The organism is Streptomyces sp. NPDC025806 (assembly GCF_055558275.1).
On sequence record NZ_JBVHMU010000005.1, the window covers coordinates 1 to 55,493 of the forward strand.

Here is a 55,493-nt window from a genome sequence, read left to right on the forward strand (position 1 = left end):
AACGGAGCGATCAACGCCCAAGACTCATCCGTCAGTTCATGTCGCCGCACCACGAACGGAGTAACGAGCGATCGACTTTCCGGACACGGCCTAGGGGGCGAACGGGCCGCGGCCCAGCTGCTCGCGCACCGGCGTCACCGGGGCGTTCACCAGGTCGCGCCGCTGCCAGTTCGCCCCGTCCACCACGAGGGTGTGCCCGCTGATGAAGCGGGCGTAGGGCGAGGCGAGGAAGGTGGCCGCCCAGCCGAGTTCCCTCGGCGCGCCCGTCCGCAGGGCCGGCTGTCGGGCGCCGGGGTCCGGGGCGCGGTCGAGTCCGGTACGGATGTCGGCGGTCATGTCCTCGTGCGGCATGAGCCCCGGCACCAGGCCGTTGACCTGGATCCCGTACGGGCCCCACTCCACCGCGAGCGATTCGACGAGGCTCTTGACGCCCGCCTTCGCCGCCGCGCTGTGCGCGAACCCGGGACCGCCCGTCCACGCGTACGAGGCCCCGACCGCGATCACCGAACCCGGGGTGCCCGCGGCGAGGTGACGGCGGCCGAACTCCCGTGTCATCAGGAACGTACCGGTGAGCGTGATGTCCACGACCGCCCGCCAGCCGTTCGGCGACACGTCCTCCGACGGGACGGGGAAATTGGCCGCCGCGTTGTTGACCAGCACGTCCGGGAGGCGGCCGTGCGAGGCGAGCGCCGCGTCGAAGACCTCGGCGATCCGGTCCGCGTCCCGGATGTCGCACAGCTGCGAGGTCACCGGACCCGCGCCGGGGATCTTCGCCAACTCCGCGCGGGCGGGCGCCAGATGCTCCTCGCGGCGGCTGACCAGGAGCAGGGCCGCGCCGAGCCGGGCGAACTCGGCGGCGACCGCCCGCCCCAGACCCGTCCCGCCCCCGGTCACCAGCACGAGCCGCCCGTCATAGGTCCCCGGTGGCAGGGCGTGGGCGCCGGGCGGGGGAGGAGCGGGCAGTCCGGGCAGCGAGGTCGTGGAGTCCATGCGCGCATGGATACCGCGCGGGGCGTCACCTTTCCATGCCCGCGCGGGCCCGGGATCCCCTCACGCCGTGGACGCCGCGACCCGGTCCAGGTCCGTGAGGAGCAGGTCCATGTTGATGGTCGTGCCCGCGCGGTAGCCGGCGCTCGCCGCGTTCACCACCTGCTCCGCCGGGCCCGTCGCGTTGCCCACCGCCCAGACGCCGGGGACGCTCGTCAGGCCCGTCGGGTCCACCGCCGGGAAGCGGCCCGCGGGGGTGTCCCGGGTGTCGGCGCCGAGGTCGGACAGGAGGGAGTCGTTCGGGGTCATGCGGGGCGCCACGACGGCGACGGTGCGCGGGACCACCCGGCCGTCGGCGAGGCGGACCCCGGTGAGGCGGTCGTCCGTCACGACCAGCTCCGCCACCTCACCCGTCACGACGCTCACCTCGGCGGCTGTCAGCAGCCGCCACTCGGTGTCCGTGAGCGCCTCCTCGCCGTGGGCGCCGAGGAACAGGGTCACGTCGTCCGACAACTGGCTGAACAGCAGCGCCTGATGGATGCCGGCGGCCGGCGAGTACAGCACCCCGACCGGCTCGTCCCGCACCTCGTAGCCGTGGCAGTACGGGCAGTGGATCACATCGCGGCCCCAGCGCTCGGCTACGCCGGGAACGTCCGGGAGTTCGTCCGTCAGGCCGGTCGCGACGACCAGCCGACGTCCGTGCACGCCGGCGCCGCCGGCGAGCGTCACGTCGAACGCGCCGGAGCCGTCCGGCACCGCCTTCGTCACCCGGTCCCGGACGAGCTCGACCCCGTACGCGGCGACCTCCTCGCGGACCACGGCCAGGAACTCGGCGGGCGGCATGCCGTCGCGGGACGGGTAGCCCTGCATGTGCGCGGCCGGGGCGTTGCGCGGCTCGCCCGCGTCGACGACGAGCACGGAGCGGCGCGCGCGTCCGAGGATCAGGGCCGCCGAGAGGCCGGCCGTGCCGCCGCCGACCACGACGACGTCGTACTCGTCCCGCTGGGAATCTGGGTTGCTCATCATGGTCACCTCGCTGCACCGGAACGGCGGAATCTCCTGCCGTCTCCCGCTCTCGAAGATGCACCGGATCGAGCGTATTGACAAACAGCTTTGCCGAAACTGCAATGGAAGCATGACGTCGCACTCGCACACCCAGACGGCCGGAGAGTCCGTGGCCGAGCAGCCCGCCGAGAGCATGGAGGCCGTGCTCACGGGCGTCGGGCCGCGCCTGCGCGCCCTGCGCAAGGAGCGTGGCGCCACCCTGACCGGGCTCTCGGAGGCCACCGGCATCTCGGTGAGCACCCTGTCCCGTCTGGAGTCCGGCCTGCGCAAGCCCAGCCTGGAGCTGCTGCTGCCGATCGCGCGCGCCCACCAGGTCGCGCTCGACGAGCTGGTCGGCGCGCCGCCCGTGGGCGACCCGCGCGTGCGGGCCAAGCCGATCGTGCACGGCGGACGCACCATGTTCCCGCTGACCCGGCAGCCGGGCGGACTCCAGGCGTACAAGGTGATCGAGCCGCAGCGCCGCCAGGAGCCCGACCCGCAGACGCACGAGGGCTACGAGTGGATCTACATGCTCTCGGGCAAGCTGCGCCTCGTGCTCGGCGAGCACGACGTGGTGCTCGGGCCCGGCGAGGCCGCCGAGTTCGACACGCGCGTACCGCACTGGTTCGGATCGACGGGCGAGGGGCCGGCCGAGTTCCTCAGCCTCTTCGGGCCGCAGGGCGAGCGGATGCACGTACGGGCCAGACCCGCGCGCGGCCCGCAGGAATGACCCGGCGGCGCATTCGCCGAGAGGCATTCACAAGGCGGCAAGCGACCGCTTAGTATGCGACTGGGCCGGTCAGCGACCGGCCGTGGAACCCGGTGTGACGACGCAGTCCCGTGGAGGCCCCGCATGCAGGCATGGCAAGTGCACGAGAACGGCGAGCCGAGCGAGGTGATGCGCCTCGAAGAGGTCGAGCGCCCCGTGCCCGGCGACGGGCAGGTCCTGCTCAAGGTGCGCGCCGCCAACATCAACTTCCCGGACGCCCTGCTCTGCCGCGGCCAGTACCAGGTCAGGCCCCCGCTGCCGTTCACCCCGGGCGTGGAGATCTGCGGCGAGACCGAGGACGGCCGCCGCGTCATCGCCAACCCGGTGCTGCCGTACGGCGGCTTCGCCGAGTACGCCGTCGCGGACGCGCGCGCCCTGCTGCCCGCACCCGACGCGCTCGACGACGCCGAGACGGCCGCCCTGCACATCGGTTACCAGACCGGCTGGTTCGGCCTGCACCAGCGCGCCCGCCTCCAGGACGGCGAGACGCTGCTCGTGCACGCCGCCGCGGGTGGCGTCGGCAGCGCCGCCGTCCAGCTCGGCAAGGCCGCGGGTGCCCGTGTCATCGGCGTCGTCGGCGGCCCCGAGAAGGCGAAGGTCGCCGCCGAGCTCGGCTGCGACGTCGTGGTCGACCGCCGCTCCGAGGACGTCATCGCCGCCGTCAAGGAGGCCACCGGAGGCCGCGGCGCCGACGTGATCTACGACCCGGTCGGCGGCGAGGCGTACACCCAGTCCGCCAAGACCGTCGCCTTCGAGGGCCGCATCGTCGTCGTCGGTTTCGCCTCGGGCACCATCCCGAGCCCGGCCCTCAACCACGCGCTGGTCAAGAACTACTCGATCCTCGGCCTCCACTGGGGCCTGTACGCGAGCAAGAACCCGAAGCTCATCCCGCACTGCCACGAGAAGCTGACGGAACTCGCCGCGCGCGGCGCCATCAAGCCCCTCGTCAGCGAGCGCGTCGGGCTCGCCGGGGCGCCGGCCGCCGTGCAGCGCGTCGCCGACGGTGTCACCACAGGCCGCGTCGTCGTCGTGCCCGGCCTGGAAGCCCGTACGGAAGGAGCCGCCGCATGAGCGTCGACGCCGCTGAACTGCGGGCGCTGACCCAGGAGTTCCTGGCCGCGCACCCGCCCGCCGACACGCCCCGCGAGGAGTTCCTGCGGGCCCGCTTCGACGCCGGACTCGCCTGGGTGCACTACCCGCAGGGCCTCGGCGGCCTCGACGCGCCGCGCGCCCTCCAGGCCGTCGTCGACGCCGAGCTGACGGCCGCGGGCGCCCCCGGCAACGACCCGCGGCGCAACGGGATCGGGCTCGGCATGGCCGCCCCCACCATCCTGCGCTACGGCACCGAGGAGCAGAAGCAGCGCTTCCTCAAGCCGCTGTGGACCGGCGAGGAGGTGTGGTGCCAGCTGTTCAGCGAGCCCGGCGCCGGCTCCGACCTCGCCGCGCTCGGCACCCGTGCCGTCCTCGACGGCGACACCTGGACCGTCGACGGCCAGAAGGTGTGGACGTCCGGCGCGCACAACGCGCGCTTCGCCATCCTCATCGCCCGCACCGACCCGGACGTGCCCAAGCACAAGGGCATCACGTACTTCGTGTGCGACATGACCGACCCCGGCGTCGACGTGCGGCCACTGCGCCAGATCACCGGCGAGGCCGAGTTCAACGAGGTGTTCCTGACCGGCGTCAAGATCCCCGACGCCCACCGGCTCGGCGAGATCGGCGACGGCTGGAAGGTCGCCCAGACCACGCTCAACAACGAGCGCGTCGCGATCGGCGGCGCCCGCATCCCGCGCGAGGGCGGCCTCATCGGCATCGCCGCGAAGACCTGGCGCGAGCGCCCCGAGCTGCGCACCCACGACCTGCACCAGCGGCTGGTCAAGCTGTGGGTCGACGCCGAGGTCGCCCGGCTGACCGGCGAGCGCCTGCGCCAGCAGCTCGTCGCGGGACAGCCCGGCCCCGAGGGCGCCGGCATGAAGCTCGGCTTCGCCCGGCTCAACCAGGAGATCAGCGGCCTGGAGGTCGAACTCCTCGGCGAGGAAGGCCTGTTGTACGACGACTGGACGCTGCGCCGCCCCGAGCTCGTCGACTTCGAGGGCCGCGAGGCCGGCTACCGCTACCTGCGCGCCAAGGGCAACAGCATCGAGGGCGGGACGAGCGAGATCCTGCTGAACATCGTCGCCGAGCGCGTCCTGGGCCTGCCGCCCGAGCCGCGCACCGACAAGGACGTCGCCTGGAAGGACCTGTCCCGATGAGCCACCAGCCCGACCTCCTCTACACGGAGGAAGAGGAAGCCCTGCGCTCGGCGGTCCGTGACCTGCTCGCCGACCACTGCGACGCCGCGACGGTCCAGGCCCGCGCCGAGTCGGACGAACCGCACGACCGCGCCCTGTGGAAGAACCTCGCCGAGAGCATGGGCCTGGCCGGACTCCTGGTGCCCGAGGAGCGCGGCGGCCAGGGGGCCACGCACCGCGAAGCCGCCGTCGTCCTGGAGGAGTTGGGCCGGGCCGTCGCCCCCGTCCCGTACCTGACGAGCGCCGTCGTCGCGACCGAGGCACTGCTCGCCTGCGACGGCGAGGAGGCCACCACCCTGCTCGCCGCGCTCGCCTCCGGCCGCACGATCGGCGCGCTCGCCGTGCCGCTCTCGGACCGGGCACCGCGCGACGAGTGGAGCGTCCGCGCGGACGGGGCGACGCTGACCGGCGCCGTCACCGGGGTCGCGGACGCGTCCGCCGCCGACGTGTTCCTCGTGCCCACGGCCGAGGGCCTGTTCGCGGTCGACGCCGGAGCCACCGGGGTGGCCGTCACCCCGCAGACCTCGCTCGATCGCACCCGCCCGCTCGCCTCGGTCACGCTGGACGGCGCCGCCGGACGCCTCCTCGCGCCGACCGCGGCACCGGCCGTGCGCCGCGCCCTGCGCGCCGGTGCGGGCCTGCTCGTCTCCGAGCAACTGGGTCTGTCCGAGTGGCTGTTGACCGAGACGGTGCGCTACACGCGCGAGCGGAACCAGTTCAACCGCCCGGTCGGCTCCTTCCAGGCGCTCAAGCACCGCCTTGCCCAGCTCTGGCTAGAGACCGTCAACCTGAAGGCCGCGGCGCGGAACGCGGCGGACGCGCTCGCCGCCGACAGCGAGGACACCGACATCGCGGTGGCCGTCGCGCAGGCGTATGCGGCGCCGGTCGCGGTGCACGCCGCCGAGGAGGCGCTCCAGTTGCACGGCGGCATCGGCATGACCTGGGAGCACCCCATCCACCTCTACCTGAAGCGGGCCAAGGCCGACTCGATCGCGCTCGGCACCGCGGGCCGGCACCGCGAGGAGCTGGCCGAGCTGGTGGAGCTGTGGGCACCGTGACCCGACCCGCCGGGAGCGACATGGCTTGACCCCGTCTTTGCCCGCCCTTGACGAGATGGCATTATTGCGAGCTGTTCGCAACAACAGCTTTGCGCAATAGCAATGGATCTTGAACAGGGGTGGGTGGAGTGGCACGTCCGGCACGGAGCGTCATATCAGGAGCGGCGGTCACCGCACTCGCGCTGACCGCCGCGGCCTGCGCGGCGCCGGACGACGGCACCGGCAGCGGCGCCAGGGGCGGTTCGGACAGCGCCGTCGTCGGCATCGCCTACGAGCCCGACAGCCTCAGCCCCCTGCTCGGCTACGGCAAGGACGGCAACTCGAAGATCTTCGACGGGCTGCTCACCCACGACGCCGGCATGAAGCTGAAGCCCGCGCTCGCCGCCGCCCTGCCGAAGGTCACCGACGACGGCCGCACCTACACGTACCGGCTGCGCGAGGGCGTGAAGTTCAGCGACGGCGAGCCGTTCACGTCGAAGGACGTCGTCTTCACCTACGAGACGATCCTCGACAAGAAGACGAACAACGCCTCGAAGACCGAGCTGGACGCCGTGAAGGACGTCGAGGCGAAGGGCGACGACACCGTCGTCTTCCACCTCAAGTACCCCTACGCGCCGTTCGCCGAGCGCACCGTCCTGCCCATCGCCCCCGCGCACATCGCGGCGAAGCAGGACGTCAACAGCGGCGCCTTCACCACGAAGCCCGTCGGCACCGGCCCCTACGAACTCGTCAAGTGGTCCAAGGGCGAGCAGCTCGTCTTCAAGGCCAACCCCGACTACTGGGGCGGCAGGCCGAAGATCGAGAACTTCACCATGGCCGTCATCAAGGACGACGACGTACGCGCCACCCGGCTGCGCTCCGGCGACCTCGACGGCGCCATCCTCCCGCCGAACCTCGCCAGGACCTTCGCGAAGGACGGCGACAAGAAGACGTACGCGGCCAAGAGCTTCGACTACCGCCTCGTCACCCTGCCCACCGGCAACAAGGTCACGGGCGACACCGCGATCCGCCGCGCCCTCGACCTCGGCGTCGACCGCAAGGCCATGGTCGACCAGATCCTCGAAGGCGCCGGCAAGGAGGCCTACGGGCCGGTCCCGACCGACAGCCCCTGGTTCACGCGGGGCACCGAGCGCACGCACGACCTCGCCGAGGCCAACAAGCTCCTCGACGACGCCGGCTGGAAGAAGGGCGACGACGGCATCCGGACCAAGGACGGAGCCCGCGCCGCCTTCCCGCTCTGGTACCTCACCGGCGACAAGCTCCGCCAGGACCACGCCCTCGCCTACGCCTCCGACGCCAAGAAGCTCGGCATCGACATCAAGGTCGAGTCCGGCACATGGGAGGTCATCATGCCCCGCATGCCCGAGGACGCCGTCCTCGCCGGCGGCGGCGCCCCCGCCGACCCCGACTTCGACCAGTACGGCCTGCTCAGGTCCACGCTCGCGGGCGACGGCTTCAACAACATGGCCTGGTACGACGACAAGAGCGTCGACAGGGCCCTCGAAGCGGCCCGCAGGACCGACGACCGCGCCGAGCGCCAGAAGGCGTACGACACGATCCAGCGCGCCCTGGTGAAGGACCCCGGCTACACCTTCCTCACGCACATCGACCACCTCTACGTCGTCGACCGGCGCTTCGGCGACCTCACCACCCAGGTCGAGCCGCACGACCACGGCCTGGCCTCCGGCCCCTGGTGGAACGTCGAGGACTGGAACGCATGAGCAGGCGGCTCCCCTGGGGGCCGATGGCCCGTCTGACGGGCCGGCGGATCCTGTTCGCCGTGCCCGTCCTGGCCGCCGTCACCTTCGGCGTCTTCGCGGTCGCCGCCGCCTCCCCCTTCGACCCGGTCAAGGCCTACGCGGGCACCGCCGGACTCACCGCGTCGCAGGAGAACCTCGACCAGCTCCGCGAGAACCTCGGCGTCGACCGGCCGCTGACCGGCCGCTGGTGGGACTGGCTCATCTCCGCCCTCCGGGGCGATCTCGGCGACTCCGCCGTCATGCGCCAGCCCGTCGCCCAGGTCATCGGCGAACGCCTCGGTTGGTCCGTCCTGCTCGCCGCCACCGCCTTCCTCGCCGCGATCGTCGTCGGCACCCTCCTCGGTGTCCTCGCCGCGCGCCGGCAGGGCGGCCTGCTCGACCGCGCCGTCACCTCCCTCGCGTACACCCTGGAGGCTGCCCCGCCGTTCTGGCTCGGACTGCTCGCCGTCTGGCTGTTCTCCCTCAAGCTCGGGGTGCTGCCCGCGGGCGGCCTCACCGACACCGGCTCCACCACGATCGCTGCGGGCCAGGTGCTGACCCACCTCGTCCTGCCCGCCGGCGTCCTCGCCGTCTCGCAGCTGCCCTGGTTCATCCTCTACGTGCGCCAAGGCGTCGGCGAAGCCCTCGACGAGGACCCGGTGCGGGGCGCCAAGGCCCGCGGACTCGCCCCGCGCACCGTCCTGTTCGGGCACGCCCTGCGCTCCGGCACGCTGCCCGTGCTCACCCTGATCGGCTCGCGCGTCCCCGAACTCATCACCGGAGCACTCCTCGTGGAGACCGTCTTCAGCTGGCCCGGCATCGCCGCCGCCACCGTCCAGGCCGCCACCTCCGTCGACTTCCCGCTGCTCGCCGCCCTCACGGTCCTCGCGACGTTCGCCGTCCTCGCCGGGAACTGGGCCGCCGACCTGCTGTACGGCCTCGCCGACCCGAGGGTGGGCTTCGATGGCTGACCGGACCCTCACCTGGCGCACGCACGGCACCCGGCGACGCTCCACGCGCGCGTGGCGGGTCCGGTCCTCCGCCCTGATCGTGGCCGCCGTCCTGCTCGCCGTCCTGCTCGTGCCGTCCCTGACCCAGCTGGACCAGCAGGCCGTCGACCTCGCCGCGAAGCTCCGACCGCCCTCCTGGGCGCACCCGTTCGGCACCGACGACGTCGGCCGCGACCTGCTGCTGCGCTGCGTCTACGGCCTGCGCGTCTCCCTGCTCGTCGGGGTCGTCGCCGCCGTCGTCGCCACCGTCATCGGGACCGCCGTGGGTGCGCTCGCCGGCGCCCTCGGCGGCTGGTTCGACCGGGGCCTGATGCGCGTCGTCGACGCCTTCTCCTCCGTGCCGCACCTGCTGCTCGGCATCTTCGTCGTCGCCATGTTCCGCCCCGGCGTCTGGCCCGTCGTGATCTCCGTCGGACTCACCCACTGGCTGTCGACGGCTCGGATCGTGCGTGCCGAAGTACTCTCCCTGCGCTCGCGGCCCTACATCGACGCGGCGATCTCCGGCGGCGCCTCCCGATGGCGGGTCACCGTGCGGCACCTGCTGCCCGGCGTCCTGCCGCGGGCCGCGCTCGCCGCCGTCCTCATGGTGCCGCACGCCGTCTGGCACGAGTCCGCCCTGTCCTTCCTCGGCCTAGGCCTCCCCGCCCACCAGGCGAGCCTCGGCACCCTCGTCCAGTCGGCGCGCGGCTCGCTCCTCGCCGGCGACTGGTGGCCCACCCTGTTCCCCGGCCTGTTCATCATCGTGCCGACCCTCGCCATCGCGGGCCTCGCGGGCGCCTGGCGCGAACGCTTCGACCCGCGCCGCCGATCGGAGCTGACCCTGTGACCCCGGTGCTCTCGGTGGACGGCCTCTCCGTCCGGTTCCGGATGCGCGACGGCGCGTACGTACGCGCCGTCAGCGACGTCTCGTTCGACCTCGCGGCGGGGGAGTGCCTGGCCCTCGTCGGCGAGAGCGGCTGCGGCAAGTCCGTGCTCGCCTCCGCCCTGCTCGGCCTCCTCCCCGCCAACGCCGAGACCGCCGGCAGCGCACGCGTCGACGGCCTCGACCTGCTCGGCGCCGACGAGGCGACCCTGGCGCGCACCGTGCGCGGCCGGCGCGTCGGACTCGTCCCGCAGAGCCCCGCCGCCCACCTCACCCCCGTCCGCACCGTCCGCTCCCAACTCGCCGAGACCGTACGGGAACTGACCGGCATCGGACGGCGCGGCCCGGAGCTCGGCGCCGCCGTCGAAGCCGCCGCCGCACGCGCCGCTTTCCCCGCCGACCACCTCGACCGCTACCCCCACGAGCTCTCCGGTGGCCTCGCCCAGCGCGCGGCCACCGCCCTCGCCCTCGTCGGCGACGCCCCACTGCTGCTCGCCGACGAACCCACGACCGGACTCGACCGCGACCTCGTCGACCGCACCGTCGACGAACTGCGCCGGCACATCGGCGACGAGCGGGCCCTGCTGCTCATCACCCACGACCTCGCCGCCGCCGCACGCATCGCCGACCGCGTCGCCGTGATGTACGCGAGCCGCATCGTCGAACTCGCCGACGCCGCCCCGTTCTTCGGCCCGCCGGGCCCCCGGCACCCGTACGCCCGCGGCCTCCTGAACGCCCTGCCCGACCGGGACTTCACCCCGATCCCCGGCATGCCGCCCGTACTGGGCGCGCTGTCGCCGGGCTGCGCCTTCGCCGAGCGCTGCGACCGCGCCGACGCCGCCTGCGACCGGCTTCCACCGCTCCTCGACGGCACCGCCTGTCACCACCCCGTACGGGAGGCCGTCCATGCTTGAGCTGCGCCGCGTCACCGCGGGGTACGACCGCCGCGAGCCCGTCCTGCGGGACGTCAGCCTCACCCTGGAACCCGGCGAGAGCGTCGGCCTGCTCGGTCCCAGCGGCTGCGGCAAGTCCACGCTCGCCCGGGTCGCGGCCCTGCTGCACGAGCCGTACGCCGGCGAGGTCGTCCTCGACGGCGAGCCCGTCCGCGGCTGGCGGCACCGGGCGCCCCGCGCACAGCGCACCGCCTTCGGCGTCGTCTTCCAGCAGCCCCGTCTCTCGGCCGACCCGCGCCTGCGCCTGACCGACCTCGTCGCGGAACCCCTGCGCGCGAACGGGCTCGACCCCACCGCCCGGGTTGCGGAACTCGCCGAACGGGTCGGACTCGGCCCGGACCTGCTGGCCCGCCGCCCCCACGAGGTCAGCGACGGCCAGCTCCAGCGCGCCTGCGTGGCCCGGGCGCTTGCCCTGCGGCCGCGGTGGCTGATCTGTGACGAGATGACGGCGATGCTCGATGCGTCGACGACGGCGGCGTTGGTCGGGGTGGTGGAGGAGTATCGCGGGGAGAGCGGGGCCGGGGTGTTGGCTGTGGGGCACGATCGGGTGTTGCTGGAGCGCTGGTGCGGGCGGATTCTGGACTGGAGCGTGCGGCCCCGGCCTTCGAGGTGACAGCACCTCGACGCCGAGCGCGCGATTCAGTGGACCTGAGCCTCGGCGGCAGCGCCGCCGCCGTAGGGGGCGAGGATCATCGCCGTTTGCCGCGCCATCGTGGCTGATCGCGCAGTTCCCCGCGCCCCTTACGAGGCCTGTCGTGCCCCCGCGCTTGATGGGGCGCCGCCCTGGCCCCAGCCCATCTCCCGGCGCGTTCGGCCCGGCGACCTGCCTCGCGTCCAGCTCCGGGCCCGGATACATGTGGCGTGCCGCCGCCTTGGGCGGCACGGGTGGGCAAGGCGGCACCCAGGTGCCGGGTGCCTGAATCATTGGGGCTCCGCCATGCCGCCGTTGCCGGGTGCTGCGTCGTCGGGGCTGGGCGCGCGGTTCTCCGCGCCCCTCTCGGGGCGTATCTGACCGGGGCTGGATGCGTGCCGCCGCCCCCGGTGAACCATGGGCGACGGTCCGGACAACTCCCTTGCGGGGGCTGCCTTTTGGCGGGGCGGGCCGCGCATACTCACCCGTGTCCTCAACGGCCCACCACGGGAGGCATCATGGCCCCGACCACCCGCCGCAGAGCCCTCGGCACCTTCGCCGCCGCCCTGGCCACCGGTCTCGCCGCGCCCCAGCTCGCCCGGGCGGACGGGCAGGGGCCGCGCGGGCCCCGGCCCCTGTCGCGCGCCCACGCCCACAACGACTACGAGCACCCCCGGCCGCTGTTCGACGCGCTGGACCACCGCTTCAACAGCGTCGAGGCCGACGTCTACCTCGTCGACGGCGACCTCCTCGTCGCCCACGACCCCGTCGATCTCGACCCGAGCCGCACCCTGGAATCCCTCTACCTGGCTCCGCTCGCCGCCCGCGTCCGGGCGAACCACGGATCGGTGTACCGGGGGCACCGCGTGCCGCTTCAACTGCTCGTCGACATCAAGACCGACGGCGCGGCCACCTACCTCGAACTCGACCGCCAACTGGGCCGACACCGCCACCTGTTCACGACCTACGCCTACGGCCGCGTGCGCCCCGGACCCGTCACCGCGGTCGTCTCCGGCGACCGCGCCGCCCGTGCCCCCATGGAGGCCCAGACCGCACGCCGCGCCTTCTACGACGGCCGGCTCGCCGACCTCGGCACCGCCGCCCCGGCCTCCTTCGTACCGCTGATCAGCGACAACTGGGCGAACAACTTCACGTGGCAGGGCGTGGGCCCGATCCCCGCCGCCGAACGCGACAAGCTGCGCCAGATCGTGGGCGCCGCGCACGCCGCCGGACAGCGCGTCAGGTTCTGGGCCACCCCCGACCTCGCGGGTCCGCAACGGGACGCGGTCTGGGCCGAGTTGACCGCCGCCGACGTCGACCACCTGAACACCGACGACCTCGCCGGACTCCAGGCCTTCCTGGAAACGTACGACCGGTGACCGCCCGTTAACACTCTTTCGGGGGACAGGTCGTGCCCCGGGACGAGCCCTCCGCTGCGCCACACTTGCGGCCGAAAGCCACGGCGTGGGCGTGGCGGAGGAGGTTCGGCGATGTCTCTGTCCATTTCCATCGTGCTGCTGCTCCTGATCGTCGCGGTGATCTTCCTGCGCAACGGGGCGCTCAAGCTCTCGCACGCCCTGGTGTGCGTCATGCTCGGCTTCCTGCTCGCGGGTACCAGCGCCGCCCCGACCATCCATGACGGCATCAACGCCACGGCGGGCCTGGTCAGCGGCCTCAACCCGTGACACCGGCCCGCCCCGGGGTGATCGTTTCGGGTTCGTGAACAACTCCCGTATGTACATGGACACTTCAAGGGAGTCGGCCTAGCTTCGGCGCATGCCGCAGCGAAGAAGCCTCGCCCGTGCCCTAGCCCGTGCCCTCGCCTTGGCCCTCGTCGTCGCGGGCGCCAGTGTCCTCGGCCCGTCCGTGGCCTCGGCCGACGACATCCCCAAGGCGCCGGGATTCCGACTCGTCCCGCAGTACGAGGGCGCGCCCGCCGTCCCCCGCCCGGTCACGGGCCGTACCCCGGACCAGCACCCGTACCTCGCCGCCAACGGCCGCAGTGGGATGCACGCCGACGCCTGGGGCAGCGGCACCTACCCGTGGAGTGGGCCGCGCGGCGTACGCCCCACGGTGAGCAGCGAGAAGATGGCCGCCCTCGGCGGCGAGTGCGCCACCGTCACCTTCGACAAGGCCGGCCGCATCGTCACCGTCTGCGGCACCTTCACCGGCTTCCTCGTCAAACTCCTCGACCCGAAGAGCCTCGCGACGCTCGCCGAGTACCAGCTCCCGCAGCGGCCGTCCACCGTCGAGGCCATCACCCGCCTCGACTTCTCGAAGATCTTCAAGGACACGTCCGGCGGCGCCTACTCCTACCTCGACGAGCAGGACCGGCTCGTCCTCGCCGACTCCCGCCAGCACATCGTCCGGCTCGCCCACGAACAGGCCGCGGACGGCACCTGGAGCTTCCGGGTGACCGACGACTGGGACCTCACCGGACAGGTCCCGCACGACTGCGTCAGCTGGACCAACCTCTACCCCAGCGGCACCTGCGACCCCGTCACCTCCGTCATGCCCGACTGGGACGGCCGCATCTGGTGGGTGACCCGGCAGGGCCGCGTCGGCACCGTCGACCCCGACAGCGGCACCATCCGCTCGATCCGGCTGGACGGCGAGGAGATCCAGAACTCGTTCTCCGTGGCCCGGGACGGCGTCTCCATCGTCACCGACCACGCCCTCTACAGCTTCCAGGCCACCGCCGACGGCACCCCCGACGTCGTGTGGCGCCAGACCTACGACCGGGGCACCGGCACCAAACCGGGCTCCGTGAACCAGGGTTCGGGCACCACCCCCGACCTCTTCGGCGAGCGCGAGAACTACGTCGCGATCACCGACAACGCCGACGACCGCATGAACGTCCTCGTCTACCGGCGCGACCCCGGCGTCCCCGACGCACAGCGCCTCGTCTGCAAGATCCCCGTCTTCGGCTCCGGCGCCTCCACCACCGACAACTCCCTCATCTCGTACGGGAACAGTCTCGTCGTCGAGAACAACTACGGCTACGAGAACATCACGTCGCTCACCCTCGGCCGCAGCGTCGTCGGCGGCGTCACCCGCATCGACGTCCGCCCCGACGGCAGCGGCTGCGACACCGTCTGGGAGAGCCAGGAACGCTCCCCGTCCACCGTGCCGAAGCTGTCCACCGCCGACGGGCTGCTGTACCTGTACACGAAGAAGCCCGACAAGCTCGGCATCGACGCCTGGTACCTGACCGCCGTCGACTTCCACACCGGCGAGACCCGGTGGAAGCGGCTCGTGGGAACGGGCATCGCCTACGACAACAACTGGGCGCCCGTCACCCTCGGACCGGACGGCACGGCCTACGTCGGCGTCTTCAACGGGCTCACGGCCGTGCGGGACGAGTGACGCGGCGCGGTCAGGTGCCGAGCAGCCGGGACCGGATCAGGAAGCGGACGCCCTCCGGGGCCTCCAGCGAGAATCCGCTGCCACGCCCCTCGACCACGTCCACGATGAGCCGGGTGTGGCTCCACACCTCGTACTGGCTCCGCGACATCCAGAACGGCACCGGCTCGGCCACCCCCGGCACCGCCAGCTCGGCGAGCAGGACGTCCGCCGCACCGGTGCGGAACTCGCCGTCCGGATAGCACATCGGGGCGCTGCCGTCGCAGCAGCCGCCGGACTGGTGGAACATCAGCGGGCCGTGGGACTCCCGCAGCCGCCGCAGCAGCGCGGCGGCCTCGGGAGTCAGCTCCACGCGGGGTTCGTCGCTCATGACGGGCCAGTCAAGCCACGAGGACGTTGCGAGCACGTTGCACGGACGGGGGCCCGTGCCGCATAGGCTCGCACCATGGAACAGAGGGAGATCATCCTGCGGGCGATCGGCGTGCTGACCGAGACGCAGGAGATGGTGCGCAGACTCACCGACGGCGAGCAGCTCGACACCGACGTCACCCAGCTGGGGCGGCTGGTCTCGGAGGTCTTCCCGACCGTCGAGATCCCGGCGGGCGCGACCGCCGAACAGGCGGCCGAGATCACCATCTCCGCCCTGATGCCGGCCAGCGTCTCGCTCGTGGAGGCCTTCGCCTTCCTGTTCACCCAGCTCGCCCTGGTGCACGACGAGGGCCGCAGGGACGTCAGCTCCACCGAACTGCTCCAGGAGATCGCCCTGCGGATGTCCGCGCCGGAGTCCCCGGAGAGCCCGGACACACCCGACGCGGACTGACGACCAGGGCGTGTGTCGAAAGTCCCGCCTGCCCCGCGGCGCCCGGCACGCACGCTCGCGGCGTTGCCGAAACGTCCACATAGCTCCGCTATGAGGACGCTCCGGCGCCTTGCGATCGCACGCACCGGACACCGCGGGGCCCGCCCTTCGGGCGGACGACGGGACTTTCGACACACGCCCTAGCGGTTCGGGTCCCGGAAACGGCCGAACGCCTTCGACAGGGCGCCGAGCGGTGAACCGTCCGGCCGGGCCACGGGCGTGGCCGGACGCGGCGCCGCCGAGCCCGCCTCCGCCAGCGCGGCCTGCGCCGCCTCGGCCGCCTCCTTGTACAGGTCGCGGGACTTGGTCATGGCGTCCAGCGCCTCCGCGTACCGGCCGACCATGTCCTGCGCGTGCGCCAGCTCCTCCTCGGGCGTCAGCAGATGCCAGCCCTTGCGCAGCCGGTTCACCACCCGCTCCGCCTCCGCGGACAGCGGCCTCGGCAGCGCCGCCGCGGCCCTGACCCGGTCCAGGAGCTCGGGCTGCTCCGACCCGTCCAGGAACACGCTGCGGACCGTGAAGGCCTCCGGCTCGTACCCCGGCTCGCGGGGCGTCGCGGGCAGCACGACGGCGCCGCCGCGCGGCAGCCGCACGTCCAGCTCCTTGCGCAGCGCGAAGTCCACGATCTGCGCCAGCTCGGGCGCCGCCCGGTGCTCGATCACCCGGTGCCGCAGGCTAGGCGGCAGCGACGCGACGACCGGAAGCTGCCCCCGCAGGTCTGGGGTCATCGCCTCGTGCACCACGACATGCGTGTACCAGCTGTCGCGCGAGCACTCCCGCAGCAGCCGGCGCACCGCGTCGTCGTCCTTGGGCAGCGGGTTCGTCGCGCGGACACGCAGCCCCGCCACTGTCTCGTGGTCCCACGGCACGCGCTCGCTGTCCGGCCAGAACATCGTCGCGGGCGAGGGCCAGTGCGGCTGCCAGTCGGCCTCGGCCTCCGCCGCCAGGACCCACGGCACGCCGCCCTCGGTCTCACGGCGCCGGGCCTCCGGCTCGTACGTCGTCAGCTGCGCCCGCACGGTGACGTCGCCGTCCACCCGCCAGCGGGCCTCGAAGACGCGCCGGGCACCGGGGCCCGGGTCCGCGTCCTCGTCACGGGGATGCATCGCCGTGGAGCGCGCGGCGTCGGCAGGATCGAGATCCAGGAAACCGTCCAGCACCCCGGCCGCTTCGAGAGCGATCAGATTGCGCCGGACGTCCTGCTCGGGCTCGGGACCGGTGTGGCGGCCACGGGCCGGCCAGACAGTCGCGGGGGCGGGGTTCGCGGAAGGTTTCTTCTTGGCCATGGAGTCGATCTGTGAGCGGACGGGGCCCGACCAGTATGGTCCGTCGGCCTGTGCGCGCGGGGGACCAGGGGGTGCGGGTGTCGGGATTGTCGCGCCGGGATTGTCGCACGTGCCCGCGATTCCCGGCCGTGTACCCCGGACGCGCCCGCCCGATCCCGTACGCTCGCGGCATGGCCAGGTACTTCGACGTGCATCCCGAGAACCCGCAGGCGCGCCTGATCACGGCCGTCGCCGACAGCATCCGCGACGGGGCGCTCGTCGCCTATCCGACGGACTCCTGCTACGCGCTGGGCGCGCGGCTCGGCAACCGCGAGGGGGTCGAGCGGATCCGCGCGATCCGCCAGCTCGACGACAAGCACCACTTCACGCTGGTGTGCCAGGACTTCGCGCAGCTCGGCCGGTTCGTGCACATCGACAACGACGTGTTCCGCGCCATCAAGGCGGCCACACCGGGCAAGTACACCTTCATCCTGCCCGCGAGCCGCGAGGTGCCGCGCCAGCTCCAGCACCCGAAGAAGAAGACCGTCGGCGTCCGCATCCCCGACCACGTCGTCACCCAGGCCCTGCTCGCCGAGCTCGGCGAGCCGCTCCTGTCGAGCACCCTGCTGCTGCCCGGCGAGGACGAGCCGCTCACCCAGGGCTGGGAGATCAAGGAGCGGCTGGACCACTCCGTCGACGCGGTGGTCGACTCCGGCGACTGCGGCACCGAGCCGACCACCGTCATCGACTTCTCCGACGGCGAGGCCGAGATCGTCCGGCACGGCGCGGGGGACACCGACCGCTTCGAGTGACCGGCGCGTCCCGCGGACTCAGACCGTACCCAGGAAACGGATGTGCGGTCCCGCCTCCGGGTCCGGGTGCGTGATCCTGGCCCGTACGCCGTAGACGTCCGCGACCAGCTCCTCCGTCAGGACCGCGCCAGGGGTGCCGGCCGCCACGAGCCGGCCCGCGCGCAGCACGACGACCTCGTCGCAGTACGTGGCCGCGAGGTTCAGGTCATGCAGGGCGACCACACAGGTCAGGTCGAGGCTGCGGACCAGGTCGAGCAGCTCCAGCTGGTGCTGGATGTCAAGATGGTTCGTCGGCTCGTCCAGGAGCAGTTCACGCGGCTCCTGGGCCAGCGCCCGCGCGATCTGCACTCGCTGCCGCTCACCGCCCGACAGCGTGTGCCACAGCCGGTCCGCGCGGTCGGCGAGCCCGCTGCGCTCCAGCGCCGAGCGCACCGCCCGCTCGTCCGCCGCCGAGGCCGGCGACCACGCTCTGCGGTGCGGGATCCGGCCGAGCCGCACCACGTCCGCGACCGTCAGCTCCACCTGCGTGTCGGACTGCTGCTGCACCAGCGCGATCCGGCGCGCCGCCTCCCTGCGCCCGACCTCGGCGAGCGGATCGCCGTCGAGCGTGACGACCCCGGCCGTCGGCGCGAGCACCCCGGCCAGCAGCCGCAACAGCGTCGACTTGCCCGACCCGTTCGGCCCCAGAATTCCCGTCACCGAACCGGGCTTCGGCGCGAGGCTCACCCCGTCGAGGATCAGCGTCCCGTCCGCCGACCGGGCCACGCGCTCGGCGCCGAGCCCCGCCGTCATCGTGTGCTCCGGCCGCGCCACAGCACGTACACGAACGCGGGCACGCCGATCAGCGACGTCACCACCCCCACGGGAACCTCCTGCGGTTCGAGAGCCGTCCGGGCCAGCGTGTCGACCCACACCAGGAACACGGCCCCGGCGAGCGCGGTGGCCGGCAGCAGCCGGGTGTGGCCGGGGCCCACCAGGGCGCGGGCCGCGTGCGGCAGCACCAGGCCGACGAAGCCGATCGCGCCCGCCGCGCTGACCAGCGCCGCCGTCAGCAGCGCCGTCACGCACAGCAGGACCAGCCGGGTGCGGGCCACCCGCACACCGAGCGCGGCCGCCGCCTCGGGGCCGAACGCGAACGCGTCGAGCGTCCTCCCGTACCCGAGGCACACCGCGAGCGTGACCACGAGGACGGCCAGACACAGCCACACCTCGGTCCAGCCGACCCCGCCGAGCGAACCGAGCAGCCAGAACAGGACGCCGCGCGTGGTCTCCGCGTCCGCCGCCGTCAGGACGACGAACGAGGTCAGCGCCGAGAACAGCTGCATCGCCGCGACACCGCACAGCACCACCCGGTCCGTGGTCCCGCCCAGCGCGTGACTGAGCACCAGCACCAGACCGAAGGAACAGACGGCGCCCAGGAACGCGCCGCCGGACACCGACAGGGCGCCCCCGCCGATCCCCAGCACGACGACCAGGACGGCGCCGGTCGAGGCCCCGGAGGAGACGCCGAGCACGAACGGGTCCGCGAGCGGATTGCGCAGCAGGGCCTGGAGGACCGTGCCGCAGACCGCGAGGCCGGCCCCGCACACGGCGGCCAGCAGGGTGCGCGGCAGCCGCAGGTTCCACACGATCCCGTCGCGGATCGGCGACAGGTCCGAGCTGCCCCAGCCGAGCCGGGCCGCGACCGACGCCCACACGTCACCGACCCCGATGTGCGCGGGGCCGATCGTGATGGCGACGGCGACCGAGAGGCACAGGGCGAGCAGGCCCGCCGCCGCGTACGACGCCGGGCGCAGGCGGGTCACTGGGTGAGACCGAGTCACTTGGCGAGACCGAGTCACTTGGTGTGGCCGGGTCACTTGGTGAGGCCGAACGCGCGCAGCGCCGCCGCCACCTTCTCCACGCCGTCCACGGTGCGGATCGTCGGATTGAGGTCCTGCCCCTTGAGCAGCACGTAGCGCTTCTCGCGGACCGCCTTCATGTTCTTCGTCGCGGGGTCGGACTCCAGGAACCTGATCTTCTGCGCCGCCGACTCGGCCGACTGGGAGCGCCGGGTCAGATCGCCGATCACCAGGACGTCCGGGTCGCGGTCCACGACCGTCTCCCAGTTGATCTGCGGCCACTCCTCGTGGGTGTCGTCGAAGACGTTGCGCACCCCGAGCGCGTTCGTGATGACGCCGGGCGCGCCGCAACATCCCGCCATGTACGGCGACTTGGAGTCGGAGAACCAGTACAGGACGCGCACGCCGTCGGCGTCGCCGCCCGAAGCGGCCTTGTGCACCCGGGACTTGAGCGTGGCGACCAGCTTCTCGCCGCGCTCGCGCACGTCGAAGACGCGTGCCAGGTCCCGGATCTCGCCGTAGACCGTGTCCATCGTCAGCGCCTCGGTACGGACGCCGTCGCCGTCGCCGCTGTTGTCCTTGTCCGCGCAGTCGGTGGGGGAGAGGTACGTCGGCACGCCGAGCTTCTCGAACGAGGCGCGCGGCGCCACGCCGCCCTTGCCGAGCGTGTACCCGAACGAGGCGGCGGCGAAGTCGGGTTCCGTGTCGAGGACCGTCTCGAACGACGGGTAGCGCTCCGCGAGGCGCGGCACCTTCGCGTTCGCCTTCGCCAGGTTCGGGCGCACCGGGTCGGTCCAGGTGCCGGTGCCCACCATCCGGTCGGCGAGCCCGAGGGACAGCATGATCTCGGCCGATCCCTGGTCGAGGGCGACGGCGCGGCGCGGCGGGTGCGCGACGTGCACGCGCTGCCCGCAGTTGGTGAGCGTGACACCGGCGCCGGACGCGTCGTCGGAGCGGTCCGACGGGGCGCCGGAGCCGCACGCGGTGAGCAGCAGCGCGGTGATCGGCGCGAGGGCGCAGAAGCGGGCGAGACGTGCGAAGGGCACGGGAGATCCTTTAGCGTCCAGGGCTCAAACGCGGAGCCGGCCAACGGTCCGCCCCGGCCGGTGGACGGGCGGGGCCGCCAGCAGGTCTTCGGACTCGGGGTCGTCCGGACGGAGCGCCTTCCCGGGCCCGGTTCCCCCCGGCCCAGTGGCAGTTGCCCCGCCCGTCGCCCACACCGCTGCGCGTCAGTTCCGGTCTTGCACCGGATTCCCTGACCCGAGTACGTACAAGTACGCACAAAGGTACGACTGGCTTGGGGAAGCTATCACAGGGCGTCACCACCCCGGCAGGGCGCGTCAGTCCTCGCCCGACCAGGCCCGCAGCTTCTCCGGATTGCGCACCACCCAGATCCGCGCGACCCGTCCCCCGGCGAGATCGAACGCGGCCACCGTCAGCACGACACCGTCCCGGAGCGCGACGAGACCCGGCGCGCCGTTCACCGTGCGCTCCAGAAGTTCCAGCCCCGGCGCCTTGTCGGCGATCGCCACCATGTACGGGGCGATGCGGGCCGCCCCCTCGACCGGGCGCAGCGCGGCACCCGCCAGACCGCCGCCGTCCGCGGTCATCACGGCGGACGGGGCGAGCAGGCCGACGAGCGCCGCGATGTCCTTCGCCTCCCAGGCCCGCCTGACCTGCCGCACCGCGTCCGCCTGGCCGGCGGCGACGCCCTCGGAGCGCGCGGCGCCCACCCGGCGCCGCGCCGAGGCGGCCAACTGCTTGCAGGCCGCCGACGACCGGCCGAGGACCTCGGCGATCTCCGCGAACGGATACCGGAACACGTCGTGCAGCACGAACGCCACCCGCTCCGCCGGCGTCATCGACTCCAGGACGACGAGGAACGCCATGTTCACGGACTCGTCCAGGACCATCTGGTCGGCGGGGTCGCCGCCCCGGCCGTGCGCCCACTCGGACCGGTCCGGGAGCGGCTCGGGCAGCCACGCGCCGACGTAGCGCTCGCGCCGGGCGCGCGCCGAACCGAGCACGTCCAGGCAGATCCGCCCGGTCACCGTCGTCAGCCAGGCGCCGGGTGCCGCGATCTCGTTCCTGCGGCCGTCGGGAAGCGCGTACCAGCGGGCGTACGCCTCCTGCACCGCGTCCTCCGCCTCGGCCAGTGAGCCGAGCAACCGGTAGGCCACATTGAGCAGTTGGCGCCGCTCTCCCGCCACCGTGTCCGTGTCCGCCCCCGAGGTCCCCACAACCGTCCGCCCCCTCGCCTTACCTTTGGCCGGCCTGCGTCGTCGGCCTGGCGAGACCTTATCGACCGACTGCCCTCGGGCGGGAAAGAGGACCAGGCCATGGCCACCCACGTGACGACCACCCGGCGCACCCTTTCGTTCCTGCGCGTCGCGATCGCCCTGCAGACCGCGACGATCTTCCTCCAGGCGGTCTCGGCGGGACTGCTGCTCACCGCGTCCTACGGGGAGACCCTGCACAGCGTCGGGGCCCGCGTCATGTACGCGGCGTCGATGCTGTACCTGCTCGCGGCGGTGCTGGCGTGGAAGCCGGGCGGCGGCCCGGTCCGGCCCGTGTGGCACGCGACCGGCTTCCTGGTGCTCGCCTCGGCGCAGGTCGTGCTCGGTGTCGCGCACCTTCCGTCGGTCCATCTGCCGCTGGGGGTGCTGATGTTCGGTCTGAGCGTGCTGGCGCTCGCGCGGCGGACCGGTGAGCGGTGAGCGGTGAGGGTGGATGTGGCGGGTGGGGTGGGGCTCCTGGGGTTGGATGCACCTTTTGCCCCATTTGGGGTGTGTGGGCAGGATGGGGGATCTGGCCTCTGAAAGGGACACTCGGCATGCACTCCTCCCTGAACCCGGAAATACTCCGCGACCTGCGCCGGCCGCGCTCGTACCCCGCCGTGTCGCTGGCGATGACCACGCACCGGCGGCCCCCGGGCGACGCCCAGGACCCGGTGCGGCTCGGCAACCTCGTCGACGACGCGGCCCGGCAGCTGTCCGCGGACCCCGGTGTGACCAAGGAGCGCCGGGAGGACGTCCTCACGCATCTGCGCGCGGCCGTCCAGGAGGCGGACCTCGTGCACGCCAAGGACGGCCTCGTGCTGTTCGCCGCACCCGGCGAGCACCAGGTGTGGGCGATCGACCGGGAGGTGCAGGACCGTGTCGTGGTCGCCGACACCTTCCTGACCCGCAACCTGGTCGCCGCCGACGCGGCCGCGCATCCGTACTGGGTGCTCTCCGTCGCCGCCGACCGCGTCACCCTCTGGGACGGCCGCGGCAACCGGGTCGCGGAGGACACGGAGCACGGCTTCCCGCAGGAGCGGAGCCTGGAGGACCCGGACGCAGAACGCAAGGAGCGCGTCGGCGACGTCCCGAGCAACTACCGGGACGAGGCGACCCGGCAGTTCTTCCGCGAGGCCGACGCCACGCTCGCCGAACTGCTGCGGACCTCGCCGCGCACCCTCTACGTGACGGGCGAGCCCGCCGCGCTGTCTCTGCTGACCGAGACCGGCACGGCCGCCCACGGCGCCGCCCAGGTCCCGTTCGGCGGACTCTCCCACGGCCGGCCCGAGGCGGTCGCCCGCGCGGTGGCCCCGGCCCGCACCGCCGACGCGGAGCGCGAGGTCGCCGAGGCCATGGCCGACCTGGACCGGGCCCGCGGCGCCACCACCTACGCGGCCGGGGTCGACGAGGTGTGGCAGGAGGCCGCGGACGGGCGGATCCGCCGGCTGGTCGTCGAGGAGAACTTCCGCGTCACCGTGCGGGCGGGGGAGGGACACCTCGCGCCGGCGGCGGACGACGACCTCGACGCGGTGCACGACATCGTCGACGAGATCGTGGAGTGCGCGCTCGAGACCGGGGCGGATGTCGTCTTCGTGCCGGACGGGACGCTGGAGGAGGCCGGGCGCATCGCGGCTGCGCTCCGCTTCTGACCTGCCATGTGCCGGGCGGGGTGAGGTGTGCGGGCCCTGCCGATCTTCGGGGGCGCGCCGTTGTGGGGTGCAGATGCGTGGCCGGGTGCGCGATCGTCGTGGCTGGTCGCGCAGTTCCCCGCGCCCCTGGAGGTTGCGGCTTCGCCGCTCTCCAGAGGGCCCGCCGTACGGTGCCGGGTGCGCGGTTTCCCGTGCGCCTGGGGGTCGCGGCTTCGCCGCTCTCCAGGGGCGCCTGCCTTGCCGTTCTACCGAGGGTGGCGCAGTCGCCCGAGCAGGGCGTAGGCGCGGCCCTCCGCCGCGGCCAGTTCCGTCGGGTCGATGCCCGCCGGCCAGAGCTCGCCGGCGGCCGTGTCGTCGGCCTCCCGCAGTTCCACGACGGCCAGGGCGAGGCGGACCTGGACGACCGGGAGCAGCGGGCTCGGCGGGCCGGTCAGGGCCGCTTCCGCGTCGGCCGCCGCGCTCCGGCACTCCGCCAGTGCCCGCTCGACCCGCACGGCCGCGCGGTCGTGGACGATCAGCAGGGCGCACAGCAGGCCCACCGCGATGCCCACGACGCTGCCGAGGACGCGGTCCCGGACCAGTTCGCCCGCGGGGGCCGGGACGGCCAGCTCGGTGAGGAGCAGGGCGATCGGGGTGAGGAAGACGACGGCCAGCGCGTAGTTGCGGGCCGCGACGTACTCCAGCAGGAACTCCAGCACCACGATCACCAGGGTCAGTGGCACGGGCGCCAGGTGCAGGCCGAGCACCGCGAGCGCGAGGAGCAGGCCGACCGCCGTGCCCAGGGTCCGCTGGACCGCGCGCTGGGCGGTGGTGCGGACGTTCACCGAGTGCAGCACGGCGGCGGCCGAGATCGCCGCCCAGTAGCCGTGCTCCAGACCGAGCAGCGCGGCGACCGCGCCCGCCGCGCCCGTGCCGAACGCCATCCGCCACGCCGGGACGGCCGCCGCCGCGAGCCGCTCCCGCCCGCCGGGACGCCCCAGCAGCAGTTCGGTGGCGCGCATCGCGCCCGGATCCTCCGGCAGGTGCGGCTCCGGCGCGCCCGACCCGGAGGACCGCAGCGGGTCCACGATCGGCGGCACCCGGCGTCTGCGGCCCGTGAGCAGCCGCGCCTGGGCGCGCAGCCCGCGCGCGACGGGGCCCGCCGCCGCGGCCGGCCCGCCCCCGGATCCGGTCAGCAGGGACCAGGCGAGATCGGTGAGCCGTACGAAGGCGGCCTCGCCGCCGGGCACGGTGCGCGGCGCCCGGGCCGGGGGCGGGACACCGAGGCAGTGGTAGGCGTGCAGCACGGCGACCGTCGCGCGGTGCCGTACGGTCCGGGTCGCCGTGCCGCCCGCCGTGGCCGCGCCCCCGGTGACGTCCAGCAGGTCGGCGACGCGGCGCAGCGCCGTGGCCACCGCGAGCCGCTCCGGCCGGTCCGGGTGCAGGAGCACCCCCGCGACGCCGAGCACCCAGGCGCAGCCCGCGCCCGCCGCGGCGAGCCCGGTGTACGGCAGGACGTCGGCGGCGGCCGGTGCCCCGTTGGCCGCGACCGCGAACGCGAGGAGCAGCAGGACGGCGCCGAGTCCGCCGACCCGGGTGACGTCGCAGACGAACTTGGCGATCCCGGCCACCACGGCCGTCGCCGCCACCACGGCGAGCGCCCCGGCCCCGCCCGCGTGCGGGTCCGCCGCGACGGCGAGCGCCGATCCCGTGCCGACGGCGACGGTCATCGCGAGCGCGGCCACCGAGAGGACCCGGACGCGGCGCGGGTAGGGAAGATTGCGGCCGAACGTGGTGGTGAGCGAGCCGAGCGTCGCGTACACCGCGAGGTCGGGCCGGCCGGACACGCTCAGCGGCACCGCCACGACCCCCGTGGCGAGCGCCGCCCGCAGCGCGAACACGACCGCCCCGTCGACCTCGTGGAGGGCGAACGCCCCGTGCGGTGACAGGGCGTGCCGGGCGCCCCGGGCCGAATGCCGCCACCCGTGCCGCGGCTCGGGCGGAGCGAAACGCCGGAAGTTCGGCATGTGCGGTGTATTCCCCTGGTCAGGTCTGCATTTCAAGTCTGCCCGGTGCCGGGCTCGCCCGCGAGAACGGAATTCGGCGGGCCGCCCCGCGGGGGCGCGGCTAGCGTGGTCGCTCATGAACACCCGAAGGCCGCTCTCGGCCGTTCCCCGGCTCGTCGGCGCGGTCGTCCTCGGCACGCTGATCGGGGTGGCCGTCGCCCTCGCCGTGGACGCCGGGCTCGGTGTCCTCGCCGGCATCGCGGCCACGGAGGCGCTGTTCGTGCTGTCCGGCTGGCTGGTGCTGTGGCCGCTCGACGCCGAGGCCACCCATCGCAACGTCCGCCGCGAGGATTTCCGCCCCGTCACCGAGGAACTCGCCGTCGTGGGCGTCGCCCTGTGCGGGCTCGTCGCCATCGTGCTGCTGCTCCTGCGCGGCAAGTCGGAGCACGCGCAGGCCGCCGCGGCGACCGCGCTCGGCGGAGTGTTCATGGCCTGGGCCGCCCTGCATCTCATGTACGCGACCCGATATGCCTTCGTCTATCACACGGCGGGCGGCGGAATCGATTTCAATGGAAAAGAAAAACCCGCCTACCGGGATTTCTTCTATTTCAGTTACAACCTCGGCATGACCTATCAGGTGTCCGACACGAACGTGTCGAGTCCGACGGTCCGCGCGATCGTCCTGCGGCACTGCCTCCTGTCGTACGTCTTCGGCACGAGCATTCTCGCCACGGCCATCAATCTCGTCACCGGAATCGTCACGGGCTGACCACCCGGTCGATTTTCCGGGAGTCTTTCCCGTGCGGTCAAACAGGTCTTTTCGATCGGCTGATAGCCGGCGCTTATGAACCCGGTGATCGGCGCCGCCTATCACGTGATCGACACCGCCTCTTTGACGAATTCACCGTCGTGCCGGAAAGTGAATTCGCTGGGCGCCCGGCGAGGCCGGAGAAGCCGATTGAGGACGAGGAAAGAGGCAGAACGGAACATGGCGGACATCCAGGACCCGGTCGACGATCTCTCCGTCACCCCGCCGAAGGAGTGGGCGACCGGCGTACCCGCCGTGACGCACGCCCTCGAGTACTCCCTGGGCCAGACCTCCGTACGCCGCACCGCCCTCACCCTGCTCAACATCAACCAGGTCAAGGGCTTCGACTGCCCCGGCTGCGCCTGGCCCGAGCCCAAGCCCGGCAAGCGGCACAAGAACGAGTACTGCGAGAACGGCGCGAAGCACATCGCCGACGAGGCCACCTCGCGCCGCGTCACCGCCGACTTCTTCCGCGACCACACCGTCGCCGAGCTCGACCAGAAGTCCGACTACTGGCTCAACCAGCAGGGCCGGCTCACCGAACCCATGGTCAAGCGCCCCGGTGCCGAGCACTACGAGCCGATCGGCTGGGACGCGGCCCTCGACCTCGTCGCCCAGGAGCTGCGCGCCCTCGACTCCCCGGACGAGGCCCTCTTCTACACCTCGGGCCGCCTCAACAACGAGGCCGCGTTCCTGCTCCAGCTCTTCGCCCGCGCCTACGGCACCAACAACCTGCCCGACTGCTCCAACCTGTGCCACGAGTCCAGCGGCTCCGCCCTGACGGAGACCCTCGGCATCGGCAAGGGCAGCGTCACCCTCGACGACATCCACGAGTCCGACCTCGTCTTCGTCGTCGGCCAGAACCCGGGCACCAACCACCCGCGCATGCTGACCGCGCTGGAGGAGACCAAGCGCAATGGTGGCCGTGTCATCGCCGTGAACACGCTGCCCGAGGCCGGACTGCTGCGCTTCAAGCACCCGCAGAAGGCCCGCGGCGTCATCGGCCGCGGCACGCAGATCGCCGACCAGTTCCTGCACATCCGGGCCGGCGGCGACCTCGCCCTCTTCCAGGCGCTCAACCTGCTGCTCCTGGAGGCCGAGGAGAAGGCCCCCGGCACGGTCGTCGACCACGACTGGGTCACGACCCACAGCACCGGCTACGAGGAGTTCGCCGAGCACGCCCGCAAGACCTCCTGGGACGACGTGTTCATGGCCACCGGGCTCTCCCGCTCCGAGATCGAGCAGGTCCACGAGCAGGTCCTCAAGAGCCGCAACGTCATCGTCTGCTGGGCCATGGGCGTCACCCAGCACAAGCACGGCGTGCCCACCATCCGCGAGATCGTCAACTTCCTGATGCTGCGCGGCAACATCGGCAAGCCCGGCGCCGGCGTCTGCCCCGTCCGCGGCCACAGCAACGTCCAGGGCGACCGCACCATGGGCGTCTGGGAGCGGATGCCGCAGGCGTTCATGGACGCGCTCGGCCGCGAGTTCGAATTCACGCCGCCCGTCAAGCACGGCCTCGACTCCGTCGACGGCATCCGCGCCATGCGCGACGGGAAGGCCAAGGTCTTCGTCGGTGTCGCGGGCAACTTCGTGCGCGCCACCCCCGACAGCGACGTCACCGAAGCGGCGATGCGCGGCTGCCGGCTCACCGTCCACATCTCCACCAAACTCAACCGGTCCCACACCGTCTGCGGCGACACGGCCCTCATCCTGCCGACGCTCGGCCGCAGCGACCGCGACGTCCAGGCGGGCGGCGAGCCGTTCTACACCGTGGAGGACTCCATGAGCGAGGTGCACGCCTCGCGCGGGCGCCTCGCCCCGGCCTCCCCGCACCTGCTCAGCGAGATCGCGATCATCTCCCGCCTCGCCCGCAAGGTCCTCGGCGACAGCCCCGCCATCCCCTGGGAGGACTTCGAGGCGGACTACGGCACCGTCCGCGACCGCATCTCCCGCGTCGTCCCCGGCTTCGAGAACTTCAACGAGCGGGTCGCGGCCCCCGGCGGCTTCCGCCTGCCCAACCCCGTCAACCAGGGCGTCTTCCGCACCCCCAGCGGCAAGGCCGTCTTCACGGTCAACGACTTCACGATGCCCGAGGTCCCCGCCGGTCACCTGCTGCTGCAGACCCTGCGCTCGCACGACCAGTGGAACACCATCCCCTACGCGATGAACGACCGCTACCGAGGCATCCACAACGCCCGCCGCGTCGTCATGGTCAGCCCCGCCGACATCGAGGCGCTGGGCCTCGCCGACCGCGACCTCGTCGACCTCGTCTCCGTCTGGCACGACGGCACCGAGCGCCGCGCCCCCGGCTTCCGCGTCGTCTCCTACCCGACCAGCGAGGGCTCGGCCGCCTCGTACTACCCGGAGACCAACGTCCTCGTCCCGCTGGACAGCGTCGCCGACATCAGCAACACGCCGACGTCGAAGAGCGTCCTGGTCCGGCTCGAACCGGCCGCCTCCGGCGGTGCGCCCGCCGACGGCGTGGCACTGTGAACGGAGGAGGATCGATATGGGGCGAGTGACCGCGCGCAGGCGCGTGACGCGGATCCGCGACGGAGTGGTGTCCCACCGGCCGGACACCCTCGCGGCCGAGGAGCCGATGGAGATACGGGTCAACGGGCGCCCGCTGACCGTCACGATGCGCACCCCGGGTGACGACTTCGACCTCGCGGCCGGGTTCCTGGTCAGCGAGGGCGTCGTCCACCGGGCCGCCGACGTCGCCGGGATCCGCTACTGCGCGGGCGCCACGTCCGACGGTGGCAACACGTACAACGTGGTGGATGTCGTCCTGGGCGCCGGCGTCACCCCGCCCGACGCCTCCCTGGAGCGGAACTTCTACACCACCTCCTCGTGCGGCCTGTGCGGCAAGGCGAGCCTCGACGCTGTGCGCACCACGGCCGCCTGGACGGTCGAGGACGACCCGGTACGGCTCGGCATCGAGCAGCTCACCGCGTTCCCGGACCGGCTGCGCGCGGCGCAGAAGGTGTTCGACAGCACCGGGGGACTGCACGCCGCCGGACTGTTCACCGCCGACGGCGAGATGCTCTGCCTGCGCGAGGACGTCGGCCGGCACAACGCGGTCGACAAGGTCGTCGGGCACGCCCTGCGCGAGGGCCTGCTGCCGCTGCGCGGCACGGTCCTGATGGTGAGCGGCCGTGCCTCCTTCGAGCTCGTGCAGAAGGCGGTCATGGCGGGCATCCCCGTGCTCGCGGCCGTGTCCGCCCCGTCCTCGCTCGCCGTCGACCTGGCCGAGGAGAGCGGACTGACTCTGGTCGGCTTCCTGCGCGGCACGTCGATGAACGTCTACACGGGCGCCGAGCGCCTCGCCGCCGTACCGGCCGGCTGACCGAGTCCGAGGGCCGGGCGTCCGCTCAGCGGGCGTCCGGCAGCCGGTCGAGCGTCGTCGCCAGATCCTGGTGCCGGGCCACCTCGACCAGGGCCCGCGCCATCACCGAGCCGGGCTCCCGGGCGGACCAGACCAGACCGACCGGGACCGCGGCGCTCGGATCGACCAGCGGCACCGCCCGCATCCCGTGCGGCACGCCGAACACGTGCAGCCAGGCCTGCGGCACCACACTCGCCCACTGGCCCGTCCTGACGTGCGCGAAGAGCGCGCCCACCGAGTCCGTCTCGATCCGGGGCGACGGCGTGAGGCCCACCGACGCGAACACCTCGTCGAGGACCCGACGGCCCTGCATCGACCCGGTCAGCAGACACAGCGGCAGCCGGCTGGCATCCGCCCATGTCGCCGAGCCCCGGTGCGCCGGGCCCTCGGCCACCGTCGTCAGGAGCACGTACCGCTCCTCGTACAGCGGCAGCGTCTGGACGCCCTCGGGCAGCTCCTTGTGCAGATACGTGATCCCGGCGTCGAGCTCGAAGTTCTGCAGCAACCGGAACACGTCCACCGACTGAAGGTCCGTCAGGACGTCCACCGTGACGAGCGGGTGCGCGGTGCAGAACGGGCCCGTCAGCAGAGACACCGCACCGGAGGCGGTCGGGATCGAGCCGATCCGCAGCCGCCCGTTCAGACCGCTGCGCAGCGCGCCGACCTCGTCCCGCAGCGCGTCCCGGTCCGCGATGATGCGCTGCGCCCACACGACGATGCGCTCGCCCTCCGGGGTGAGCCCCTCGTACTTGCGACCGCGCCGCACCAGCGGCACGTCCAGCTCGTCCTCCAGTTTGCGGATCGCCTCGGACAGCGCCGGCTGGGAGACATGACAGCTCTGCGCGGCGCGGGCGAAATGGCGCTCACGGGCGAGCGCGACCAGGTACTCGAGTTGACGGAACAGCACGTGACGGGTCTACCCGAGCGGCGCGCGAAGCGCCAATCGCGCCCCCGTGCGTCCTTGGTGGACCGCTAGTCGAGCGAGACGATGCGGGCCGATGTCGGCCCCGCGGGGGTGCGGTAGTCGACCGTGTCCCCGGGGCGCCGGCCCATCAGGGCGAGTCCGAGCGGGCTGTCGGACGTGACCAGCGACGGCGTCGAGGCGTCGGGCAGTTCGCTGATCTCCACGGTCTGCTCGGTGCCGTCGTTGAAGCGCACCGTGACCGTGCTGCCCACGCCGACCTCCGAGGTGTCGGGGGCGCCCTCCGTAGCGCCCTCGCGCAGCCGTAGCTCCACCTCCTCGATCCGGGCGTCGAGCCGCCGCAGCTCGTCGGCGCGCTGGATCTCGTCGGCCGAGTCGGCCTCGTCGCCCACCTGGTCGGGATCGCTCAGGGTGGCGGCCACCGTCGCGCGCTCGGCGGCGAGATCGGCGCGCTGCCGTTCGAGGGCCGCGCGGCCGGTGGCGCTGATCGGTTCGGGCTGGCTCGACATGCCGACTCCTCGGACCGGGAGAACAGGATGAAACCGGATATTCGTAGCCTAAGTGGTACGGGGAGATGCGGCAGGGCCACGATGATCCACACCCGCGAACCTCGTCCGGGCGCGGTCGCCATACTGAGGGCCATGCAGTCCTACACCATCGGCCAGGCAGCGCGGCTGCTCGGCGTCAGCCCCGACACCGCACGCCGCTGGGCCGACGCCGGCCGCGTCGTCACCCATCGCGACGAGGCCGGACGGCGGCTCGTCGACGGCAGGGATCTCGCCGCGTTCTCCGTGGAGCTGGCCAAGAGTGGCGGCTCCGGCGAGGACGAGATCTCCTCCACCTCGGTCCGCAACGCGTTCCCCGGCATCGTCACCGCCGTCAAGCTCGGCGACGTCGCCGCCCAGGTCGAGATCCAGGCCGGGCCGCACCGGCTCGTCTCCCTGCTCACCCGCGAGGCCGTCGAGGAGCTCGGCCTCGAGGTCGGCATGGAGGCCACGGCCCGGGTCAAGTCGACGAATGTCCATATCGACCGGACCTGATCACTCCGGGCCCGCCCAGTTTTCCCCCGTGGTGGCGCCCGCTCCGTATAAACGCACATGCAGGGCTGGCCGGATATACAGGCCAGCTCATGCGATGCCACAGCAGACTTCCCCCTTGCACCTGCGGCAGTATGATCCCCGCAAGCCAGGAACCAAGGGAGTGGACCTGTGATACCTCGTTCCGCGCGCCGGACCCGTCGCACGCTGACCCTCGCCGGCCTCGGCGCCGCCGCACTGCTGACGCTCAGCGCGTGCGGCTCCGCCGATCCGTCCGGTGCGTCGGACGCCGGGGGCGCGTCCGCGTCGGCGGGGGGCAAGGTGTCCGGCACCGTGAACGTGTTCGCCGCCGCCTCCCTCAAGGAGAGCTTCACAACGCTCGGCAAGCAGTTCGAGAAGGAACACCCGGGCACCCACGTCACCTTCAACTTCGGCGGCAGCGACAGCCTCGCCGCGGGCATCAACAGCGGCGCCCCGGCGGACGTGTTCGCCGCCGCCAGCCCCAAGACGATGAAGATCGTCACGGACGCGGGGGGCGCCGCGGCCGACCCGGCCACCTTTGTGCGCAACCAGCTGGAGATCGCCACCCTGCCGGGCAACCCCCACAAGGTCTCCTCCCTCAAGGACCTCACCGCCGACGGCCTGAAGGTCGTCCTGTGCGACAAGGCCGTGCCGTGCGGCACCGCCGCCCAGAAGGCCCTCGACGCGAGCAAGCTGAAGCTCACCCCCGTCTCCTACGAACAGGACGTCAAGAGCGCCCTCACCAAGGTCGAGCTCAAGGAGGCCGACGCCGCCGTCGTCTACAAGACCGACGTGAAGGCCGCGGGTGACAAGGTGGAGGGCGTGGAGTTCCCCGAGTCCGCCGACGCGATCAACGACTACCCGATCGCCCTCCTCAAGAAGGCGCCCAACTCCGAGGCGGCCAAGGCCTTCATCGACCTCGTCCGGTCCTCCCAGGGCCAGAAGGTGCTGACCTCCGCCGGATTCCTCGCACCGTGACCGAGCCCCGCACGCCCGGCGCCGCGGCCGACACCCTCACAGGGGGTGGTCCGCGGCGCCGTCGTCGTACCCGCACCGCGCCCCTGCCCCTCCTGCTGCCCGCCCTCGTCGGCCTCGCCTTCCTGGTCGTGCCGCTGATCGCCCTCCTCGTGCGGGCGCCCTGGCGCGATCTGCCGGAGCAGCTCACCAGCCCCGAGGTCTGGCAGGCGCTCCAGCTGTCGTTGGTGTGCGCGACGGCCGCGACGCTCGTCAGCCTCGTGCTTGGCGTCCCCCTGGCCTGGCTGCTCGCCCGCACCGAGTTCCCCGGGCGGGGCCTCGTCCGCGCGCTCGTCACCCTGCCGCTCGTGCTCCCGCCCGTCGTCGGCGGTGTCGCCCTGCTGTCCGCGCTCGGACGCAACGGACTCGTCGGCCAGTACCTCGACTCCTGGTTCGGCGTCACCCTGCCCTTCACCACCACCGGCGTGATCGTCGCCGAGGCCTTCGTCGCGATGCCCTTCCTCGTCATCAGCGTCGAGGGCACCCTGCGCGCCGCCGACCCCCGCTACGAAGAGGCCGCCACGACGCTCGGCGCCTCCCGGTTCACCGCGTTCCGGCGCGTCACCCTGCCGCTCATCGCCCCCGGCATCGCCGCCGGATCCGTCCTCGCCTGGGCCCGCGCGCTCGGCGAGTTCGGCGCCACGATCACCTTCGCCGGCAACTTCCCCGGCCGCACCCAGACCATGCCGCTCGCCGTCTACCTCGCCCTGCAGAGCGACCCGGCGGCGGCCATCGCCCTCAGCCTGGTCCTGCTCGCCGTGTCCATCGCGGTCCTCGCGGGCCTGCGCGACCGCTGGATGACCGCCTCATGACCCGTACCGAGAAGCCCCTCGACGCCGACGAGCCCCTCGCGCTCAGGGAGGAGCCCGGGGGCGAGGGGCTCGACGCCCGGCTCGTCGTCGACCGCGGCGGCTTCCGCCTCGACGTCGCCCTCAGCGCCGCGCCCGGCGACGTCGTCGCCCTCCTCGGCCCGAACGGCGCCGGCAAGACCACCGCCCTGCGCGCCCTCGCCGGCCTCACCCCGCTCGACACCGGCCACCTCCGGCTCGACGGCGTCCCGCTCGACGCCACCCCGCCCGAGTCCCGCCCCGTCGGCGTCGTCTTCCAGGACTACCTGCTCTTCCCGCACCTCAGCGCGCTCGACAACGTGGCGTTCGGGCCGCGCTGCCAGGGCGCGAGCAAGGCCGAGGCCCGCGCGCAGGCCCACACATGGCTCGAACGGATGGGCCTCACCGACCACGCCGGAGCCAAGCCCCGGCGCCTGTCCGGCGGCCAGGCCCAGCGCGTCGCCCTCGCCCGCGCGCTCGCCACCCGGCCCCGGCTGCTCCTCCTCGACGAACCCCTCGCCGCGCTCGACGCCCGCACCCGGCTCGACGTCCGCGCCCAGCTGCGCCGCCACCTCGCCGAGTTCGAGGCCGTCGCCGTGCTCGTCACGCACGACCCGCTCGACGCCATGGTGCTCGCCGACCGGCTCGTCGTCGTCGAGCACGGCCGCGTCGTCCAGGAAGGCACGCCCTCCGCCGTCGCGCGCCGCCCCCGCACCGACTACATCGCCCAGCTCGTCGGCCTCAACCTCTACCGGGGGCAGGCCGACGGACACGCCGTCCGGCTCGAGGACGGCCAGGAGATCACCACCACCGAGGACCTCCACGGCCCCGTCTTCGTCGCGTTCCCGCCCGGCGCCGTCACCCTGCACCGCGAGCGCCCCAGCGGTTCCAGCGCCCGCAACCTGTGGGAGTGCGAGGTCACCACCATGGAGACCCACGCCGACCAGATCCGCGTCGCCCTCACCGGCGGCCTGTCCCTCGCCGCCGACCTCACGACGATCGCCGCCGCGGAACTGGGCCTCCACCCCGGGGCGACGGCCTGGGCGACGGTGAAGGCCACGCAGACGCACGCGTATCCGGCGTGACGGGGGGCGGGGGGACCCGCGGCGCATGGGAGGTGTCGGTTGGCGGGGGCGGTGGACGGCGGGCAGGCCGCGTCGGGTGCCTGTCAGGGTGAGCCGGCGTAGGGTGTCGCCTCGCCAGACGGGGACGGCAATGCGCGTACCAGGTCCGGAGCGCGGCCATGCGCGGACGAGGTCCGGAGCGCGGCCATGCGCGGACGAGGTCCGGAGCGCGGCCCCCGGTGAGCTGCCGCGGCATGTGCGCTCCGGGCCGCCGGGCGCGTACCCGGGCCCGTGCTCGGCGGAGCACCGCGTCCAGTGACATGAAGTCGGCGTCGACACACGTCCGTCCCGCTTGACCGGCTATGTCCCGCGGCGCGGCTACCTTGGCCACGTCCGACACCCCGTCACCCGTGAGGCGCGCCGTCATGACCCTGAGTACGAGCATCCGCAACCAACTGCCCGGCACCGTCGCCGCCGTCACGTCCGGCGCCGCCATGGCCACCGTCCGGATCCACCTCGACGGCGGGCAGGAGCTGACCTCGGCCGTCACCGCCGAGGCCGTCGCCGAGCTCGGCATCGCCGTCGGCTCCCGGATCACCGCGCTCGTGAAGTCCACCGAGGTCGCGCTCGCCATCGGCCCCGTCGAGGGCCTCTCCCTCCGCAACCGGCTCGCCGGCACTGTCAGTTCCGTCACCCTGGGACCGGCCATGGCCATCGTCAAGGTCGCAGCCGGGTCCGTCGAGCTGACCGCGGCCGTGACCTCCGACGCCGTCACCGACCTCGCCCTCACCACGGGCACACCGGTCGTCGCCCTGATGAAGTCGACCGAGGTCTCCCTCGTGACCGGCTGAGTCTTACGGAGCCGTGACGTGCGGGCCGCGTCCCGTGCCCCGCGCCGCCGCCGCGCCTAGCGTGGCGCCATGCGTGTACTGGTCACCGGCGGTGCCGGATTCATCGGGTCCCATGTCGTCGAGGCGCTCGCCGCGCACGGCCACGAACCCCTCGTGTACGACGTGCGGGAGGACCCCGGCGCCGACGTGCGCGACCCGGACGCCGTCGCCCGCGCCCTGGTCGGCGTCGACGCCGTCTGCCACCAGGCGGCGCGGGTCGGGCTCGGCGACGGTGTCCGCGACGCGGCCGAGTACGTGTCCCGCAACGACCTCGGCACCGCCGTCCTCCTCGCCGCCATGGCCGACCACGGCGTGCGGCACCTCGTCCTCGCCGGGTCCATGGTCGTGTACGGGGAAGGCCGCTACTCGTGCCCGCACCACGGCGACGTCCGCCCCGGCCCCCGCACGGTCACCGACCTCGACGCGGGCCGCTTCGAGCCCCGCTGCCCGCACTGCGCCGCCGCTCTGGAACCCGCCCTGATCGGCGAGGACGCCCCGGCCGACCCGCGCAACGTCTACGCCGCCACCAAACTCGCCCAGGAACACCTCGCCGCCGCCTGGGCCCGCTCCACCGGCGGCACGGCCGTCTCCCTGCGCTACCACAACGTCTACGGCCCCCGGATGCCCCGCGACACCCCGTACGCGGGCGTCGCCTCGTTCTTCCGCTCGGCGCTCGCGCGCGGCGAGGCCCCGCGGGTCTACGAGGACGGCCGGCAGCGCCGCGACTTCGTCCACGTCCGTGATGTCGCCGCCGCCAACCTCGCCGCCCTGGAGGCCGACACCGCCCCGGGCGCCCTGACCGCGTACAACACCGGCAGCGGCGACCCGCACACCGTCGGCGAGATGGCGCACGCGCTGGCCGCCGCGCACGGTGGCCCGGAGCCCGTGGTGACAGGGGAGTACCGGCTCGGCGACGTCCGGCACATCACCGCCGACTCCGCGCGGCTCCGCGCCGAGCTGGGCTGGAAACCGGCGGTCGCCTTCGAGGCGGGCATGCGCGCCTTCGCCCGGGACGAGCTGCGCGCCCCCTGACGCCTCGCCTACGAAGCCGTCGGCAGGGTCACCTCGAAGCAGCAGCCCCCCGGGATGTTGCGGACCGTGGCCCGGCCCCGGTGGGCCTCCACGATGCCGCGCACGATCGCGAGGCCGAGGCCCGCCCCGGCAGGGGGCGTCCGTGCGTGGGTGCCGCGCCAGCCGGTGTCGAAGACGCGGTCGAGGTCGTCCTCGGGGATGCCGCCGCAGCCGTCCGTGACCGAGAGCACGACACCGTCCGCGGAGCGCTCCGTGGCGACCGCGACCGTGCCGTCCGCCGGCGTGCGGCGGATCGCGTTCACCAGGAGATTGCCGAGCACCCGGCTCATCTCCTTGCCGTCGACCTCCACCGGCACCGCCTCGACCCCGTCGCCGACCAGCCGCACCCCGTGCTCCCGCGCGAGCGGATCCGCGCCGGCGAGCGCGTCGCCGACCAGGTCGTACAGCGACATGCGGGCCGGGGCGAGCGGCAGGGCGCCGGCGTGGATGCGGGACAGTTCGAAGAGGTCGCCGACCATGTCGTTGAGCCGTTCCACCTCGGCGCGCATCTGCCGCAGATAGCGGTCCGGGTCCTCCGCGACGCCGTCCTCCAGCGCCTCCGACATGGCCCGTAGCCCGGCCAGAGGAGTACGCAGATCGTGCGAGATCCAGGCCACCAGTTCGCGCCGCGACGTCTCCAGGGCACGCTCGCGCTCCCGCGACGCGGCGAGCCGCGCACTGGTCGCCGCCAGCTCCCGGCTCACCGCCTCCAGTTCGGCCGTCGCCGGATGGTCCGGAGCGGCGAAGTCCCCGCCGTCGCCGAACGAGCGGGCGGCGACGGCCAGTTCACGGCTGCGGGCGACGACCCAGCGGCCCAGCAGCAGGGCCGTTGCCAGCGACACCACGGCCGCCATCGCCACCACGGTCGTCACGACGGTGAGGTCGTGCGGCGACAGGAACATCGCCCATGCGACGGCCAGCGTGCCCGCCAGCATCGCCACCACTCCGACGGCCGCGACCACGGCCATCGACGCGGTCAGCGACCGGCGCCGGGTCCACCGCAGCAACGCCGCCCCGGCCAGACCCGTCGCCGCCGCGCCCGCGAAGGCGTACAGCGCGATGAGGAGGATGTCGCGCATCGCTCAGGCCTCCTGGACGCCGGGCGTGCCGTCCGGCTCGAAGCGGTAGCCGACGCCCCACACCGTCTGGATCAGGCGCGGGCGGGCCGGATCCTCCTCGACCTTGCCGCGCAGCCGCCGGATGTGCACGGTCACCGTCGACAGGTCGCCGAACTCCCAGCCCCACACCTCGCGCATCAGATCCTCCCGGCTGAACGCCCGCCCCGGATGCCGCAGGAAGAAGGCGAGGAGGTCGAACTCGCGCAGGGTCAGGGCCAGTTCGACGCCGTTACGGGTGGCGCGGCGGGCCGCGGGATCCACCGCGAGACCCGCCGCCCGCAGCGGCCGCAGCCCCGTACGGGGGCGGGCCCGGCGCAGCACCGACTCGACGCGCAGCACCAGTTCGCGCGGGCTGAACGGCTTGGTCACGTAGTCGTCGGCGCCGACCTCCAGGCCCAGGATGCGGTCGTCCTCGTCGCCCCGCGCCGTGAGCATGACGACCGGCACGGGACCGCTCTCGCGGATCCGCCGGCAGACTTCCAGGCCGTCCATGCCGGGCAGCATCAGATCGAGCACGACCAGATCCGGGCGCCGGGCCGTGGCGCGGGCCAGCGCCGTGGGGCCGTCGGCGGCGCGCTCCACCAGGAAACCCGCGCGGTCCAGGTATCCGGCCACCACCTCGGCGACCGTCGGATCGTCGTCGACGACCAGGACCCGCGCCGGGTCCGTGGGCGCCGCGTGGCCCGTGAGCTCGTGTGACTGCTGCATGGGGCCAGCCTCGCACCGCGCCCGCGCGCACGACGACCCCAGGCGGGCCCGCACCGGCGGACGTCCGTGTTTCGTAAGGAGCACGCATCCGAAATGCCCGGATCGCGCTCGTAGGGTGAAAGCCGTGACGACCCCATCCCCTCCCTCCCCGTCCGTCGACGTGGTCCTGCCCTGCCTGGACGAGGCCGCGGCGCTGCCCTGGGTCCTCGAACGCATCCCGCCCGGCTGGCGCGCCCTCGTCGTCGACAACGGCTCCACCGACGGTTCCGCGGAGCTCGCGCGCTCCCTCGGCGCGACCGTCGTGCCCGAACCGGTACGGGGCTTCGGCGCGGCCTGCCACGCCGGGCTGCTCGCCGCCGACGCCGACATCGTCTGCTTCTGCGACTGTGACGCCTCCCTCGACCCCGCGTTGCTCGTCCCGTTCGTCGAGGAGGTACGCACCGGACGCGCCGACCTCGTCCTCGGCCGGCGCCGCCCCACCCGCCGGGGCGCCTGGCCCCCGCACGCCCGCGCCGGCAACCTCGCCCTCGCCCGTCTCCTGCGCCGCCGCACGGGTCTGCGTCTGCACGACCTCGGCCCCCTGCGCGCCGCCCGCCGCACCGAGCTGCTCTCTCTCGACCTCACCGACCGGCGCAGCGGCTACCCGCTGCAGATGGTCGTCCGCGCCGCCGACGCGGGCTGGCGCGTCACGGAGCACGACGTGCCGTACCGCCCGCGCAGCGGCGCCTCCAAGGTGACGGGCACGTGGCGGGGCACCTGGCAGGCCGTACGCGACATGAGCCGCGTCCTCGCGGAGACCACGCCGTCCGCCGCGGAAGGGCACTCCCGGTGAACCCTGGCGCCGCCGCCAGTCGGAGCGGGACCCGCTGGCCTGGTCCCCTGGCCGCGTTCCCGGACCAGCAGCCGGGGCCGGGAACGCGGCCCCACGTTCCCGGCCGCGCAGCCGCGCCCCGGTTCCCGCGTCCCCGCGTGCGAGGCCGTCCGGTACGAGCGCCGCGTCCCCGCCCACACCACCACCCCCGCCCCCGCCCCGGAAGGCCGCACCCCGTGACCACACTTCTCGTCATCGCCAAGGAACCCCGCCCCGGCCGGGTCAAGACGCGGCTCACGCCGCCGTTCACGCCCGAGGACGCCGCTGCCCTCGCGGAGGCCGCCCTGTGCGACACCCTGCGCGCGGTGGCCGCCGCGCCCGCCGAGCGGCGCGTGCTCGTGCTCGACGGGGAGCCGGGGCCCTGGCTGCCGGACGGGTTCGACGTCGTGCCGCAGAGCGATGGCGGCCTCGACGAACGGCTCGCCGACGCCTTCGCCGGGTGCGACGGGCCCGCTGTGCTCGTCGGCATGGACACCCCGCAGCTGAGCCCCGCGCTGCTCACCGTCGACTTCACCGACTGCGACGCCTGGTTCGGCCCGGCGCTCGACGGCGGATTCTGGGCCCTCGGCCTCGCCGTCCCCGACCCCGCGCTCCTGCGCGGCGTGCCCATGTCCACGGCCCGCACGGGAGCCGTGCAACGCGAACGGCTGCGCGCCGCCGGACTCCGCGTCCGCGACCTGCCGACCCTGCGGGACGTCGACACGGCCGCCGACGCCGCCGCGGTGGCCGCACTCGCCCCCGACAGCCGGTTCGCCGCCTGTCTCGCCCGGTGCACGACGCGAGCCCACGGATGAGCGCGCCACCCGCCGAGACGGCACCCTGGGCCGCGGCCGATCCCTACACCGCCGCGCTGCGCACCGGCACGGGCCCGCTGTTCCTGCGCCGTACCGACGGCTGGCTGCTGCCCCTCGACGTCGAACGCTGGTGCGCCCGCGCCGACGCCGTCGACCGGGACGTCCTGGACCGCTGCGAAGGCCCTGTCCTCGACGTGGGCTGCGGGCCCGGCCGGCTCGTCGCCGAACTCGCCGCTCGCGGCCGTACCGTCCTCGGCATCGACGTGAGCCCGACCGCCGTCGAACGCACGACACGGCTCGGCGGCCCCGCCCTGCACCGCTCCGTCTTCGACCCGCTGCCCGGCGAAGGCCGCTGGCGCACGGTCCTCCTGATGGACGGAAACGTCGGCATCGGCGGCGACCCGTACGCCCTGCTCCACCGCACGGCCCGACTCCTCGCCCCCGACGGCCTGTTGATCGCCGAGACGGCACCCGTCGACGTGGACGAACGCGCCGAGGTCGAGGTCACCGACACCCCCGGACGCGCCCCAGGGCCCCCGTTCCCCTGGGCCCGCCTCGGCACGCCCGCCCTGCTCCGGTACGCGAACGAGGCGGGCCTGCGCGCCACCGCTCAGTGGGAGGCGGGTGGCCGCAGCTTCGTCGCCCTGCGCGCCTGCACCGCCCGCACCGCCCACACCAGCGCGGACGCCGCGAACAGTGCCGCGGTGATCAGCAGCCAGCGGCCGAGGAACACGTCCGCCGAACGGCCCGTCGTCAGCGCGTAACGCCGGGCCGTCCTCCCGGTGATGAGCGGAAACCACACGAGCAGCAGCAGGCACGACAGCGCGGCCGGCACCCGCACGTAACCGACCCACGTGCGCCGGCCCGCCGCACCGAAGGCCCGCACGAGCACGCGGTCGGCGGCCGTGTAGAGCGGCAGCAGCACCAGATCGTGCAGCAGGGCCGCGCCCACGACCCACAGGGCGACACCGAACCAGTCACCGGAGAAGAGCCGCACCCCGGCGTACCCGGCCAGCGCGAACGAGCACAGCAGGAGCAGCAGGGTGAGCGGGCTGCCCAGCGGGATCCTCTGCCGGGGGATCCATTTCCTCTCGGTCACCGGGAATCACAGCCTTCCGAAGGTCAGCCGGGCCACCCATTTGGTGTTGAGCACACCGGGCGCGGCGGGAACGATGACCCGGGCCGGAGCGCCGTGGTCGGCGGACAGCGGCTCGCCGTTCACCTGGAGCGCGAGCAGTGAGCGCGGGTCGGCGACCTGGGACGCGCTCAACGCGGCGTGCCGGAACGCCCCGTGGCGCTGGAGCGACTCGACGAACACGCCCGGCGGATCGTCCTCGTGGCCCACGAGCGCCGCGAGATCCCGCAGCCGGACCCCCCGCCACCACTGGTCGGACGTCGACCAGCCCTCCACGCACGCGATGGGCAGCGCGGCACTGTGCTGCGCGAGCCGCGCGAGCGCAGCCCGGTCGAGCCGCACCGTCCCGCCCCGCCCGACCACCGTGAGCCGCCACGCCGGATCGCTCGCCTCCACCGCGTCGATCCCGGCGCGTGCGGCCGTCTTGTTGATCTGGAACCCGTTCGGTCCCGTCCCGGGATCCGCGCCGCCGTGCGGGGCGAGCAGGGCCGTACGGCGCAGCGGCCCGTCGAAGTTCTGCCCGACGGTCGTGCCGAACAGCAGCGCGGAGCCGCCGCCGACGAACCACAGCGCCCCGCGCCGGGACATCGTGGGCGGGTCCGGCGACGGCGCCACGAGCCCGGCCGGATCGTCCACCTCCTCCGTCCCCGCGCGCATGCGCCGTACGTTCCGCACGGCCGCCGGCACCTTCAGCACGGCGTGGACCACGAAGGCGGAGAAGAACACCCAGGCCCCGTAGAAGTGCAGCGGGTAGAACGAGCCCGGGAACACGTAGTCGAGCTGCACGTTCAGGACACCCGTCGCGAACTCGAACAGGCCGCCGCCGACCAGGAGCAGCAGCGACAGCCGCTCCAGGCCGTGTGCGACGGACCGGACGGGCGGGAGCGTGAAGAGCCGTGGCACTACCGACCACAGCTTCGCCAGCAGGACGGGGATCAGCGTGACGCCGAGCGTGACGTGCACGCCCTGCGTGAGCCGGTACAGCCAGTGCGGATCGGTCGGCCAGTCGAACAGGTAGAAGCCGAGGATCCCTTTGTCGGGGGTCTTGTCGTTCACCGGAGCCAGGTCCGGGTTGTACGCCGCGTACGACACGAGCCCGGTCACGAACAGCACGGTGACGCCGACGAGCAGGACGAGACCGAGCACCGAGGTGAACCGGGGGCCGCGCAGGGGGCTGCGCCAGAACGCGGGGGACGAGGGAGATCTGTCGCGCATGCCCCGACCGTAGGCCGCGACCCACCCCGCGAGGCCGCTGCGACCCATGACGAAACGCTGACGTCCGGCCCGGGAGACGACCGGCGCACCGCCGCACGGCCTAGCGTGCCGGTGTGACCCGCACCGAACCCTCCGGCCCGCCCACCGCGTTCGCCCCCGACCCCCGCCGCGACCGGCTCGACCTCGTCGCGGCCACGGCCGCGGCCCTCCTCGTGGTGGCGGCCGTGCTCGTCGGCCGGCACATCGAGGGGACGTACGGCACGCTGCACGTCGGCTGGCCGCCGCTGTACGCGAACTGGCTGCCCCACACGGGCCCCGGAACCGTCCCCGCCCTGGTGCTCGCGGGCCTCCTCGTGGCGTACGGACCCGCCCTCGCCGCCCGGCTGCCCTGGCGGATCCTGCTCCCCGGCGCCTGGGCGGCGTCCACCGCCTGGATCCTCTCCCTGGCCCTGGTCGACGGCTGGCACCGCGGCATCGCCGTACGGCTCACCACCCGTTACGAATACCTCCAGGCCGTCGACCGCTTCCACGACATCCCCGCGACCCTGCGGGACTTCACGCACCACATCCTGCTCGGCTCGCCCGACCACTGGCCCGCCCACACGGCGGGCCACCCGCCGGGCGCCACGCTCACCTTCGTGCTGCTCGACCGGATCGGGCTCCGCGGCGGCGGCTGGGCCGGCCTGTGGTGCGTCGTCATCGGCGCCACGGCCTGCGTCGCCGTCCTGATCGCCGTGCGCGCCCTCTCCGGCGAGGCCCTGGCCCGCCGCGCGGCCCCCTTCCTCGTGGCCGCTCCGGGCGCCGTCTGGATGGGCGCGTCCGCCGACGCCTACTTCGCCGCCGTCGCCGCCTGGTCCCTCGCCCTCCTCGCTCTCGCGGTCACCGGCCGCGGTATCGCCTGGGCCGCGGGCGCCGGCCTCCTCTACGGCCTCACCTGCTACCTCTCCTACGGCCTCACCCTCGTCGCCGTCATCGGCGCGGCCGTCCTGCTCCTCGGCCGGCACGAGATCCGCCGGCGCCTCGCGCTGCTCCTCCTGCTGCTCGCCGGATGCGCGGTCGTGCCGACGGTGTTCACCCTCGCCGGGTTCGACTGGTGGGAGGCGTACCGCCTGCTGGTGACGCGCTACTACCAGGGCGCGGGCGGCATCCGCCCGTACGGCTACTGGGTCTGGGCCAATCTCGCCTGCACGGTCCTGATCGTCGGCCTGGCCACGGTCGCGGGCCTGCGCCGTGCCGTGGCCGCGCTGACGGACCGCGCGGAGCCCGCCGCCGACCGCCGCCTGACCCTGCTGGTCACGGCCGCGCTCCTGGCCCTGCTGATCGCCGACCTGTCCGGCATGAGCAAGGCGGAGACGGAACGCATCTGGCTGCCGTTCTCCCTCTGGCTGCTTCCCGCCTGCGCCCTGCTCCCGCGCCCGCGCGCCTGGCTCGCCGCGCAGGTGACCCTGCCGCTGCTCGTCAACCACCTGCTCCTGACGGGGTGGTGACCTGCGCTCCGGTCCGGGAGACGTCGTCCTCCACGACGATCTCGCGGCGGAGGATCTTCCCGGTCGGCCCCTTCGGCAGGGTCGCGGCGACGCGCACGATCCGCGGGTACTTGTAGGCGGCGACCCGTTCCCTGACGTACGAGACGAGCTCCTTGGGCGTCGGGCCCGGGTCCGTCCGGAGCGTCACCACGGCCGCGACCTCCTCGCCCAGGTCCGGGTGCGGCACCCCCACGACGGCGGCCTCGACGACCTCGGGGTGGGTGTAGAGGACCTCCTCGATCTCGCGCGGGTAGACGTTGTAGCCGCCGCGGATGATCAGGTCCTTCTTGCGGTCCACGACGAAGTGGTAGCCGTCCTCGTCGACCCGGGCCAGGTCGCCGGTGAGGAACCAGCCGTCCCGGAAGGCGGCGGTGGTGGCGTCCGGGCGCCGCCAGTACCCCTTCATGACGTTCTCGCCCCGGACCGCCAGCTCACCGACCTCGCCCGGCCGGGTCACCGGCCCGTCGGGGCCGAACAGACAGAGCTCGACGCCTTCGACGGGCAGGCCGATCGAACCCGGCTTGCGCGGCCGGTCCGGCGGGTTGAAGCAGGCCACCGGCGACGTCTCCGACAGGCCGTACCCCTCCAGGACCGTGACCCCGAGTTCGCGTTCGGCGGCGTGCAGCAGTTCCACGGGGAGCGAGGCGCCGCCCGAGACGCCGAGCCTGAGCCGGGGCAGGGCCGGGCCGACGCCCGCCCGCAGCAGCGCGGTGTACATCGTGGGCACGCCGAGGAAAACGGTGACCTCGTCGCGCCGCAGCGTCTCCAGGGCCTGGTCCGGCTGGAAACGGGGGAGCAGGGACAGCGCGGCGCCCGCCGCCGTCGCCGCGTTGAGCGCGCAGGTCTGGCCGAACGCGTGGAACAGCGGGAGACCGCCGAAGAGCACGTCGTCCGGGGTCAGCCGGAGCAGGGTGCGGGACGTCGTCAGGGCGTTGGTGACCAGATTGCGGTGGGTGAGTTCGGCGCCCTTGGGGGTGCCCGTGGTGCCGGACGTGTAGAGGATCACCGCGGTGTCGTCGGGGGCCGCGTCCGCCGGAGCACCCTCCGCCGGGTCCTGCGCGCGCAGCAGTCCGTCCCAGGTCTGCAGGTCCGCGACCAGGCACGCGGCGCCGGCCCGCGCGACCGCCTCGGTGGCCTCGTCCGCGCCGGCCGGCGCCGCCACCAGGAGCCGCGCTCCGCTGTCCCGCAGCGCGAACTCCAGCTCGCCCGCCTTGAGCAGCGGATTCAGAGGCACCACCACGGCCCCGGCGTACAGGGCGCCGTAGTAGACGACCGGGAAGCGCAGGACGTTCGGCAGCGCGACCGCCACCCGGTCACCTGGGCGCAGCCCGCGCGCCCGCAGCAGCGCGGCGCACCGTGCCGCCCGGTTGTCGAGCTGCGCGTACGTGAGCGAGGCCGTGCCCTCGTGGACCGCCGTACGGTGGCCATGCGCGCAGGCGGACCGGGTGAGCAGCGCGGACAGGGAGGACCGGGAGGAGTGCGGGGCGTCAGGAGCGGTCATGCGGGTTCCTTTGCGTGAGGGCGGGAGCGGTGGGCGATCACGTCGCGGGGCGGGACGCCGCCGCGCGTCCCGTGCGGGCCCCGCGCCGTGTCGCCCCAGAACTCCGGAGGCAGAGCGGGCGGCTGATGCGGCGTCAGCCAGAGGCGCAGGGCGTCGGCGGTGGCCTCCGGGGTCGTCGCGCGGGGAGCCGCGAAAGTGAGCGTGTGCGGCACCGCGTGGTTGGCGAGCAGCAGGAGATCGCCGGGGGAGAGGTCCAGGTCCAGGCGGAGGGCCGGGGACGCGGCGGCCGCGTCGAGGAGGTCGAACAGCTCGACGTCCTCGCGGGTCAGGCGCGGCACGCCGGGCCGGGCCTGCGCCGCCTCGATGCGAGGGCGGTCGTAGCGCAGGCTGAAGCGGGGCCCCGCGCGGTGGGCGAGCGGCGCGGCGAGCGCGGGCAGTCGCGGGCCGCGATCCAGGTGATGGGTGCGGTACAGACGGTCGAGCAGCTCGGGCCGGCGCTCGAGCACGGCGTTGTGCAGCGCCGCCGAGCTGACCAGGGACGCCCGCGCGGGACGCAGACACAGCAGGGCCGTCGTGTCCGCCTCGTCGGTACGGAAGGCTCCGGGGGAGGGGGCGGCCGGACCGGCGACGGGCAGGCGGCCCAGCATGTGGCCCGTCACATCCTGCGAGACCGGTGTGCCGAGATGCCGGCCGAGCCCCCACAGCAGCTGCTCCCGCTCGGTGGGACGGAAGCCCTCCACAGGAATGCGGCGCACGACCGCGAACCCGCAGCCGTGCGCCAACTCATCGGCGATGGAAGCGTGTTCGGGGTGCCAGGCCGGGGCGGGGAACTGCTCGGCGGTCACGCGCAGCAGCGGGGTGCCCCGGGTGCGGACCGTGCGCACGGCGAGGGCGAGCTCGGCGAGCTGCCTGGGTGTCGGACAGCGCAGCCAGGCTCCGGAGGCGGCCGGCTCCGGTCCCGTCCACAGGGCGGGGCCGCGGCAGGGAACTGCGAGGGCGGCGGCTGACGAGAGGCCCACGGCCGGCTCCTTTCGAGGGGCGTCGGGGTGGTGCCACGCTAGGTCACGGTCTGCCGCATCGCTTGACCTCACGGGGCAGATCACTTATCAGTTGGGGACAGGTCCCGTGCGGAGCACCGTGCCGCGCGGCAGGACCGACATCCAGGACCGAGCCCCGGAGTGCGCGATGAAGCCCCTGGTCCGCAACGCCGCGCTGAGCAGCTACGTCGAGCTCAGCCAGTCCGTCGGCATCGACCCGCGCGCCCTCATGAAACGGGTGGGCCTCGACCCCGTGGGCCTCGCCGCCCAGGACCGCTGGGTGTCCGGCGACGCCGTCACCCGGCTCCTCGAACTCTCCGCCGCCGCCGCCCGCCGCGAGGACTTCGGACTCCTTCTCGCCGAGCGGCGCCGCTTCGCCAACCTCGGCCCCATCAGCCTCGTCCTGCGCGAGGAACCCGACGTGCGCAGCGCCCTCGCCCTCCTGGTGCGCCACGAGCGCGTGTACAACGAGATGCTCCGCAGCCGCCTCACCGAGGCCAACGGGCTCGCGACCGTGCGCGTCGGACTCGAACTCGGCGAGTTCCACGAGTCGCGCCAGGCCGTCGAGCTGGCCGTCGGTACCTTCATCGGATTCCTGCGCGAGTTCCTCGGCCCGCGCTGGCAGCCCGTCTCCGTGTGCTTCACGCACGCCGCGCCCCGCGACCTCAGCACCCACCGCCGACTCCTGGGCCCCGTCGTCGAGTTCGACCGCGAGTTCACCGGCGTCGTCCTCTACGCCGCCGAGCTCGACACCCCGAACAAGCTCTCCGACCCGCTCCTGCGCGACTACGCCCGCCAGTACTTCGAGTCCCTCGCCGTCACCACGGACACGACGGAGCGGGACCGGGTCCGCGAACTCATCGAGGTGCTGCTGCCCACCGGGCGCTGCTCTGTCGAACAGGTGGCGGGCAGTCTCGGCGTCGACCGCAGGACCGTCCACCGGCATCTCGCCACGACCGGCGAGACCTTCTCCGGACTCGTCAACGCCACCCGCACGCAACTCGCCGAGCAGCTCGTCGCCAACCCGAGCCGTTCGCTCACCGAGATCTCCGGCCTGCTCGGCTTCTCCGCCCCGAGCGCCTTCTCCCGCTGGTTCCGCGAGCAGTTCGGCACCAGCGCCCGGGACTGGCGCAGCCGGCACACGGCCGGCGGCGACCAGGCCGCCGACTGAGCCTGTCCCGAACCAGTCCCGAACCAGTCCCGGACCTGGTCCCCGCCCTGTCCCCGCCCTGTCCCGAACGGGCAAGTCTTGTGTCTCCTCGGGTGAAGCGCGGCCGGTAACCCGCTCTTAACGTGGCGGTACCGCGAGCGACACCGAAGCAGTCACCACCCGGTGTCCCCGCTCCCAGCACGCGTCGGGCCCGGCCGCGACCGTTTCCGGCGCCACCGCCCGCCGCCCCGTTCCAGGAGACTGCCATGCACTTCCTCGACGACTCCCTGCTGCCCGAGAACCAGGAGAAGCTGGTCATCCAGGCCGCTCCCTACGGCCCCGAGTGGCTGCCCGGCGACGCCGACGACCTGCCCCTGACCATGGACGAGCACGTCCAAGCCGCCGTCGACTGCTACAACGCGGGCGCCACCGTGCTCCACATCCACGTCCGCGAACTCGACGGACACGGCTCCAAGCGCATGTCCAAGTTCAACGAGCTCATCGGCCGGCTGCGCGAGGCCGTGCCCGACATGGTCCTGCAGATCGGTGGATCCATCTCCTTCGCCCCCGAGGACGAGGGCTCCGAGGCCAAGTGGCTCAGCTACGACACCCGCCACCTGCTCGCCGATCTCGACCCGCGCCCCGACCAGGTGACCATCGCCATCAACACCAGCCAGATGAACATCGTCGAGATCATGACCGACGACGACCTGGCCGGCACCTCCATCGCCAAGCCGGACTACTACCAGGCCTACCGCGACATGGTCGTCGAGGCCGGCCCCGACTTCTACCTCGAACACCTGCGGCGGCTGCGCGCGAGCGGCATCCAGCCCCACTTCCAACTCGCCACCCTGGCCCAGCTGGAGACCGTCGAACGCCTCATCCGCAGCGGCGAGTACACCGGCCCGCTCGTCCTCAACTACGTCGCGATCGGCGGCGGTTTCGCCGGCCGGCACCCCGCCGACCTCATCGAGTTCGTGCGCCGCGTCCCCGACGGAGCCGTCCTCACCATCGAGTCCTCCATGCGCGCCGTCGCCCCCATGAACGCCATCGCGATCGCCCTCGGCGTCCACGTCCGCGTCGGCAACGAGGACAACCTGTGGGCCCGCAAGGGCGAGCGCATGAGCTCCGTGCGCCAGGTCGAGCAGATGGCGCAGATCGCGCACACCCTCGGCCGCGACGTCGCCACCGGCGCCGAGGCCAAGGAGATCTACCACATCGGCGAGTACTACACCGACACCGACGAGACCCTCGCCCGGCTCGGCATGGTCCCCAACCGGCGCCCCGGACAGCGCGGCTTCATGCTCCGCGACACCCCCCGCTGACCCGCCGGACCCCAGGGAGAACCCCATGGCACACGCCATCCGCTTCCACGAGACCGGCAGCCCCGAGGTCCTGCGCCTCGAAAGCGTCACGGTCGGCGACCCCGGCCCCGGCCAGGTCCGCGTCCGGCACGAGGCCGTCGGCCTCAACTTCGCCGACACGTACTTCCGTACGGGCCTGTACCCGGCCCCGCTCCCCGCGGGCCTCGGCGTCGAGGGAGCCGGCGTCGTCGAAGCCGTAGGCCCCGGCGTCACCCACCTGAACGCCGGCGACCGCGTCACCTACACCGGCAGCCCGCTCGGTGCCTACAGCACCGCCCGCGTCATGGACGCCGCACCCCTGATCAAGCTGCCCGACGGCATCGACTGCGAGACCGCCGCCGCCATGACGATGCGCGGCCTCACCGCCGCCTACCTGCTGCGCCGCATCCACCCCCTCAAGCCGGGTGACACCATCCTGCTGCACGCCGCGGCCGGCGGCGTCGGCCTCATCGTCTGCCAGTGGGCCAAACTCCTCGGCCTCACCGTCATCGGCACCGTCTCCACCGAGGAGAAGGCCGCCCTCGCCCGCGCCCACGGCTGCGACCACACCGTCCTGTACCGCAAGGAGGACGTCGCCGCCCGCGTCCGCGAACTCACCGGCGGCGAAGGCGTCCCGCTCGTCCTCGACAGCATCGGCAAGGACACCGTCGCCGGATCCATGGCCTCCCTGCGCCGCCGCGGACTCCTCGTCTGCTTCGGCACCGCCTCCGGCGTCCCGCCCCTGGACGCCATGCAACTCGCGATCCACGGCTCCCTGTTCGTGACCCGCCCGGCCCTCGCCGACTACATCGCCGACCCCGCCGAACGCGACGCGCTCGCCGGCGAGCTCTTCGCCCACGTCCGCAGCGGCCGGATCCGCATCCGTATCGACCAGCGCTATTCCCTGACGGACGCGGTGGCCGCCCACCGCGCCCTGGAGTCCGGTCTCACCACCGGCTCCTCCGTCCTGATCCCCTGAGGAGCGCGCACATGACGCAGACGCCCACCGCCGTCCGCACCCGGATCGAAGCGGAGCCCCTGACCTGCACCCTCGGCGCCCAACTGCACGGCGTCCAGCTCGCCGACGCCGTCCACGACGACGCCCTGTTCGCCGAGATCAGGCAGCTCCTGCTCCGCCACAAGGTGCTGTTCCTGCGCGACCAGAACCTCAGCCGCGCCGACCACGTCGCCTTCGCCTCCCGCCTCGGCCCCCTGGAGGACCACCCCGTCCTCGGCAGCGACCCCGAGCACCCCGGACTCGTCCGCATCTACAAGGACCTCGACAGCAAGCCCGAGCACTACGAGAACGCGCTGCACTGCGACGCCACCTGGCGCGAACGCCCGCCCATGGGCGCCGTCCTGCGCTGCGTCGAGACCCCCGAGGTCGGCGGCGACACCATCTGGGTCGACATGGCCGAGGCCTACCGCCGCCTCCCCGAGCACATCCGCACCCAGATCGCCGGCCTGCGCGCCCGGCACAGCATCGAGGCCAGCTTCGGCGCCGCGCTGCCTCCGGAGGAACGTCACCGACTCAAGGAGCGCTATCCCGACCCGGAACACCCGGTCGTGCGCACCCACCCCGAGACCGGCGAGAAGATCCTCTTCGTCAACGCCTTCACCACCCACTTCGTCAACCACCACACCCCCGACAACGTCCGCTTCGGCCAGGACCACGCCCCCGGCGCCAACCTCCTGATGAACTACCTCATCAGCCAGGCCGCCGTCCCCGAGTACCAGGTCCGCTGGCGCTGGACCGCGAACAGCGTCGCCATCTGGGACAACCGCTCCACCCAGCACTACGCGGTCCAGGACTACTGGCCCGCCGTCCGCAAGATGGAGCGCGCGGGGATCGCCGGTGACCGGCCCGAGTGAGCGGACGACCCGCGGCTACGCGTGGGTCGTGTTCGGCCTCAGCTTCGGCCTGCTGCTCTCCGACTACATGTCGCGGCAGGTCCTCAACGCGGTGTTCCCGCTGCTGAAGGCCGAGTGGATGCTCTCCGACGCCCAACTGGGCTCGCTGAGCGGGATCGTCGCCCTCATGGTCGGCGTGCTCACCTTCCCCCTCTCCCTGCTCGCCGACCGCTGGGGCCGCGTCCGCAGCCTCGTCCTCGCCGCCGTCGTGTGGAGCCTCGCGACCATCGGCTGCGCCGTCGCCGCGAGCTTCGGCCAGATGTTCCTCGGCCGGTTCATGGTCGGCGTCGGCGAGGCCGCGTACGGCAGCGTCGGGGTCGCCGTGGTCATCAGCGTGTTCCCCGCGACCCTGCGGGCCACCCTGTCCGGCGCGTTCATCGCCGGCGGCGCCTTCGGCTCCGTCCTCGGCGTCTCCGTCGGCGGTGTCGTCGCCCAACACCTGGGCTGGCGCTGGACGTTCGCCGTCATGGGCCTGTTCGGCCTCGTCCTCGCCGCGGTCTACAGCGTGGTCGTCACCGAACGCCGCCTGGCCCGCGCCACCGTGGACATGGGCTCCGCACCGGGCGCCGGGGGGCCGGTGCGGGCCCTGCTGCCCCGCCTCTTCTCCTCCGTGTCCGTACGGTGCGCCTACGTCGGCAGCGGACTGCAGATGTTCCTGGCCATGTCCCTGCTCGCCTGGATGCCCAGCTACCTCGACCGCTCCTACGGCCTGTCCACCGACAAGGCCGGACTTGTCGCCGGCGTCTTCGCCCTCGTCACCGGCGTCGGCATGATCGGCGGCGGCCTCGTCAGCGACCGGCTCGGCCGCCGCGACACCCACCACAAGTGGACCCTCGCGATCCTGTGCAGCACCGGATCCCTGATCCTGCTCGCCGCCGGTTTCCAACTCCCCACCGGCATCGGACAGCTGCTGCTCATCGGTGCCGGGACCCTGCTCTCCAACGCCACCGCGGGACCGGCCGCCGCCATGGTGGTGAGCCTGACCCCGCCCGCCGTCGTCGCCACCTCCATGGCCACCCTCACCCTCGCCAACAGCCTCCTCGGCCTGGCACCGGGCCCCGCCGTCACCGGCATGCTGGCCGACCGCATCGGACTGCACGCCGCCCTCGGTGCGATCCCGCTCGTCTCCCTCGTCGCCGCCGGCGCCTTCGCCCTCGGCCGCCGCCACTACGCCGCGGACCTCCTCCCGGCCGCCCCGGCCGCACCCCGCACGAAGACGGAGCTCCCCACATGACCCCCGATCCGACGACCGCTCCTACAGTCGTGTTCGTCCCCGGACTGCGCGACCACGTCCCCGACCACTGGCAGACCCGCCTCGCCGTCAGGCTCCCCGGATCCGTCACCGTCCCCCCGCTCACCGAGGCGCGACTCAGCCGCGCCGCCCAGGTCGACGCCCTCGACGCGGCGCTCACCTCGGTCGCCGGGCCCGTCGTCCTCGTCGCCCACAGCGCCGGCGTCCACACCACCGTCCACTGGGCGCTCACCCACGAGCGCCCGGTCCTGGGCGCCCTGCTCGCCACCCCGCCCGACTTCGACACCCCGCTCCCCGAAGGACACCCTGACCCGGCGACTCTGCGCGCCCACGGCTGGCTGCCCGTCGCCCGCGCCCGGCTGCCCTTCCCCAGCATCGTCGCCGCCAGCACGAACGACCCCCTCGCCCGCCCCGAGAAGGTCGCCGCGCTGGCCGTCGACTGGGGCAGCCGCCTCGTCGACATCGGCCCCGTCGGCCACCTCAACCCGGCCTCGGGCCACGGGGAATGGCCGCAGGCCCTGCGCCTCCTGGAGGAACTCGGCTGCCGCACGCACACCCTGAGGGAGGCCGTGAAGTGAGCGTCCCCGCCTCGAACATCGCCGACTTCCAGGCCTGGCTGCACCGCGAACGCGGCCTCGTCCACGCCGACTACGCCGCCCTGTGGCGCTGGAGCACCGACGACCTGCCCGGCTTCTGGTCCGCCGTGTGGGAGTTCTACGGCCTCGACCGCGTCAGCTCGTACCAGGAGGTCCTCGCCGACGCGACCATGCCCGGCGCCTCCTGGTTCACCGGCGCCCACCTCAACTTCGCCCGGCAGTGCCTGACCCGCGCCGACGCCACCCGGCCCGCCGTCATCGCCGTCTCCGAGACCGGCGCACCCGAACACATCCCCTGGGAGCGGCTGCGCGCCGAGGTCGCGGGCGTCGCCGCCGGGCTGCGCGACCTCGGCGTCGGCCCCGGCGACCGCGTCGCCGGCTACCTGCCGAACGTGCCGCAGGCCGTCGTCGCACTCCTCGCCACCGCCGCCGTCGGCGCCACCTGGACCGTCTGCTCCCCGGACTTCGGCACCGCCGGCGTCCTCGACCGGCTCCGGCAGGCCGCACCGAAGGTCCTCTTCTCGGCGGACGGCTACCGCCACGGCGGCAAGGAGTACGACCGGCGCCCCCAGACAGCCGAACTCCTCGCGGGACTGCCCACCGTCCGCCACCTTGTCGCCGTCGACCGCCTGTACGCGTCCGCGGCGGGTCCTGCCTGGTCGGACCGGCCGGACGTGACCCAGCACGACTGGTCCGCGCTCGCCGGCCGCGACGCCCCGCTCGTCTTCGCCGACGTCCCCTTCGACCACCCGCTGTGGATCCTCTGGTCCTCCGGCACCACCGGCGTCCCCAAAGGCATCGTCCACGGCCACGGCGGCATCGTCGTCGAACTGCTCAAGGCGCTCGGCCTCGGCGTCGGCCTGCGCCCCGAGGACCGCTACCTCTTCCACACCTCCACCAGCTGGATGGTCTGGAACTTCATGGTCGCGGGTCTCCTGCACGGCAGCACGATCGTCCTCTACGACGGCAGCCCCACCCACCCCGACATCGACGGGGTCTGGCGCATCGCCGAACGCACCGGCGCCACCGTCGTCGGCGTCGGGGCCGCCTATCTGATGGCGGGCGAGAAGGCGGGCGCCCGTCCGGCCCGCGACCTCGGGCTCGGCGCGCTGCGCACCGTCCTGCAGACCGGCTCGGCCATGCCCGACAGCACCTGGCACTGGGTCCGGGAGCAGTTCGCGCCCGGTGCCCGGCTCCAGTCGATCTGTGGCGGCACCGACATCTGCTCGGTCCTCGCCGGCGACTCGGACCTGCTGCCCGAACACACCGGGCGGCTCTCCGGACCGGCCCTGGGCGTCGCCCTCGACGCCTGGGACCCGGACGGCCGGCCCGTCGTGGGCGAGCAGGGCGAACTCGTCGTCACCGCACCGCTGCCCTCGATGCCGCTCCACTTCCTCGGCGACACGGACCATCAGCGCTACCGAGCCGGCTACTTCGACGTGTATCCGGGCGTGTGGCGGCACGGCGACTGGATCACCCTGCACCCCGACCTGTCCGTCGAGGTCGCGGGACGCTCCGACGCCACCCTCAACCGCATGGGCGTGCGCATGGGCTCCGCCGACCTGTACGCGGTCGTCGAGCGGCTGCCGCGCGTCGCCGACAGCCTCGTCATCGGCGCCGAACTGCCGGACGGCGGCTATGCGATGCCGCTGTTCGTCGTGCCCGCGCCGGGGGAGCGCTTCGACGACAGCCTCCGCGCGGAGATCGTCGCGGCGATCCGGCAGAACCTGTCGCCCCGGCACGTCCCCGACGTGATCGTCCCCGTCGAGGCCGTGCCCCGCACCCTCACCGGCAAGAAGCTGGAGGTGCCCGTCAAACGCATCCTTCAGGGGGCCCGCGCCGCCGACGTCGTCGCCGAGGGCACGGTGACCCGCCCCGACCTGCTGCCCTGGTTCGCGGAGTTCGCCGCGCGGTCCGGCTACGGAACCCGCGCCACGCCCACGTAGAAGCCGCTCAGCTCCTCGGCCGGCGCGGGCTCCGACCGGTACCACTTCGTCGCCGTCACCAGGCCGGGCTCGACGAGCTCCAGGCCCTCGAAGAACGGCTCGACCTCGGCGCGGGTCCGCATCCGCAGCGGGATCTCGCCCTTGCGGTACGTGTTCTTCACCGAACTCGCCAGGTGCGGGTGCTCGTCCGTGGTGCCGTGGGAGAGGACCAGGTAGCTGCCGGAGGGGAGGGCGTCGACGAGCTTGCGCGTCAGGCCGTACGGGTCCTCGTCGTCCGTGATGAAGTGCATCAGCGCGATCATCGACAGGGCGATCGGCCGCTCGAAGTCGAGGAACGTACGGGCGTGCGCGAGGATGCCCTCCGGGTCACGGACATCGGCCTCGATGTAGTCCGTGGCCCCCTCACGACTGCTCACCAGGAGCGCCTCCGCGTGCCGCAGCACGATCGGGTCGTTGTCCGTGTACGCGACCCGGGCCGACGGCACGATCTTCTGCACGATCTGGTGCAGGTTCGGTTTCGTCGGGATGCCCGTGCCGATGTCGAGGAACTGGTCGATGCCGCTCTCGGCGAGCCAGGCGGCGGCGCGGTGCATGAAGGCGCGGTTGCGCATCGCGTTGTGCCGCGCCTCGGGCGGCAGCTTCTCGGCCACCTCCTGGTCGACCGGATAGTTGTCCTTGCCGCCCAGGAGCCAGTCGTAGACACGCGCCGGATGCGGCTTGCTCGTGTCGATACGGCTCGGCGAAGACGGTGCCGTCATGTCGGACTCCAGCGTGTACTCGGACGGTGAAGGACCCGGCGATTATGTCATTGGCCAGGCCCTTGCGCAGAGTTGTCACCGGCCGTCCGACCGGCCGGTGACAACTCCCCGCCCGCTCAGCCCACGTGGACGCGCGGGCGCAGCTCGCGGTCCGGCTCCGCCTCGCGCAGCACCTCACGGGTGACGGGGGCGA

The 55,493-nt window shown here is 73.3% G+C and carries 54 protein-coding genes and 1 riboswitch (1 of these 55 running past the window's edge); of the genes, 36 read left to right on the forward strand and 18 right to left on the reverse strand.

Annotated elements, in window-relative coordinates:
- Positions 1-90: 90 nt before the first annotated feature.
- Positions 91-990: an SDR family oxidoreductase gene (locus ACZ4E1_RS12720; RefSeq protein ID WP_467538575.1), complete on the reverse strand. Its 900-nt coding sequence runs from the start codon at positions 988-990 to the stop codon at positions 91-93.
- Between the two features lie 60 nt (positions 991-1,050).
- Entirely contained in the window at positions 1,051-2,010 is a 960-nt protein-coding gene (locus ACZ4E1_RS12725) for an NAD(P)/FAD-dependent oxidoreductase (protein WP_467538577.1), read from the reverse strand.
- A gap of 175 nt (positions 2,011-2,185) precedes the next feature.
- Here ACZ4E1_RS12725 and ACZ4E1_RS12730 point away from each other — a divergent pair, with 175 nt between their 5' ends.
- The 12 genes from ACZ4E1_RS12730 (at position 2,186) to ACZ4E1_RS12785 (ending at position 14,710) form a co-directional block, all read left to right on the forward strand.
- Complete coding sequence (locus tag ACZ4E1_RS12730) at positions 2,186-2,761, forward strand: helix-turn-helix domain-containing protein (protein ID WP_467539584.1); 576 nt, start codon at positions 2,186-2,188, stop codon at positions 2,759-2,761.
- A 123-nt stretch (positions 2,762-2,884) separates the two neighbouring features.
- Positions 2,885-3,871 carry an NADPH:quinone oxidoreductase family protein gene (locus ACZ4E1_RS12735; protein WP_467538579.1) on the forward strand — a complete coding sequence of 329 codons (987 nt, stop codon included), beginning with the start codon at positions 2,885-2,887 and terminating at the stop codon, positions 3,869-3,871.
- Positions 3,868-5,052: an acyl-CoA dehydrogenase family protein gene (locus ACZ4E1_RS12740; protein WP_467538583.1), complete on the forward strand. Its 1,185-nt coding sequence runs from the start codon at positions 3,868-3,870 to the stop codon at positions 5,050-5,052. Before ACZ4E1_RS12735 ends, ACZ4E1_RS12740 begins: the two co-directional genes overlap by 4 nt.
- Positions 5,049-6,149, forward strand: coding sequence for an acyl-CoA dehydrogenase family protein (locus ACZ4E1_RS12745; RefSeq protein WP_467538586.1), 1,101 nt, complete (start codon positions 5,049-5,051; stop codon positions 6,147-6,149). Before ACZ4E1_RS12740 ends, ACZ4E1_RS12745 begins: the two co-directional genes overlap by 4 nt.
- A 152-nt stretch (positions 6,150-6,301) precedes the next feature.
- Positions 6,302-7,870 (forward strand): ABC transporter substrate-binding protein, encoded by a 1,569-nt coding sequence (locus tag ACZ4E1_RS12750; protein WP_467539585.1) that lies wholly within the window; start codon positions 6,302-6,304, stop codon positions 7,868-7,870.
- Positions 7,867-8,859: an ABC transporter permease gene (locus ACZ4E1_RS12755; protein ID WP_467538588.1), complete on the forward strand. Its 993-nt coding sequence runs from the start codon at positions 7,867-7,869 to the stop codon at positions 8,857-8,859. The genes ACZ4E1_RS12750 and ACZ4E1_RS12755 overlap by 4 nt, the downstream gene beginning before the upstream one ends.
- A complete protein-coding gene (locus ACZ4E1_RS12760) occupies positions 8,852-9,724 on the forward strand; it encodes an ABC transporter permease (protein WP_467538589.1) in 873 nt (290 codons plus the stop codon). Before ACZ4E1_RS12755 ends, ACZ4E1_RS12760 begins: the two co-directional genes overlap by 8 nt.
- 41 nt (positions 9,725-9,765) lie before the next feature.
- Positions 9,766-10,674, forward strand: coding sequence for an ABC transporter ATP-binding protein (locus ACZ4E1_RS12765; RefSeq protein ID WP_467539586.1), 909 nt, complete (start codon positions 9,766-9,768; stop codon positions 10,672-10,674).
- The gene (locus ACZ4E1_RS12770; RefSeq protein WP_467538591.1) at positions 10,667-11,326 is read left to right on the forward strand and encodes an ABC transporter ATP-binding protein; all 660 of its coding nucleotides are present in this window, start codon (positions 10,667-10,669) and stop codon (positions 11,324-11,326) included. Before ACZ4E1_RS12765 ends, ACZ4E1_RS12770 begins: the two co-directional genes overlap by 8 nt.
- Before the next feature lie 536 nt (positions 11,327-11,862).
- A complete protein-coding gene (locus ACZ4E1_RS12775; protein WP_467538593.1) occupies positions 11,863-12,723 on the forward strand; it encodes a phosphatidylinositol-specific phospholipase C/glycerophosphodiester phosphodiesterase family protein in 861 nt (286 codons plus the stop codon).
- 111 nt (positions 12,724-12,834) lie between these two features.
- Complete coding sequence (locus ACZ4E1_RS12780) at positions 12,835-13,029, forward strand: hypothetical protein (RefSeq protein WP_467538596.1); 195 nt, start codon at positions 12,835-12,837, stop codon at positions 13,027-13,029.
- Positions 13,030-13,120: 91 nt separating this feature from the next.
- Positions 13,121-14,710, forward strand: coding sequence for a hypothetical protein (locus ACZ4E1_RS12785; protein WP_467538598.1), 1,590 nt, complete (start codon positions 13,121-13,123; stop codon positions 14,708-14,710).
- Positions 14,711-14,720: 10 nt separating this feature from the next.
- Here the strand turns inward: ACZ4E1_RS12785 and ACZ4E1_RS12790 are convergent, their stop codons facing one another.
- The gene (locus tag ACZ4E1_RS12790; RefSeq protein WP_188335373.1) at positions 14,721-15,077 is read right to left on the reverse strand and encodes a DUF779 domain-containing protein; all 357 of its coding nucleotides are present in this window, start codon (positions 15,075-15,077) and stop codon (positions 14,721-14,723) included.
- 75 nt (positions 15,078-15,152) lie between these two features.
- On the opposite strand from ACZ4E1_RS12790, the gene ACZ4E1_RS12795 reads away from it, so the two are divergent.
- Complete coding sequence (locus tag ACZ4E1_RS12795; RefSeq protein WP_467538601.1) at positions 15,153-15,527, forward strand: hypothetical protein; 375 nt, start codon at positions 15,153-15,155, stop codon at positions 15,525-15,527.
- A 179-nt stretch (positions 15,528-15,706) separates the two neighbouring features.
- On the opposite strand, the gene ACZ4E1_RS12800 is transcribed toward ACZ4E1_RS12795, so the two are convergent.
- Entirely contained in the window at positions 15,707-16,852 is a 1,146-nt protein-coding gene (locus ACZ4E1_RS12800; RefSeq protein WP_467538604.1) for a hypothetical protein, read from the reverse strand.
- A 170-nt stretch (positions 16,853-17,022) separates the two neighbouring features.
- Here ACZ4E1_RS12800 and ACZ4E1_RS12805 point away from each other — a divergent pair, with 170 nt between their 5' ends.
- On the forward strand, positions 17,023-17,643 hold the full coding sequence (locus tag ACZ4E1_RS12805; RefSeq protein ID WP_467538606.1) for an L-threonylcarbamoyladenylate synthase: 621 nt from the start codon (positions 17,023-17,025) through the stop codon (positions 17,641-17,643).
- An 18-nt stretch (positions 17,644-17,661) separates the two neighbouring features.
- Here the strand turns inward: ACZ4E1_RS12805 and ACZ4E1_RS12810 are convergent, their stop codons facing one another.
- The 4 genes from ACZ4E1_RS12810 to sigJ all read right to left on the reverse strand — a co-directional run bounded on the left by ACZ4E1_RS12810 (position 17,662) and on the right by sigJ (position 21,724).
- Positions 17,662-18,435, reverse strand: a complete 774-nt coding sequence (locus ACZ4E1_RS12810; protein WP_467538608.1) for an ABC transporter ATP-binding protein — start codon at positions 18,433-18,435, stop codon at positions 17,662-17,664.
- Positions 18,432-19,448, reverse strand: coding sequence for a FecCD family ABC transporter permease (locus tag ACZ4E1_RS12815; RefSeq protein ID WP_467538610.1), 1,017 nt, complete (start codon positions 19,446-19,448; stop codon positions 18,432-18,434). Before ACZ4E1_RS12815 ends, ACZ4E1_RS12810 begins: the two co-directional genes overlap by 4 nt.
- Before the next feature lie 50 nt (positions 19,449-19,498).
- Entirely contained in the window at positions 19,499-20,530 is a 1,032-nt protein-coding gene (locus ACZ4E1_RS12820; RefSeq protein WP_467538612.1) for an ABC transporter substrate-binding protein, read from the reverse strand.
- 62 nt (positions 20,531-20,592) lie between these two features.
- A riboswitch (cobalamin riboswitch) is annotated at positions 20,593-20,796 on the reverse strand.
- A gap of 28 nt (positions 20,797-20,824) precedes the next feature.
- Positions 20,825-21,724, reverse strand: a complete 900-nt coding sequence (gene sigJ, locus ACZ4E1_RS12825) for an RNA polymerase sigma factor SigJ (protein ID WP_467538614.1) — start codon at positions 21,722-21,724, stop codon at positions 20,825-20,827.
- Between the two features lie 99 nt (positions 21,725-21,823).
- Here sigJ and ACZ4E1_RS12830 point away from each other — a divergent pair, with 99 nt between their 5' ends.
- On the forward strand, positions 21,824-22,201 hold the full coding sequence (locus ACZ4E1_RS12830) for a hypothetical protein (protein WP_467538616.1): 378 nt from the start codon (positions 21,824-21,826) through the stop codon (positions 22,199-22,201).
- A gap of 116 nt (positions 22,202-22,317) precedes the next feature.
- Positions 22,318-23,412, forward strand: a complete 1,095-nt coding sequence (locus tag ACZ4E1_RS12835) for a baeRF3 domain-containing protein (RefSeq protein ID WP_467538619.1) — start codon at positions 22,318-22,320, stop codon at positions 23,410-23,412.
- Between the two features lie 245 nt (positions 23,413-23,657).
- Here ACZ4E1_RS12835 and ACZ4E1_RS12840 read toward each other — a convergent pair whose 3' ends face one another.
- Positions 23,658-25,418 carry an FUSC family protein gene (locus ACZ4E1_RS12840; protein WP_467538620.1) on the reverse strand — a complete coding sequence of 587 codons (1,761 nt, stop codon included), beginning with the start codon at positions 25,416-25,418 and terminating at the stop codon, positions 23,658-23,660.
- Positions 25,419-25,533: 115 nt separating this feature from the next.
- On the opposite strand from ACZ4E1_RS12840, the gene ACZ4E1_RS12845 reads away from it, so the two are divergent.
- The 3 genes from ACZ4E1_RS12845 (at position 25,534) to fdhD (ending at position 29,554) form a co-directional block, all read left to right on the forward strand.
- Positions 25,534-26,166, forward strand: a complete 633-nt coding sequence (locus ACZ4E1_RS12845) for a DUF1345 domain-containing protein (RefSeq protein WP_467538622.1) — start codon at positions 25,534-25,536, stop codon at positions 26,164-26,166.
- Between the two features lie 219 nt (positions 26,167-26,385).
- Positions 26,386-28,701 carry an FdhF/YdeP family oxidoreductase gene (locus ACZ4E1_RS12850; protein WP_467538623.1) on the forward strand — a complete coding sequence of 772 codons (2,316 nt, stop codon included), beginning with the start codon at positions 26,386-26,388 and terminating at the stop codon, positions 28,699-28,701.
- A 16-nt stretch (positions 28,702-28,717) separates the two neighbouring features.
- Positions 28,718-29,554 (forward strand): formate dehydrogenase accessory sulfurtransferase FdhD, encoded by an 837-nt coding sequence (gene fdhD / locus ACZ4E1_RS12855; protein ID WP_467538625.1) that lies wholly within the window; start codon positions 28,718-28,720, stop codon positions 29,552-29,554.
- Between the two features lie 25 nt (positions 29,555-29,579).
- Here fdhD and ACZ4E1_RS12860 read toward each other — a convergent pair whose 3' ends face one another.
- Both ACZ4E1_RS12860 and ACZ4E1_RS12865 read right to left on the reverse strand, forming a co-directional pair.
- Complete coding sequence (locus ACZ4E1_RS12860) at positions 29,580-30,500, reverse strand: LysR family transcriptional regulator (protein ID WP_467538627.1); 921 nt, start codon at positions 30,498-30,500, stop codon at positions 29,580-29,582.
- 65 nt (positions 30,501-30,565) lie between these two features.
- A complete protein-coding gene (locus tag ACZ4E1_RS12865) occupies positions 30,566-31,024 on the reverse strand; it encodes a GreA/GreB family elongation factor (protein ID WP_467538629.1) in 459 nt (152 codons plus the stop codon).
- A 132-nt stretch (positions 31,025-31,156) separates the two neighbouring features.
- Here ACZ4E1_RS12865 and ACZ4E1_RS12870 point away from each other — a divergent pair, with 132 nt between their 5' ends.
- The 6 genes from ACZ4E1_RS12870 (at position 31,157) to ACZ4E1_RS12895 (ending at position 36,400) form a co-directional block, all read left to right on the forward strand.
- Complete coding sequence (locus ACZ4E1_RS12870; protein WP_467538631.1) at positions 31,157-31,555, forward strand: TOBE domain-containing protein; 399 nt, start codon at positions 31,157-31,159, stop codon at positions 31,553-31,555.
- A gap of 171 nt (positions 31,556-31,726) precedes the next feature.
- Positions 31,727-32,551: a molybdate ABC transporter substrate-binding protein gene (modA, locus tag ACZ4E1_RS12875; protein WP_467539587.1), complete on the forward strand. Its 825-nt coding sequence runs from the start codon at positions 31,727-31,729 to the stop codon at positions 32,549-32,551.
- On the forward strand, positions 32,548-33,399 hold the full coding sequence (gene modB / locus ACZ4E1_RS12880) for a molybdate ABC transporter permease subunit (RefSeq protein ID WP_467538633.1): 852 nt from the start codon (positions 32,548-32,550) through the stop codon (positions 33,397-33,399). Before modA ends, modB begins: the two co-directional genes overlap by 4 nt.
- The gene (locus tag ACZ4E1_RS12885; RefSeq protein ID WP_467538635.1) at positions 33,396-34,499 is read left to right on the forward strand and encodes an ABC transporter ATP-binding protein; all 1,104 of its coding nucleotides are present in this window, start codon (positions 33,396-33,398) and stop codon (positions 34,497-34,499) included. Before modB ends, ACZ4E1_RS12885 begins: the two co-directional genes overlap by 4 nt.
- A 410-nt stretch (positions 34,500-34,909) precedes the next feature.
- Positions 34,910-35,329, forward strand: coding sequence for a TOBE domain-containing protein (locus ACZ4E1_RS12890; protein ID WP_467539588.1), 420 nt, complete (start codon positions 34,910-34,912; stop codon positions 35,327-35,329).
- 69 nt (positions 35,330-35,398) lie between these two features.
- Positions 35,399-36,400 carry an NAD-dependent epimerase/dehydratase family protein gene (locus ACZ4E1_RS12895; protein WP_467538637.1) on the forward strand — a complete coding sequence of 334 codons (1,002 nt, stop codon included), beginning with the start codon at positions 35,399-35,401 and terminating at the stop codon, positions 36,398-36,400.
- Between the two features lie 8 nt (positions 36,401-36,408).
- Here the strand turns inward: ACZ4E1_RS12895 and ACZ4E1_RS12900 are convergent, their stop codons facing one another.
- Entirely contained in the window at positions 36,409-37,518 is a 1,110-nt protein-coding gene (locus ACZ4E1_RS12900) for a sensor histidine kinase (protein WP_467538639.1), read from the reverse strand.
- Between the two features lie 3 nt (positions 37,519-37,521).
- Positions 37,522-38,265 (reverse strand): response regulator transcription factor, encoded by a 744-nt coding sequence (locus tag ACZ4E1_RS12905; protein WP_467538641.1) that lies wholly within the window; start codon positions 38,263-38,265, stop codon positions 37,522-37,524.
- A 115-nt stretch (positions 38,266-38,380) separates the two neighbouring features.
- Between ACZ4E1_RS12905 and ACZ4E1_RS12910 the strand changes: the two genes are divergently transcribed.
- The 3 genes from ACZ4E1_RS12910 to ACZ4E1_RS12920 all read left to right on the forward strand — a co-directional run bounded on the left by ACZ4E1_RS12910 (position 38,381) and on the right by ACZ4E1_RS12920 (position 40,694).
- The gene (locus ACZ4E1_RS12910; protein WP_467538643.1) at positions 38,381-39,097 is read left to right on the forward strand and encodes a glycosyltransferase family 2 protein; all 717 of its coding nucleotides are present in this window, start codon (positions 38,381-38,383) and stop codon (positions 39,095-39,097) included.
- Between the two features lie 215 nt (positions 39,098-39,312).
- Complete coding sequence (locus tag ACZ4E1_RS12915; protein WP_467538645.1) at positions 39,313-39,930, forward strand: TIGR04282 family arsenosugar biosynthesis glycosyltransferase; 618 nt, start codon at positions 39,313-39,315, stop codon at positions 39,928-39,930.
- Complete coding sequence (locus ACZ4E1_RS12920; protein WP_467538647.1) at positions 39,927-40,694, forward strand: class I SAM-dependent methyltransferase; 768 nt, start codon at positions 39,927-39,929, stop codon at positions 40,692-40,694. The genes ACZ4E1_RS12915 and ACZ4E1_RS12920 overlap by 4 nt, the downstream gene beginning before the upstream one ends.
- 341 nt (positions 40,695-41,035) lie before the next feature.
- Here the strand turns inward: ACZ4E1_RS12920 and ACZ4E1_RS12925 are convergent, their stop codons facing one another.
- Positions 41,036-42,280 carry a molybdopterin-dependent oxidoreductase gene (locus ACZ4E1_RS12925; RefSeq protein WP_467538650.1) on the reverse strand — a complete coding sequence of 415 codons (1,245 nt, stop codon included), beginning with the start codon at positions 42,278-42,280 and terminating at the stop codon, positions 41,036-41,038.
- A gap of 113 nt (positions 42,281-42,393) precedes the next feature.
- On the opposite strand from ACZ4E1_RS12925, the gene ACZ4E1_RS12930 reads away from it, so the two are divergent.
- Positions 42,394-43,767, forward strand: coding sequence for a hypothetical protein (locus ACZ4E1_RS12930; RefSeq protein WP_467538651.1), 1,374 nt, complete (start codon positions 42,394-42,396; stop codon positions 43,765-43,767).
- Here the strand turns inward: ACZ4E1_RS12930 and ACZ4E1_RS12935 are convergent.
- Both ACZ4E1_RS12935 and ACZ4E1_RS12940 read right to left on the reverse strand, forming a co-directional pair.
- Positions 43,739-45,307 carry a long-chain-fatty-acid--CoA ligase gene (locus ACZ4E1_RS12935; protein WP_467538653.1) on the reverse strand — a complete coding sequence of 523 codons (1,569 nt, stop codon included), beginning with the start codon at positions 45,305-45,307 and terminating at the stop codon, positions 43,739-43,741. The genes ACZ4E1_RS12930 and ACZ4E1_RS12935 overlap by 29 nt on opposite strands.
- A complete protein-coding gene (locus ACZ4E1_RS12940) occupies positions 45,304-46,326 on the reverse strand; it encodes a TauD/TfdA family dioxygenase (protein ID WP_467538655.1) in 1,023 nt (340 codons plus the stop codon). Before ACZ4E1_RS12940 ends, ACZ4E1_RS12935 begins: the two co-directional genes overlap by 4 nt.
- Positions 46,327-46,432: 106 nt before the next feature.
- On the opposite strand from ACZ4E1_RS12940, the gene ACZ4E1_RS12945 reads away from it, so the two are divergent.
- From ACZ4E1_RS12945 to ACZ4E1_RS12975, 7 genes are all read left to right on the forward strand, one after another.
- Positions 46,433-47,515 (forward strand): AraC family transcriptional regulator, encoded by a 1,083-nt coding sequence (locus ACZ4E1_RS12945; RefSeq protein ID WP_467538657.1) that lies wholly within the window; start codon positions 46,433-46,435, stop codon positions 47,513-47,515.
- Positions 47,516-47,760: 245 nt separating this feature from the next.
- Positions 47,761-48,819, forward strand: a complete 1,059-nt coding sequence (locus tag ACZ4E1_RS12950) for a beta-keto acid cleavage family enzyme (protein WP_467538658.1) — start codon at positions 47,761-47,763, stop codon at positions 48,817-48,819.
- 25 nt (positions 48,820-48,844) lie between these two features.
- On the forward strand, positions 48,845-49,816 hold the full coding sequence (locus ACZ4E1_RS12955) for a quinone oxidoreductase family protein (protein ID WP_467538663.1): 972 nt from the start codon (positions 48,845-48,847) through the stop codon (positions 49,814-49,816).
- An 11-nt stretch (positions 49,817-49,827) separates the two neighbouring features.
- On the forward strand, positions 49,828-50,709 hold the full coding sequence (locus ACZ4E1_RS12960) for a TauD/TfdA dioxygenase family protein (protein WP_467538665.1): 882 nt from the start codon (positions 49,828-49,830) through the stop codon (positions 50,707-50,709).
- A complete protein-coding gene (locus ACZ4E1_RS12965) occupies positions 50,693-51,982 on the forward strand; it encodes an MFS transporter (protein WP_467538667.1) in 1,290 nt (429 codons plus the stop codon). The genes ACZ4E1_RS12960 and ACZ4E1_RS12965 overlap by 17 nt, the downstream gene beginning before the upstream one ends.
- Positions 51,979-52,578, forward strand: coding sequence for an RBBP9/YdeN family alpha/beta hydrolase (locus ACZ4E1_RS12970; protein WP_467538669.1), 600 nt, complete (start codon positions 51,979-51,981; stop codon positions 52,576-52,578). Before ACZ4E1_RS12965 ends, ACZ4E1_RS12970 begins: the two co-directional genes overlap by 4 nt.
- Positions 52,575-54,542: an acetoacetate--CoA ligase gene (locus ACZ4E1_RS12975; protein WP_467538671.1), complete on the forward strand. Its 1,968-nt coding sequence runs from the start codon at positions 52,575-52,577 to the stop codon at positions 54,540-54,542. The genes ACZ4E1_RS12970 and ACZ4E1_RS12975 overlap by 4 nt, the downstream gene beginning before the upstream one ends.
- Here ACZ4E1_RS12975 and ACZ4E1_RS12980 read toward each other — a convergent pair.
- Positions 54,515-55,300: an SAM-dependent methyltransferase gene (locus ACZ4E1_RS12980; RefSeq protein ID WP_467538673.1), complete on the reverse strand. Its 786-nt coding sequence runs from the start codon at positions 55,298-55,300 to the stop codon at positions 54,515-54,517. The two genes, ACZ4E1_RS12975 and ACZ4E1_RS12980, sit on opposite strands and share 28 nt — an antisense overlap.
- A 116-nt stretch (positions 55,301-55,416) precedes the next feature.
- Positions 55,417-55,493 carry the 3' portion of an APC family permease gene (locus tag ACZ4E1_RS12985; RefSeq protein ID WP_467538676.1) on the reverse strand. Its footprint extends 1,876 nt past the window's final position, so only the last 77 of its 1,953 coding nucleotides appear in the window; its start codon lies beyond the right edge, outside the window — the gene reads right to left on this strand; the stop codon is at positions 55,417-55,419.

What these genes read in the sequence shown, in the direction of transcription:
- ACZ4E1_RS12720 (WP_467538575.1), bottom strand. Translation starts at nt 990, where the DNA reads ATGGACTCCACGACCTCGCTGCCCGGACTGCCCGCTCCTCCCCCGCCC.
- ACZ4E1_RS12725 (WP_467538577.1), bottom strand. Translation starts at nt 2,010, where the DNA reads ATGAGCAACCCAGATTCCCAGCGGGACGAGTACGACGTCGTCGTGGTC.
- ACZ4E1_RS12730 (WP_467539584.1), top strand. Translation starts at nt 2,186, where the DNA reads ATGGAGGCCGTGCTCACGGGCGTCGGGCCGCGCCTGCGCGCCCTGCGC.
- ACZ4E1_RS12735 (WP_467538579.1), top strand. Translation starts at nt 2,885, where the DNA reads ATGCAGGCATGGCAAGTGCACGAGAACGGCGAGCCGAGCGAGGTGATG.
- ACZ4E1_RS12740 (WP_467538583.1), top strand. Translation starts at nt 3,868, where the DNA reads ATGAGCGTCGACGCCGCTGAACTGCGGGCGCTGACCCAGGAGTTCCTG.
- ACZ4E1_RS12745 (WP_467538586.1), top strand. Translation starts at nt 5,049, where the DNA reads ATGAGCCACCAGCCCGACCTCCTCTACACGGAGGAAGAGGAAGCCCTG.
- ACZ4E1_RS12755 (WP_467538588.1), top strand. Translation starts at nt 7,867, where the DNA reads ATGAGCAGGCGGCTCCCCTGGGGGCCGATGGCCCGTCTGACGGGCCGG.
- ACZ4E1_RS12760 (WP_467538589.1), top strand. Translation starts at nt 8,852, where the DNA reads ATGGCTGACCGGACCCTCACCTGGCGCACGCACGGCACCCGGCGACGC.
- ACZ4E1_RS12765 (WP_467539586.1), top strand. Translation starts at nt 9,766, where the DNA reads ATGCGCGACGGCGCGTACGTACGCGCCGTCAGCGACGTCTCGTTCGAC.
- ACZ4E1_RS12770 (WP_467538591.1), top strand. Translation starts at nt 10,667, where the DNA reads ATGCTTGAGCTGCGCCGCGTCACCGCGGGGTACGACCGCCGCGAGCCC.
- ACZ4E1_RS12775 (WP_467538593.1), top strand. Translation starts at nt 11,863, where the DNA reads ATGGCCCCGACCACCCGCCGCAGAGCCCTCGGCACCTTCGCCGCCGCC.
- ACZ4E1_RS12780 (WP_467538596.1), top strand. Translation starts at nt 12,835, where the DNA reads ATGTCTCTGTCCATTTCCATCGTGCTGCTGCTCCTGATCGTCGCGGTG.
- ACZ4E1_RS12785 (WP_467538598.1), top strand. Translation starts at nt 13,121, where the DNA reads ATGCCGCAGCGAAGAAGCCTCGCCCGTGCCCTAGCCCGTGCCCTCGCC.
- ACZ4E1_RS12790 (WP_188335373.1), bottom strand. Translation starts at nt 15,077, where the DNA reads ATGAGCGACGAACCCCGCGTGGAGCTGACTCCCGAGGCCGCCGCGCTG.
- ACZ4E1_RS12795 (WP_467538601.1), top strand. Translation starts at nt 15,153, where the DNA reads ATGGAACAGAGGGAGATCATCCTGCGGGCGATCGGCGTGCTGACCGAG.
- ACZ4E1_RS12800 (WP_467538604.1), bottom strand. Translation starts at nt 16,852, where the DNA reads ATGGCCAAGAAGAAACCTTCCGCGAACCCCGCCCCCGCGACTGTCTGG.
- ACZ4E1_RS12805 (WP_467538606.1), top strand. Translation starts at nt 17,023, where the DNA reads ATGGCCAGGTACTTCGACGTGCATCCCGAGAACCCGCAGGCGCGCCTG.
- ACZ4E1_RS12810 (WP_467538608.1), bottom strand. Translation starts at nt 18,435, where the DNA reads ATGACGGCGGGGCTCGGCGCCGAGCGCGTGGCCCGGTCGGCGGACGGG.
- ACZ4E1_RS12830 (WP_467538616.1), top strand. Translation starts at nt 21,824, where the DNA reads ATGGCCACCCACGTGACGACCACCCGGCGCACCCTTTCGTTCCTGCGC.
- ACZ4E1_RS12835 (WP_467538619.1), top strand. Translation starts at nt 22,318, where the DNA reads ATGCACTCCTCCCTGAACCCGGAAATACTCCGCGACCTGCGCCGGCCG.
- ACZ4E1_RS12840 (WP_467538620.1), bottom strand. Translation starts at nt 25,418, where the DNA reads ATGCCGAACTTCCGGCGTTTCGCTCCGCCCGAGCCGCGGCACGGGTGG.
- ACZ4E1_RS12845 (WP_467538622.1), top strand. Translation starts at nt 25,534, where the DNA reads ATGAACACCCGAAGGCCGCTCTCGGCCGTTCCCCGGCTCGTCGGCGCG.
- ACZ4E1_RS12850 (WP_467538623.1), top strand. Translation starts at nt 26,386, where the DNA reads ATGGCGGACATCCAGGACCCGGTCGACGATCTCTCCGTCACCCCGCCG.
- fdhD (WP_467538625.1), top strand. Translation starts at nt 28,718, where the DNA reads ATGGGGCGAGTGACCGCGCGCAGGCGCGTGACGCGGATCCGCGACGGA.
- ACZ4E1_RS12865 (WP_467538629.1), bottom strand. Translation starts at nt 31,024, where the DNA reads ATGTCGAGCCAGCCCGAACCGATCAGCGCCACCGGCCGCGCGGCCCTC.
- ACZ4E1_RS12870 (WP_467538631.1), top strand. Translation starts at nt 31,157, where the DNA reads ATGCAGTCCTACACCATCGGCCAGGCAGCGCGGCTGCTCGGCGTCAGC.
- ACZ4E1_RS12885 (WP_467538635.1), top strand. Translation starts at nt 33,396, where the DNA reads ATGACCCGTACCGAGAAGCCCCTCGACGCCGACGAGCCCCTCGCGCTC.
- ACZ4E1_RS12895 (WP_467538637.1), top strand. Translation starts at nt 35,399, where the DNA reads ATGCGTGTACTGGTCACCGGCGGTGCCGGATTCATCGGGTCCCATGTC.
- ACZ4E1_RS12900 (WP_467538639.1), bottom strand. Translation starts at nt 37,518, where the DNA reads ATGCGCGACATCCTCCTCATCGCGCTGTACGCCTTCGCGGGCGCGGCG.
- ACZ4E1_RS12905 (WP_467538641.1), bottom strand. Translation starts at nt 38,265, where the DNA reads ATGCAGCAGTCACACGAGCTCACGGGCCACGCGGCGCCCACGGACCCG.
- ACZ4E1_RS12920 (WP_467538647.1), top strand. Translation starts at nt 39,927, where the DNA reads ATGAGCGCGCCACCCGCCGAGACGGCACCCTGGGCCGCGGCCGATCCC.
- ACZ4E1_RS12925 (WP_467538650.1), bottom strand. Translation starts at nt 42,280, where the DNA reads ATGCGCGACAGATCTCCCTCGTCCCCCGCGTTCTGGCGCAGCCCCCTG.
- ACZ4E1_RS12935 (WP_467538653.1), bottom strand. Translation starts at nt 45,307, where the DNA reads ATGACCGCTCCTGACGCCCCGCACTCCTCCCGGTCCTCCCTGTCCGCG.
- ACZ4E1_RS12950 (WP_467538658.1), top strand. Translation starts at nt 47,761, where the DNA reads ATGCACTTCCTCGACGACTCCCTGCTGCCCGAGAACCAGGAGAAGCTG.
- ACZ4E1_RS12955 (WP_467538663.1), top strand. Translation starts at nt 48,845, where the DNA reads ATGGCACACGCCATCCGCTTCCACGAGACCGGCAGCCCCGAGGTCCTG.
- ACZ4E1_RS12960 (WP_467538665.1), top strand. Translation starts at nt 49,828, where the DNA reads ATGACGCAGACGCCCACCGCCGTCCGCACCCGGATCGAAGCGGAGCCC.
- ACZ4E1_RS12970 (WP_467538669.1), top strand. Translation starts at nt 51,979, where the DNA reads ATGACCCCCGATCCGACGACCGCTCCTACAGTCGTGTTCGTCCCCGGA.
- ACZ4E1_RS12980 (WP_467538673.1), bottom strand. Translation starts at nt 55,300, where the DNA reads ATGACGGCACCGTCTTCGCCGAGCCGTATCGACACGAGCAAGCCGCAT.